Origin of the sequence: Pseudoxanthomonas sp. LjRoot127 (assembly GCF_964253495.1) — a bacterium.
Classification (GTDB): domain Bacteria; phylum Pseudomonadota; class Gammaproteobacteria; order Xanthomonadales; family Xanthomonadaceae; genus Pseudoxanthomonas_A.
The window spans coordinates 3595943-3650444 of record NZ_CAXUQR020000001.1; the positions used below are offsets into that span (position 1 = coordinate 3595943).

Genomic DNA, 54502 nt, shown 5'->3' on the forward strand with positions numbered 1-54502 from the left:
TACGCGGGGATCTTCGACGCATGCCGTCGTGAAGTGGCCCGTATCGAACGCGCCGACCGGCGCCTAGCCCATCAGGTACACGCATGAGTCACGACCAACCCATCCGCGCCCTGTTCGCGCCCGAAGCCATGCCTGTGCGCGATGAAAGCGGGTATGCACATCATCCCGATCTGGACCGGTTCATGGTCGGCGACGAACCCGATGACATAACACTGGACACCCATGCCATCCGGGATGCCGGCTTCGAAGTCAGTTTCCATGGGCTCGATGTCGACCACGACGAAGGCGAGCCGGAACACGACGAGTACTGGGCGGACGGTGGCGGCGTCACAAAGTGGCAGCCGTCATCGCCGGACGGCGAAGGCTGGCAGCTGGTCGCGGTGTACGACACCGAAGACTTCGGGCCGCAGTCGCTGTGGCTGCGCAAGGTGGCGGCATGATCTTGGACGCATCCATCCTGCCGCCGGCCGACGCGGCGCGCGCCGCCGCACTGATGCACGAAATCGCCACGCTGCGCGAGGCGCACGAATGCATCACCGACTCTGCCACGCCCGCCGTGATTTACGGCCGCGTCGACAGTCTGATCAACACGCGCCAGGACGAACTGCTGGGATTGTTCCAGAAGTCGCAGGGCGTCGAACTTGCCGAGGTCAACACCCGTGGCTAACCCTCGCCCGACCCGTTCGCAGGTCATTTCTACGCTGGTCAATGCCGCCGTGCTGGAAAGCCGCACGCAGTGGAACGCCTATGCGGCCGAAGTGGTCCTGCACTACCACGACACCGTGGCGGTGGAAGACCGCGACGTGGAATTCCACGTGGCCACCACCGCCGACAACCACGAACGTGCTACGCGTCTGAACACGCAGACGGTGCGCCGCATCCTGTCGGGCGAGATCCGCATGTGCGTGGACATCGAAGAGTCGCTGATCAATGCGCTGCCCGATCCGTACCGCGACCACGTGCTGGCCGAACTGCTGGGCCGTGACGGGCTGATCCTGGCACGCAAGCCGCCCATGCCTAACGACGTGGTGGGGCAGGTGGGCGCGCCCGCGGAACTGATGCGCCGCGCGGCTGACGCCGTGCAGTCCATTGCGGTGATGCTGGCCGACAACAACGCCATCGGCCCGGAGGACCAGCACCACTTCGCCAAGGCCTTGGAAGAGCTGCACGAAAGCATGGGCGCGCATCTGACTGCCGCAGCCATGATCACCGACGCCATGGGCAAGCTGCCGGGGGCCAAGCCCTCGCTGAAGGTGGTGGGCTGATGGCAATGAATGCCTGGCAGCAGTGGTTCCCCGGTTCCGATCCCGACCGCCACGGCTGGTGGCGGCTTATCCGTTTCGAACAGGTCGACGCCGAAGGCAAGCCGGTCGGCAAGCCACAGGTGGCACTGACGCCGGGCAACTACCCGCGTCAGTTCCCCAGCGAGGACATCGCCCAGCGCGCCGCCAAGTTCCTGAATGCCGAAGAGGCCGAGGACAGCGCCCATGCGTGACATGGAAGCCCGCAAGTTCGAAGGGTGCTGCCGGTACATCGGGTTCGACCCGGTGCCGAAGGGCAAGTCGCCCAATCTGGAATTCGTTTCCGATGACGGCGCGCTGCGCGTGCCCGCCGTCATGCAGTCCACCCCCATGGGCACGCGCCTGTATCGCCGCGGTTCGCTGGAAAAGCTGGTCGCGGTAGCGCGGGCACGGCCCGCAAACAAGGAAGCCCCCGGCGCTGGAACGCCGAGGGCTTCGGATGACCAAACCCGTCTAGGAGATTGACCGTGCACCAGTGCATCACAGGCGGCGCGACGCCGCAACCCCCGCAGTTTCCGAAGGTCAGCCATCGCCTGATGGTGCGCGTCAACATGCGGCGCGACGCGCACCGCTGCGGTGTGCCGGCAGGCCCCGCGCTGGCGGCCGTCGACCGCGCCTGGTCCACCACCGGCGGCGATCGCTACGCCGCGCGCCGCGCGGGCTGGGCAGCCACCGACGCGCTGCGTGCGCGGCTGCTGTCGCGGGAGGGCTGACCCATGTTCTTCCGCAACCTGGTGATGTTCCGTTTCCCGCCCACGATGGTGTGGCAAGTCGGTCCCGACCCGATGGACGCCGAAAAGCCGTGGCTGCAGGACCTGCTGGCAGATGCCGCACTGAAGCCGGTCGGGCCGCTGGAACTGTCGTCGCGCGGTTTCGTGTCGCCGTTCGGCCGAGATAACGATGCGCTGTTCGCGCAGGCCGGCGATGCGCTGTGGCTTACCGTCGGCGGCGAGGACAAGATCCTGCCCGGCGCCGTGGTCAACGAAGCGCTGCAGAAGAAACTGGCCGAGATCGAGGCCAAGGAAGGGCGGAAGCCCGGCGGCAAGACGCGCAAGCGCATCAAAGACGACCTGCTGCACGAACTGCTGCCCAAGGCGTTCGTGAAGCCGTCACGCGTCGACGTGTGCATCGACGTGCGCCGCGGCGTGGTGGCGGTGGATACGGCGTCCCGCAAGGTGGGCGAGGGCGCGGTGTCGGAGATCCGCCGGGCGCTGGGAAGTTTCCCGGCGCTGCCGCTGAACGCCGAAGTGGCCCCGCGCAGCGTGTTGACGGGCTGGATCAGCGGCGAGCCGTTGCCCGATGGCCTGTGGATGGGCGAGGACGCCGAACTGCGCGACCCGATGGAGGGCGGCTCCGTCATCAAGTGCCAGGACACGGACCTGATGTCGCAGGAGATCGCCGGCCATCTGGAAGCGGCGAAGCAATGCACGCGCTTGGCGCTGGTGATGGACGACTGCGTCAGCTTCGTCCTGGGCGAAGACCTGGTGGTGCGCAAGCTGAAGTTCCTCGACGGCGCCGTCGACCGGCTGGAAAACACCGAACACGACGACCTGCGCGCCGAACTGGACGCGCGCTTCGCGCTGATGGCGGGCGAACTGGGCCGACTGTTCGACGTGCTGGAACCGGCCCTGAAGTTGTCGAAGGCGGAGGGCTGACCATGCAGGCCGTCCGCTACTACAAGACCAACCATCCTGACGTGCTGCGCGCGATCAGCGCCCAGCGCGAAGCCCGCCGGACTCTACGGGATCGTGCCACCTCGTTTGCCTTCGACTTCGGCGGCAAGCCGGCGATTCTTAGCACCATCACCGACACGTACTTCGGCGGCATCATCTTCACGCCGCCGAAGCCGACGACCTTCTGGACGGCACCCGACGAACATGGCGCCCAGCGCCCGCGGTCCCGGCCGCCCACGCGCACGACGTGGACGCCCGAAGAGCGAGAGGCCCACAAGCGGCGCTTGGTTGATTGGGAGGCGCGCCGGCCGCGCGATCACGTCGGCGACGAGGGGCTCTACGCGGCGATGGGGACCGACTGGGGATGCCTGCTGTTCGTCGGCATCGCCTACTTCGACCATGCCGACTATCTCTACGTGGCGACGGCCGCGACCCTCGCACCGCACATGCAGGAAATCCTGGGAAGCGAGTATGAAGCAGCCCAGCAGCAGGCCAACGCACTGCGTGCCGCAGGGAAACAGGCGGTGGCCGCATGAACGTCATCGCCTTCCGAAGCCGCAGCACTGGCCCCACGCCGCCGACCACGCTGTCGTCGCTGCACCTGACGCCGATGGTTGACCTGTTTCTGGAACGCCTGCGCGTTCGCGGCGCAGCACGCAACACGCTGCTGGCGTACGGCAGCGACCTGCGCCACTTCGTCGTGTTCGCCCTGCGCATGGGCGTGGCGCTGGCCGGACAGGTGGACGAACGCCTGGTCAATCGCTGGATCGATGCCGGCATGCAGGAACGCGGCTGGTCGCGCCGCACCGCGCACCGCAAGCACATGACCCTGCACAGCCTGTTCCAGTGGGCTATCGGCGAGGGTTACGCGCTGCGCGACCCCACCACGGACGTGCGCATCACCTTCCGCCCGCGCGCCGTGGTGGCGCCGGAACTGGAACCGCTGAAGCGCGTCGTGGCCGCGATTGGCACGCAGGCGCCGCTGGACCTGCGCGACCGCGCCATGTGCCTGCTGATGCTGGACGCCGCGCTGCGCGCCAGTGAGGTGGCCTGCATCGACGTGGAGGACGACACCCACCCGCGTCTGCACTGGGTGGACCTAGTGGCGCGGCGCGTGCACGTGCGGCCGAAGGGCGGGGCGGATACCGACGCCGACGTGGTGGGACTGGAACCGCAGACGGTCGAAGCCATCCGCGCGTGGTTGCGGGTGCGCGGCAAGCTGGCCAAGCCGGGCGAACGGGCCATGTTCGTCAACCAGAACGGCGTGCGCATTGCCCGCCAGAGCGTCTACACCATGGTGCGCGCCCGCGGCGCCGCCGCCGGCCTGCCGCGCCTGCACCCGCATCTTTTTCGGCACCGCCGAATCGGCGACATCGTGGAAAAGCTGGGGCTGGATGTCGGCAGTGCGCAGGCCAGGCACCGCCACAAGTCCACCACCGTCAACGTGTACGGCACACATGCGGCCGAGGTGCAGCGCAACGCGGTGCGAGAACTGGCGCCACTGGGAGACATCGCATGCAACGGATGATCAGCCACGCCGAACCGCTGCCGAACTGCCGCAACGGCCACCGCGCCCGCCACATGCACGACGTGCGCCGTGCCGAAGCCGGCGGCGGCCACCTGGTCGAGTGCGCCTGCAGCACCACCGGCAAACACGCCGAGTTCGACACCGCACTGGTGGAGTGGTGCCGGGCCAACGGCCACCCCGTTCCGCACGCGCTGCTGCAGGCGCCGCTGCCGCTGTCCAACGTCACCCATTTGAGGGCGCGGCCATGACCATGACGCAGCTGCAGCGCGATGCACTGGCCCGCGCAAAGGCGGGCGAATGGGAACTGGCGGACGCCATGGAACTGGTGGAGCGGAGCCGCGCAAACCATGTTCCGCGCACCGTCGTAGACGAGTTTGCGGCGCGCGAACTGGACAACGAAGACATCGGCGCAATCGGCGGCGTCTTTGCGAACGGGCGCATGCGGCTTATCGGATACGGCAAGCCGACCTGCAACAAATGCCAGGGCGACGGCGAAGTGGAGTGCGACCACTGCGGCCACACGGGTGACTGCAAGGAATGCGACGGAACCGGTGGAGGTGACGGCGTGATTCAGGTCTTCACCGACCTCAACGACACCGTAGTGCCGGAGGGGAACGAACCGCAGCGCCCCGCCATCATTCGGCCCATTTCGTGGGCTCAAAAGATCCTCGCCGCTTACCACAAAGAACAACACGCGCAGCGTCACGCTGCCAAGACCTTGGAGAACGCATGATGCGCGCCACCGTACAAGCCGCCGATCTGTCCACCATCCTAAAGCAAGGCGTGGCCGTGACCGGCAAAACCACACTGGACGTGCTGTCCCATGTGCTGATCCGCACCGATCGCGACGGCATCACCATCGAGTCCACCGACCTGAACACCTACATGCGCGACCGTATCCCGGCGCGCGTGGATGAAGCGGGCGAAGCCCTGCTGTCATCGCCCATGCTGTACGCAGCGGCCAGTGCAGGCGGCGAAGTTCGCCTGGATCACCAGGGCAAGGTCAGCCGCGGGCGCAGCCACTACAAAGTGCCGTACCGCGATGACGTGACGGAGTTTCCGGCACAGGAAGACGTCGTGTTCCAGCCCGTCGACATCGACCCGGTCGCGCTGGCCGCCGCGTTGCGCCAGGTGGAGTACGCGCCCGACGATGGCGATGTCCGCCCGATGGCAAAGGCGGCGCACATCGAGCGCGGCCGCGTGTGGGCCACGGATGGAAAGCTGCTGGGCCGCGTCGCTTTCCCGTACGACGGCCCCACCATTTCCATTCCGGACAACCAGCTGAAGCGCGTGCTGGACGTGCTGGCCACCGGCGCAACGCTGCACATCGCCAACGTGCAGGACAATCAGGCGGGCAGCCTGCGCATCGACAACGGGCACCTGACGGTGGTGGTGCGGCTGCAGCACGTCGGGCGCCTGCCCGATCCGGAACCGCTGCTGCCGCTGCCCAACGACAAGCACCCGGAAGTGGTCATCGACCGGGCCGGGCTGGTCGCCGCACTGCGGCGCTTCATGCCCTTTGCGCTGCGGGTCGGCGACAAGCAGGTGGTGATGGCGAACGTGGCGTTGGAACTGCAGGAAGGCCGCTTCCTGATGACCAACACCAGCGGCGAAAGCCACGAAGACCTGACGGACCTGGTCAAGTCGACGCGCGGCAGCTTCCGCGAAGGGTTCGACTTGCGGCTGATGCTGTCGCTGCTGCAGGGCATCACCACGGAAACCGTCCACCTGCGGCCTGGCGTCAAGGGTGCGGCCATGCTGTTCCAACCCGGTGGCACCGAGCGCGACCAGGTCGCCCACGTGCTGATGCCGGTGAGGCTGTAACCCATGAGCGCCGACCAGAACAACGCGCTGCTGGCCGCGCTAAAGGAAGGCCCGATGACGGCGATGGACGCGCTGAACCGCCTGGGCATCGCCCGGGCGAGCGCCCGGGTGTTCGACCTGCGCGAGCAGGGCCACGACATCCGCAGCACGGACATCACCGTGACGAACCGCCAAGGCAAGCCCTGCCGGGTGGCCCTGTATTCGCTGGGCGACGCCCAGCGCACCTTGCTGCCCGTACACCCGGGCAGGGGAGTTATGCACCCATGAATAACCCATTGATTCCCGTGCTGCTGGTGCTGGTCGCCACGCTGGTGTCCGGCATCGCCCTGGGCGTGCTGGCCCACGCCACGTGGCGCCGCCGCCGGCAGCTAATGTCGCCGCTGTCAGTCGACGGCCTGGCCGAACGCGCCGACGTGAACGGCCAGGCGCTGGTGCAGATGGCCAAGGCCATGCGCGAGCGCGCCGCCGAGGAACAGCGCGACACCCGCCGCACCGAACTGCTGCGGTGGGCGCGCCTCGCCGAACAGGCCGCGCAGGAACACCTGGAATGCATCAACGCCATTTCGCTGGACGCCTTGCAGCAGGTCAGCGAAGCCACGGTGCACCTGGGTGACTTTCGCCCCGCCAGCGATGACCGGCGGCGTAACCCGCCCATGAAGGCGCCGCCGATTCTGTGGAGGTCGCGCCATGGGTGAGTTTGCCACCGACACCCGCCACATGGCCCTGAAGATGCTGTCTGATCTGAGGGCCGACCGCTACGTTGCCCGTGCCTTCGGCCACCAACTTGCCAGCATTGAACGGGCTGTCCGCATCGGCGGGCCAGACGACCGCTACCCCAGCTATAACGGCCTTCTGATCATTGCGCAATCCGTGTGCGGCGCGCTTTCGCGTGCCGGCATTACCGACTGCGACGATCCCGGCGAGGCTATCGACGTTATGCGGACGCGCCTTGAATCCAGGATCACCGCCCTTGAAGCGGTACAGCAGGCGGGAGAGGACGACACAAGGCGTTTGAACTGGCTGGCGACCAACCCGCGCGGCGCCAACATCATGGTTGATGGCGAGGCGAAGCCTTGCATTTTCTGGGGTGTTTCTTCGGCGCCAAATCACACCCTTCGCGAGGCCATCGACGCCGCTGCTAGCGCTTCGGCCGCCAGGCAATCAAAAGACGGTGGCGCCAATGCGTGAGCGCATCGCCGAAGCCCTGTTCCAGTGGCTGGTGTTCGCCATCGCCGGCCAGCGACCCCCTAACCTGGTGGTTGGTCAGGACAACCCCGATGGCGCCTACCTGCTGCGTTGGTACGTAACGCCATGGCGTGGCTGGTTTGCCGGCGCGGACATGGCGAAGCGGTCATGGTGTACGCGAGCGGCGCACACCATCGTCAAGCGCCTGCCCAATCTGTACCTGCACAAGTTCCTGAGGGACGACGACGACCGCGCCCTGCATGACCACCCGTCGTGGGCCATCAGCTTCATCCTGCGGCGCGGGTACATCGAACACACCATCGCCGATGGCGGCATACACCACCGCCGCGAGTATGGCCCCGGCAGCCTGCGTTTCATGCGCACACGGCACACGCACCGCATCGAACTGCACACCGACACGAAGACCGGCACCGCCGAGCCGTGCTGGACGCTATTTTTGTTCGGTCCGCGGAGCCGGGACTGGGGCTTCCACTGCCCGGAACGCGGCTGGGTGCCCTGGCAGAAGTTCACCGCCGAGGGCAAGCCGGGCGAAGTGGGGAAGGGGTGCGACGCATGAAGGCAGACGCGAAGCCGGCGAAGGCGACATCCGCCGACGTGCGAGCGGCGCTGGTCCTGCGGTACCCCGCCGACAGCCATGCACTGATGTTCGAAGTCGCGCCGCGCACAGGCGGCGGCACGCGGTATGCCGACGCCGTTGCAGTTGGATTGTGGGCAAGCCATGGCCACGGTATCGAAGGTTTCGAAATCAAGGTGTCGCGCACCGACTGGCTGAACGAACTGAAGCAGCCGGAAAAGTCAGACCCCGTCGCGCAGTACTGCCATCGCTGGTGGCTGGCATGCGCACCCGGCGTGGCGCAGCCAGACGAGTTGCCGCCAGGGTGGGGAATGCTTGAACTTCAGTCCGGCGGCACCCTGCGCATCAAGGTACAGGCACCGAAGCGCGAGCCGGTACCGGTCACACTGGGATTTTTCGCCTCGCTTATCCGTCGCGGCGCCACGCCTGACAACGCCGTCATCCGCACTCTGGTGGACCGTGAAACGAAGGCGTACGCGGAGCGCTTCCAGGAAGACCGAAAGCAGCAGCACCGCGAGGAATTGAGCTACCGGCACCAGCTCGCCGAAGAGGCCATGAAGCACATCACGGCGCTGAAGGAACGTACCGGCATTGATCTGCTGGACTACAGCCACGGCGAAGAGTGGTACCGCGCAGTCGACGGGCTGCACGCCCTGCAGAAAGGCAACTACAGCCGCTCCAACCTCGCTGACCTGAAGGAAGACCTGGCGCGCGCCATAACAGCCATCGACAAGGTGGGACTGGTGATGCCGGAGGCGGCCGCATGAAGCCCGTCCGCGAGTGCCCGGCCTGTGGCCAGAAGACCGACACGCCGTCGTGCTGCGGCGTGTTCCTGGACAGCAAGTTCACCATGACGAAGGCGCGCACGATCGCACTGCGGCGATACGCGCATGGCCGCAAGGGTCTGGACGTCGAAACCTACCGCATGCACCTGGAAGGCGTGGGCGCGCGCAGTACCACCGAACTGACGCGAGACCAGCACACGGCCCTGCTGAAGCGCTTGGGTGCGCTGCCCGACAAGCCCAGGCCGGGCAGGGGGGCTCCCGCATGATCCTCGCCGTTCCCAGCGCGTGGGACGTGCTGCAGTTGAGCGACAACCCGTCGCGTCTGCCGCTGTCGGTGATCCAGCGCCGCCTGCACGTTGGCGAGAACTGCGCGCGCGAGTTGCGCCAGCAGGCATGCGAGCGGATGCGCCTGCAGGCCGTACCCGACGACACCGTACCCAGTCGCCTGGAACTGCGGCTGATGCGCGATTACCACTTCAGCCGCGCCGAAGCGCGCGTGGCAAGCCACATGATCCAGACAGGTGAAATCACATGCCCCATTTGAGCGCAACACCGAAACCCATCACCACCCTGGCTGATGCCATCGAAGCCGGCGAACACGCCTTGCGCCGCGCGCCGGCCGGCTGTCCGGCACTGGTGACGCCCCACGTGATGCGCATGCTGCTTGACGCGGCCGCCGCAACGGAGGCCACCCATGGCTGACGGCGGCGCACGCACGCAGCTGGGTTTTCACCTGCCCGACATCACCGCCGTGTCGCGCCTGCGTGCCGGCGAAATCGTGGTGGATCTGTTCGCGGGCGGCGGCGGTGCCAGCAAGGCGCTGGAAACCGCACTGGCACGCGCCGTCGACGTGGCGATCAACCACAACCCGTGGGCGATCGGCATGCACGCCGCCAACCACCCGTACACGAAGCACCTGTGCGAAGACGTGTGGCAGGCGGACCCGGTGAGGGAAGCCGCCGGCCGGCCGGTGGGCTGGCTGCACGCCAGCCCAGACTGCACGCACTTCAGCCAGGCCAAGGGCGGGCAGCCGCGCGACCGCGCCACGCGTTCGCTGGCCTGGGTGATCCCGAAGTGGGCCGGCAGCCTGAAGCGCGCAGGCAAACCGCCGCGGATCATCAGCATGGAAAACGTCATGCAGATGCTGAAGTGGGGGCCGCTGGTGGCCAAGCGCGACAAGGCCACCGGGCGCGTGGTGAAACTGGACGGCACCGTGGCCGCGAAGGGCGAGCGCGTACCGCTGCAGCAGCAGTTCCTGATCCCCGACAAGCGCCGCGAGGGCCAGACCTGGCGCCAGTTCATCGGCGTGATGCGGGCGCTGGGGTACGTCGCCGAGTGGCGGAAACTGAAGGCGTGCGACTACGGCGCCGGTACCAGCCGCGAACGCCTCTTCGCCGTGTTCCGTTGCGACGGCGAGCCGATCCAGTGGCCGGCGCCGACGCACGGGCCGGGCAGGGCACAGCCGTACGTGACCGCAGCGGACTGCATCGACTGGTCGATTCCGTGCCCATCGATCTTCACCCGTGCCAGGCCGCTGGCCGACGCCACCATGAAGCGCATTGCCCGTGGCGTGAAGCGCTACGTGCTGGACGCCGCCGAGCCGTTCATCGTGCATGCCACGCATGGCGGCGAGCGCCGCCCGCACGGCGCCAGCGAACCCGTGCCGACGATCACGGCCGCGAACCGCGGCGAACTGATGGCGGTGTCACCCACGCTTGTGGAGTGTGCCAATGCATCGGCCGATGGTGTGGCTTCCGCCGACGCGCCCCTGCGCACGATCACAGCTTGGCCCAAGGGTGGTTCGCACGCCGTCGCGGCGCCGGTGCTGGTGCAGGCCGGTCACGGTGAAGGCAAGCCCGGGGCAGGGCGGTGGAGTTACGGCGCCAATGACCCGCAGCAGCCCATTGGCACCATCGTGGCCAGCGGCGGCGGCCAGGCACTGGCTTCGGCCGCCCTGGTGAAGTTCCGCCACGACAGCGAGGGCGCGCCCGTCGACGCCCCGCTGCCGACCATCACCAGCGGCGCAGGCGCCGCACGGCCCGCCGGTGCGGCGCACGCCATGGGCGTGATGACGGCGCACCTGGAACAGGCCAATGGCGGCTTCTACGACGGCGACGGCAAGGCCGCAGACGAACCGCTGTCGACCATCACCAGCAGCGGGACGCAGCAGCGCCTGGTGGCAACCAGCATGGTCACCATGCGCGGCGACAACGTGGGCGCCGCGGCAGACGACCCGCTGCGCACGATCAGTGCAGGCGGCGAGCATCACGCACTGTTGTCCTGCGAACTGAGCGCGGAACACGAAGCCGGCGCGCTGCGCGTCGCGGCGTTCCTGATCAACTACTACGGAAACGGCCAAGCGCTGGCGCTGCCAGAGCCCATCGACACAATCACGACGCGCGACCGACTTGCGCTGGTCACGGTGTCCGTGCAGGGCGTTCCGCACGTCATCGTCGACATCGGTCTGCGCATGCTTCAGCGGCACGAACTCTTCCGCGCGCAGGGGTTCCCGGCGGACTACATCATCGACCGCATGGCCTGCGGCACGCCGCTTTCCGGCAGCCGCAGCGTGGCCATGGTGGGCAACAGCGTCAGCCCGCCGCCGCTGCACGCGATCGCCGTCGCCAACCTGGACCCGGCCGACGCCGACAGGATGGCCGCGTGAGCCGTGGGCATCAGGTGGTGGTGGTCACCGGTCGACTGGGTGCAGATCCGGCAGTGAAGGCGCCACCCAGTGGCGGCATGGTGGCCGAACTGCGCGTGGCCGTCAGCGAGTCCTACAAGGACCGCGCTGGCAACCGCACGGAACACACAGAGTGGATACGCATCAAGGTGTTCGGCCAGGCAGCGGAAGCCGTCCAGCGCTTCCTGAAGAAAGGCGGCCTAGTAACGGTGCAGGGCAGGTTGCACACCGAAAAGTGGACGGCCGGCGACGGCAGCGACCGTTACAGCACGTGGGTGTACGCCTCGCCCAGCGGCGTGGACATCCACCATCAGCCGGAACACGAAGGCACGCGGGCAGCGCACAGGGGACGCGCTGCAACGCCCGAACCGGAACCGGCCGCCCCAGCCGCACAGGACTGGGTGGACGATGACGACTTCAGGTTCTGATGGCCGGCAAGCGGTGCGCACGAGGATGATGCGCGGCAGCGGTGCGCAGCGTGGTGATGTCGATGCCGAGGTAATGCGTGGTGGTGTCAGCATCGGCGTGGCCCAACAGCTGCGCCAGCGCCATGATGTTTACGCCTCGCTTGTGCAGTTCAGTCGCGAACGCTGCGCGCAGCAGGTGCGGGTAATGGCCGGACCACGGCTGCCCGGTGTAGGCCGCTTCCAGGCGCGCGAAGCCGCACGCCAGGCCCAAGGCGCGACGTGCATACCGGTTGACCACGACCCACACGCTGCGGCCGTCGCGAAGTGCCTTTCCATGGCGCGTCACGAACAGGGCGCTGCGCTTGCCTGGCCGCACCGTGGCGCGCAGGCGCAGGTAAGTCTGCAGGAGGCCGTACCAGGACGGACCGAACGGCACCAGGCGGTCGACGCCGCCTTTCCCGCGCACGTACAAGAAGCCATCGATGCGCACGCTGCCAAGTTCCAGTGTGGCCAATTCGCTGGCGCGCAGGCCGCACTGGTAAAGCGTGGCCATGATGAAGTGATCCCGAAAGCCCACGAACGTGGACAGGTCCGGCGCCGCCAGCAGCAGGCCCACTTCATGATCCGACAGCGCCCGCGGCAATCGCTGCGGTGCACGCTTCTGACGTGGGTAGCCATCGGGCTGCCAGGCGTCCGGTTCGGCGACCTTCAGCCAGTTGAACCACGTACGCAGGGCCGACAGTTCCAGGTTCAACGACGCCTGTTTCAGCTGGTCGCGCGTGCGCCGCGTGGCCACATAGCGTGCCACCGGGTCCAACTCGTCGGGCACGTGCACCGCGAACGCCGCATAGCGCGACACCGTCGCGCGGTACGCACGCACCGTCGCCGGACTTCGACCCATGCTGCGCAGGGTGATGACGAAGCGATCCAGCAGCCGGTCAATCTGACAATATCCGTGTTTTAGCACCACCAACGGAAATCCCACCCATTCAGAAGAGCGGATAAACCGTCGAATATTCAGATAGATGCAGTGCGTAGCTAAAGCACCACCCTAGCTAGGACATAATAGGCATTATGCGAAATGAGCCATGGCACGTGCGCGTGTGGCGACGCCTGGCACAGTTCATGCGTAATCACCCTTCCACAATCAGGGAGGCGTACGTATGGGCGTGATAGACCCTACGCAGCGGCACGAACTGACCGGCCTTTGGGCCGGTTTTGGTTTCCAGCAAGGACACATGTGGACCCCAGAGGGTTACACGTTATACCCGGAGCAAATGCGGTGGTGGTCACTGACATGCAACATTGCAAGGGAGTGGACGGTGATGATGGAAGAAGCCAGAAAAGCGGGTTTACAGGGAGTGGATACGGGGGAACGGGACCCACGTGTGAGCATCATTCGCCAGAGCTTGCTGGCATCAAGGCCGCGAATAAAGCGTTCAGCGTAGCCTACGGCTACCTGGCCCAAGGACCGTGATAGACAGCGGAAATAAATAAGCCGAACAGCATAAAAGTGCCGTATCCCATATCTATGCTGTCTTCTCTAAACCGAAGGCCCCAGTAGCTAACAGGTTTTTCCTTCATGTCTGAACCAATCCTGTATAACAGCTGAATGGTAGATAACTGGCATGATTCTTGCCCTATTGACAGCTAATGCCTAAATACTGTAGGCCAGCGCGGCAAGTAGACCAAGATGAAGGACATAGTATCCGAGGAAGACCCAGCGGTGACGGGGGATGTATGCATCGACTTGGCCAAGCAGCCACAGAACGGGAAATGCAGCGAGCGCCCACCACGTGCCATTGATGATCTGCAAGGAAGCAACGGATGCAACAAGGAGGGAGTAGTTGAGACGAGACGGATAACGAATTGCCCAGGTGGCAGTGACGACCACAGCAACGCCCATCCACTGATAATCCACCACTACCCCACCGATTGCGAATGCTGCAAACGCAATGAACCAATTGCGCTCATACGCAACATAGACACCAAGTGCGAGAGTGAAAAGGACATTGAGCGGTAGAAAGATGCCGAACGCAGCGGCGTGCAGAGGTTGAGCAATTACAGCGCACACCAACATGGCGAAGAGAGAGCGACGAACGCGGTCGGTCGAATGATTCGATGCAAGGTTGTAAGCCAACACGATTGCGAAGATAGGAAACACGATGCGAGAAGCGTCACTCATCCATTGAAACGAGCCAGCCCACAAAACCTTATTGGTGTGGTCGAAGGTCATCAGAATGAGGGCCAAGCACTTGGCGATTTCACGACCACCCGATGAGAGCGACATAGCAGAAAGGTCACCAAGTAGCGGTGTACTTCTCGGGTACCTCGCCGGTGACTGGCGAACCCATGTGAGCAGAAATGACGGTACCAGCGACCGGAGAACTCGAAGACCCCACCGTTCGAGAAGTTGACTGTTCACGCGTAGGTTCCCTCTTGTTGGCGTATTCATGCTTGATGTTGAAAGGCAACGGGTCGGCGAGCAGTGCAAGACAACGAGCGCGCGGCATATCAATGACGAAACCGTCAGTGTTGAAACAGCGACAGGAACGGTCGCCGGATGCACAGCCCATAAGCGACGGCGTCGGAGCGGTATTCAGATCGGCGTATGCGCCCATGCCTGGCAATTGACCGAGGCCCTCCCCCTCCCCCACAGGTACATCGGACCCGAACACGGAGGGAGCCGGCCGCGGGCCACCTGCGGTGGCCTCCGCTTTTGCCGGCTCCCCTCCCCCGAAAAACACGCTCAGGTCCCAGCCCATCCACCACCACACGGCAGCGAGTACTACAACGAGCGAAAACGCAGTCGTCAGCCCGTTTTTAATCTTTTTCGGCAGCTTGAACTTGTGGGATGTGGTGTGGAGCGTGGCGCTCTTATAGCGATTGTACAGTTCCTTCGGGTACGACCAGACTTCTTCATCAGCCTTCTCGCGTTCGCGTTCGTCGTAGGGGTCTGGTTGACACCGTGACCAGACCATCGTGCCGGCGGCCTGTAGGCCCATGGAGCGATTCATGTGCACATGCCGGCCGCACTGCTGGCGGACGTTGTGATGCACCTTGGAGGGCCACTGCGTGATGATGACAAGGTCATAACCGCCGTGGCGGTGCGTGGACATAGCGCGGATGCGGTGGTCCTGCGATTCGCCGGGCTTACCAGTGGCAGGGAATAGCAGCCCGTAACGCTCTAAGCCGGGCGTGATTCCGTCCGCATGACCTTCGTCGTACTGCACGTAGCTGCCCTTGGGAAGCATCGTCCAGTCGTTGTGTTCGGGCATGCGTTGAACCCACGGAAATGCATCAGGGTTCTCTTCGCGGGTAGCGCCTGCAACGTTGGAGTAAAACTCGCGCTCGGGTTGATAGTCCTTATGGTCAGGCGGAAGCTTGGACCGGCGCTGATTGTCCAGATAGGCCGCTTCCATCTCAGCCATAGCCTTGAGCGTTTTTCCGTTGCCGGGCTGGCCTGAAATGATGGTCAGCATTACGGCGATCCCTGCGTGTGCACGCGCGCCAAGCCAGCAAGGCCAGCAAGCAAGGAAATTTTGGTCATCATCGCGCTGCCAATGATCGTGATGATGTCGCCCAATCCGCCCAGGAGCAGGACGTTCAACACGTCAGCAGCCATTCCGCCAAGGGCGTTGTTCAACTGATCCAAGCCGTATTCCAACAGGGGAACGAACGCGACATAGCCGACGATAGTCAGACCGGCACCCACCAAGGTGCGGGCGATGAATCCGCCAAGCACCCACATGCCGAGTTTCAGGAGAAGACCTTGCATGTCAGAACCTCATTGGGCGGGCGTTGACGACGATGAACGCAGCGCTGATCCACGCGCACGCAATCGCTACAGGACGCATGTATTCCATGAATCCGCAAATGCCCTCGTAACCGAACTCCACAGTGGTATCTAGGACAGATGCTGAAATGGGCGCAGGGCACGTGCCGGCGCCCAAACCACTGTCACGCTCCTGCCATTCGATTTCCTTTTCCTCGTAAGGAAGCTCTACATCGTCAGGAAGCTGCGGGTCGAGCTTGAACCAGTTGATGAACTCACAGACCACCGTGGCCCAATCGCAGAAGCCAGGCCAATCGGTTTGATTCGGCGGTTCCTGATCGCCCCAATCGGAATCAGTAACCAGATCAGGTTGAGGTGTCGTAACGCCGTTGGCGGCTTCCAGCTGGCGCATGAGCGTATTGAGCGCAGCGATCAACTCAGGAGTACGAATAGGTGCACCCGTGTTGGGGTCGATCAGCACTGCGTTGACGATCTCAGGATGCTGCTTGAGGACTTGCCCGAGGTCGTAATCAGAAATGGGCTGATCCTCGCTGCCGGGATTGCTGTTGTGATGCGTTGCAGGCCACCCGCTGGCAGGACGGGTCAGAGGGTTTTCCAGATAGGAATTAAGCTGAGCGCCATCAGACTTTCGGGTACACCAGTAACGCATACCACCATTGGTATAGAGCCCCGCTGTGCCGCAGGGCGTTCGTTGAGTCTCCAAAATCATGATGCTCTCGACGATATGGAGAAGCTGGCCGGGGCTGTTGGCGCAGTAGTACTCACCGCCCTTACTCAAACAGAAGACCGTATTGGCCAAATCTGCCTGCGGAGTGCCGGGGGCGACCACTTGACCCTGCAGCTCGTTGATGGCCCAGCCCAAGCCTTCCAGAATGCTTTTGGCGGTCATATACCAGCCAGCAATCGGTACGAGCTTCTTAATGGACGATTTGAAGGCCGTACCGAGCGTGGCAGAGCCCACGGCGACAGGGAATTTGTAGTTGCCGGTCTGGCCGGCAGGACTAGTCCACGACGCCCAGGCGGAGGTGTTCGCGCCTGTAGGAGTAGCGCTTTGCCAGCGAATGCCTTGCGGGATAGGCTGGCCGCGCGGAATGTACTGATGGCCGTTCTGGCCACCCATCGCGAAGGAATTCATGGCCAGCGCGTACAAGACGACGCATAGGCCGAACGATGCGACAGTCAGTCGCCGCCGAAAAGAATGCCAAAGGCCATCAATCCCACGCATAACACAATCCACCCTTCCATCGTCGCTCTCCTGAAAAAAAGGGCGGCCGAAGCCGCCCTCCCCGCTCTTCGATCAACCGAAGATCGTCGCCTTGATCCACTTGTACGCCACGGCAGCAGCGGCCGGGGCGAACTTGGCGACGCCGACGGCGCCCACGGCAGCGGTGATGCCACCGATGGCGGTCACGGCGTCCGAGGCGTCGATGCCACCACCGCCGCTGGCGAGCGCGAGGCCCGGAGCGGCAGCGAAGGCGGCGAACAGCGCGAACAGCAAGGTCTTGCTCTTGGTCAGGTTCATTGCCTGATTCCTCTTCTTTATTGTTGTTGTTGTTGTTTTTGAAGCGATGGAGCAACAGCTATCGAAGGATGGAACGCACCACGCTGCGCATGCCGTACGCGACGGAAAACACAACGAGCGATGCCCCGAGAATTGCCGCTGCGCCTTCGATCGACAGCGGCGGGAGCAAAGAGGGCGCAGGTAGCCACGCCTGAGTGGTGCAAGACTCCAATTCGGAGTCGTATTCCACGCAGTAAAGGACGCGAGCTACCTGCGGAGTGGCCACGGCTTATGCGGCCTTGGCGGGGGACTGCGACTTGACGGGAACCAGCGTGAAGCGACGAGCCAGTTCGGGGCCGAAACGGCCGGCAATGACGTCGCGCTCAATCAGCCAGTCATGGTCGACAAGCTGATAGGCGACCTGCGGGTTGTCGATCTCGACCTCGACCTTGATACGCATTTCTTCGGTTTCGAGGGTGCCGTCTTGGAAATGCACCTGGCGCTGTCCGTTCTTCGTGTTGACATAGCGGCTCTTCGGTTCGCTGGTGATCTTGATACGTGCCATTTTTCTTTCTCTCTTCGGTTGGGTTGTCGTGAATTTCGGGCGGTACTTGGGGGTCAAGCTATGGCCCCCCTTACCCCCCACGCGGAGGAATCGGAAAGCTGCTTGTTGAACCCCAACGCGATGCTTGCATCAGTCCGCCGAGTGATCCGGGTGACGCTGGTGCGGCTGGATCAGGCCTTGCTGCTCAGGTCGGTCGGTGAAGTCGATCTTCGGTGGCGCCCAGGCGCCGTAGTTCTTGCTGAAATCGACTTCACCGCCCTTTGTTACGTACTTCGACACGTAGCCGGTGATATCTGCTTGGCTTCGTGGTGCTTCGATTCGGTTGCGTCCGAATTCCCGGTACCAGAATTCGTGCCACTGGTACCGGTTGATAATTCGATTCAGATCATCAGTTGGTGCTGCTGCCACTGCGTGGAAATGGATTCGTCCGTCCCGGTGAAATTCTTGTCCCCTCGCCCACTGGATGCCGCCATGCCAACGCGTTGACCACTTCGGTCCGTATGCTTCGCGGTTGATGCAGCTGACGAAATATCGGAACGCTTTATCAGCCGCTTCCGCGTGTACCCCTCCGTTGCGTCCTGTCTTGTTGAGTCGGAACGTAAGCGTCCAAAACTGTTGCCACCGTGTGCGCCGTAGGAGATCCGCATAGCCCTGCGCGTGTAGATCAATTGACCGCAGCTGCGGCAGTGGGTCAGGTCCGTTCCCTGTACATCGGTCAGCGTCTGCAACTGACCCCCACACGTGCACGGGCTGGATGGGTGATACGTCATCGGTCATCGCCCTGCCCCGATCCGATCCACTTGATTCGTGCAGCAATCAGTCGGTCGAGTTCGGTGCGTTCTTCGTGCGTGCGTGCGCGTCGGCGTTGTTCGGTCAGTTCATGCAGTTTCATGCGCGTGCCTCGCGTAGTGCGCGGCACTCGTCTATCTGTTCGGTAGCGATGCGCTCAACCTCGCGCCAGAATTTCAGCGAGGGAGCGCGACGGGACGGGAACAGGTCGCGCTGTATGCGCTTGGTCTGCGCAATGTCCAGGGCTATACGTGCGCCGCGTTCGGTGTCTGTTGTGCGGGCCATTACTTCGACCTCGCGAAGAGGAAGCCGTAGATAAGACCAGCAGCAATCGGACCAATGAAGAAAGCGATGAGGAAGGCCATTAGCGCATCCTCATTAGGCGGAAGTACTGGACGAAGAATTGCAGCAGGCACATACCTGCTGACAGGCCGTAGAAGCCAGGCCAGATCGGAAGAAGTTCAGACGGGTTCTGATAAGCCCAGAGTGATGCGAAGAAGCCGAACAACCAGACGATGAGCATGAACATTAGCCACGCTCCTGCGCCATCTGCGCTTCACGTAGCTGTTCTTCGAGGTGTTCGCGGATGGCGACCTTTTCTTCTTCCCACGCCAATTGGAGGTCGGCATCGGCTTGTGCCTGGCGCTCGCGCTCGCGCTTGGCAGCAACGTAGTCGGACCAGAGTGCAACGGCCTTGTAGACCCCGCACACAATCCAGATCGCGAGCAGGTAGAGGCAGATTTCCAGCAGGAGGCCGGCGAACTGCAGGAGCAAATCAGGAGTGAGGTCCGGAGGACTCAGGGGACTCATGCGAGCACCTCAGTCCAACCATTGCGGTTGATAACGAGGCGGAAATCGCGAGTCGGATAAGCCGTGCGGCGACGGCGAAGCGCGGCGAGGCCTGCGCGTTTGGTGGCAGCAGTGGCCACGGATTCGTAGCCTGCCAGCGTGTCCTGTACTTGATACATGGTGGAACCCCCTGCCCTAGCGCCCTAGACCCCGGACACCCCAGCTAGGGCGCTGGGGGCCGGGCCACCGGGGGAACCCGATGATGTTCTCCGTCGGAGAACATGCGGCTTTGTACACTGGGGGAGAACAGAATGTCAACAGGTGGAGAACATGACCGTCACAGAGCTTCTGGACGCGGCAAAAGCGGCGCAGGGATTCAGCACGGATATGGCACTAGCGAAGGCTTTGGGAATCAGCCGATCAGCTGTGTCAGCGTGGCGCAACGGGGTAAAAACACCGGATACGGTGCAGTGTGCGGCGCTGGCCGGTTACACGGGTCTACCACTAGCCCAGGTACTAGGTGTGGTCGGTGAGGCGCGGGCAATCAGCAGGGAAGAAAAGGCAGTGTGGCGGAAGTTGGCGGCGTCAGCGGCACTGCTGGCGCTATTCGTAGCCCCTTCGCTGATGCAACAGGCCCATGCTGCAACGCTTCACAACCTACCCTCGTCCGACCCCTCAACAGCAGCAGCAGCTACAGCAGCAACGGCAGTCGGTCTAGGCATTATGCGAAATTAAAGATGTACCTAGATTGGGCTCTCGGCGCTCTAAGGCGGCCCCACCGATATCCCCGCCTCGGTCTGCACGACCGGCTTCATCGTCCCATCCGCGTTGTACTGCAGATGCTCGACCGTGACCGCACGCCGCCCGATCGCGCCGTTCTGGTCGCCGATGGCGAGCGCGGCGTTGTGCAGGAACAGGTACCAGCGGCCCTTGAACTCGGCGATGCCCGGATGGATCGTGAAGCTGTACCTGCCTGAGCCCGTCAGCTCGCCGCGGTACGTCCACGGACCGGCCAGCGAGGTCGCCGTCGCATAGGACACCTTTTCATCCCGGTGCGTGGCACGGTCCAGCGATGCGTACGTCAGGTAGTAGAGATCCCCGCGCTTGTGCAGCCACGGACCTCCTTCGAAATGCGGCGGCGTGATCTCGGTGATCGGACCGTCGAGCTCGATCATGTTCGGCTTCAGCCGTGCGATGTAGCACTGCCTATTGCCCCAGGCGATCCACGTCGTGCCATCGTCGTCGGTGAAGACCGTCGGGTCGATGTCCTCCCAGCTGTGCGTGCCCCTGGGCGTCATTTGGTTGGTGATCAACGCCGCACCCTTCGCGTCGACGAAAGGGCCGGTCGGCGTGTCGGACACCGCCACCGCGATGGCCTTGCCCGGATGTCCATCGTCATGCTCGACCGCTGCGTAGAACCAGAAGCGTCCGTCCTTCTCGATCGCCTGCGAGGCCCACGCGTCCGCCTTGGCCCAGGCGAAATCGGCCACCTTCATGATCGGGCCGTGGTCGACCCACGTTGCCATGTCCGTCGTCGAATACACCAGCCACTCGCGCATGTTGAACATCTCGTCGCGCTGCGCCTGATCGTGCCCGACGTAGAGATAGAGGCGGTCGCCGACCACGAGTGGCGCCGGATCGGCGGTGAACTTGTCGCGTATCAGCGGATTCGAGCGTGGCGTCACGGCCTGCGCGCGCTCCCCGGCCGGCTGCGCCGACAGAGGAAGCGCCAACAGGGTCGCCAACAGCGGCATGCATGCGAAGTGGCCGATCCTCATCGTGTGTTCTCCTGCGTGGCGGGTTCCGCGCCCTGCCCCATGCGCGCCAGCCAGCCGTGCATTGCCATCCAGGCGGCGAACGCCTCGAACCAGCCCGTGCTCGTCGTCGGCTTGGCGTACATGCCGAACCCATGGCCGCCCTGTTCGTAGAAGTGGAATTCCACCGGGCGCCGTGCCGTGCGCCACGCTTCGACCAACCCGAAACCGCCATCGGCGAACAGGCCATCGTCGGCCGCGATCGCGACGAACAACGGTGGCGCATCCGTGGGCACGTCGATCGCAGCCAACGGCCCGTAGATCATGCCGATGAAGGCAGGGTCGGCGTCGTCGCCAGCCAGCGTCGTCGCCAGCGTCAGCATGGCGCCGGCGGAGAAGCCGACCATGCCGATGCGACGCGGGTCCACGCCCCACTCACGGGCGCGACTGCGCACCAGCGCGAACGCGGCGCGCGCATCGGCGATCTGCGGCGCGAGCTGCGGTATCGACGCGAGCGGATCCACGCGGTACGCGGGCACGGGGCCGGCCAGCATCGCCTGCATCGATTGCGCGAAGCCATCGAGATCGTCGGGTGTCCGCTGCAGCCGGTACTTCAGCACGAAGGCGGCGACACCCCGATCCGCGAGGGCGCGCGCAACCTCCCATCCTTCGTTCTGCATCGACAACGCGCGGAATCCGCCACCCGGCGCCACGATCACGGCCGTGCCGGTCGCTTTCGCCGGATCCGGCAGGAAAGGCGTGAGGGTGGCGCGGTCGACGTTTCGCACGAACACGCTGCCGTACTGCAGGTGCCAGGCTTCGTTCACCTTGCTGTCCGCGTCGCGTGGCGGACCAAGTTGAACGGCGTTCGGCTGCGGCGGCGCGGCGATGGGTGTCATCGCGTCGTCCTGGGCATGGACAGGCACGATTAAGGTCCACGTCACTCCGGTGAACGCGATGCAGCAGAATTTCAGTGCGCGCATCACGATGGCGGAGGCCGTCCGGCGAGCGATCCCCTGCAAATGAGGAATCATTCCGCCCTCCCCTTGCCGCGCTCCCAGGCGAGCTCGAAGGACAACGACGCTCTCTCACCGGGCGACAGCACGCGCGGCGCAAGCGTGAAGGCATCGGGCGGGCCGGTCTGCGGTTCGACGCAGGTGGAATGCGCGGCACCGTCGTAGACCACCCAGTGATCGGTGTCGGCCTTCAGGCGCAGCAGCTGATCGCCTCGCTGCAGGGCGATGTCGCCACTGGCGACGAAGCAGTCATCCCACGGACCGGCGCTGGGCGGCGTGCGCGGCAACGTGGCGATGCCGTCGGCGTCGCGCGGATACATGGCGTCCGGGCTGAACACCAGTCTGTCGGGTTTTCGGAACCATGGGTGCCATCCGAGTGCGACCGGCATGGCCCGCGTCCCCGCACGCACCGCGAGTTCAAGCAGCAGCCGGTCGCCCTCCACGCGCAGCGCCTGCGTCGCCGTGCCGCCGAACGGCCAGTACCCGTCCTGGGGAAGCATGAGCGACAGTTGTGCGCTGTCCGCCTCGAGCACATCGACCTGCCACGGCCGCGAGAATCCGACGCCGTGGATCGCATGTCCGCCGAAGTTCACCGGCAGCCTGTGCGCCGCGCCGCCGAACGCGAAGCGTCCCGCGCGCAGGCGACCCGCCCACGGCACCATCGGATAGCAGCCCCACGCGATGGTCGCGGGCCAGCCGTCGTCCGGCCCGACCAGCCATTCCGTTCCATCGAAGCGGATCTGCGCCACGCGACCGCCGGCGTCCGGCGCGAACGCCACCTGCAGGCGCTCCGTGCGCAACCAGCGCAGCGGCCCGGCATGCAACGGCGCCAGCGCATCGTCGCACGGCAACCGCGGCTCAGCCGCCATAGGGATCGATGGTGCGGATGCGGCCGTCCGCTTCGTGGTGCAACACCGTGCACTTGGCGGAACGCAGGTGCGTCACCCCGCCCGACATCAGGGCATCGTGGTAGAACAGATACCACTGGCACTCGAACGCGCAGATCGAATGATGTGTGGTCCAGCCGACGACCGGCGTGAGGATCACGCCGCCGTACGTGAATGGGCCATACGGACTGTCGCCAACCGCATAGCACAGCAGGTGCGTGTTACCGGTGGAATACGACAGGTAGTAGCGACCGGCGTGCTTGTGTACCCAGGGGCCTTCGAAGAACCGGCGCGCATGGTCGTCGGCACGCAGCGGACGTCCCTGCTCGTCCAGGATCACGATCTCGCGCGTCGGCTCGGCGAGCGACGTCATGCCCGCATCGAGCCGGCCGACGCGCGGCCCCAGCGCAGGCGCCTCGCCCACCGGCTCCTCGTTCGCCGCGTCATGCCGGTTGTCGCGGTACTTCTGCAACTGGCCGCCCCAGATGCCACCGAAGTACAGGTAGTGCGTTCCGTCGTCGTCTTCGAAAACGGCCGGATCGATGGAGTACGCCCCGTCGATGGGCGCGGGTTCGGCGGTGAACGGCCCTTCCGGCGTCTCCGATACCGCCACGCCGATACGGAACAGGCCGCCGCCGTCCTTGGCGGGGAAATAGAGGTAATAGCGCCCATCGCGATGTGCGGCGTCGGGCGCCCACATCTGCCTGTCGGCCCAGGGCACATCGCGCACATGCAGCGCTACGCCGCAGTCGATGGCCTCGCCTTCCGGCGAGTCCATCCGCAGCACGTGGTAGTCCTCCATGCCGAAGTGGCCCCCTTCGTCGTCGAAGGCACCACCGCCGTCGATGTCGTGGGAGGGATAGATGTACAGGCGTCCTTCGAACACGTGCGCCGAAGGATCGGCCGTGTAGATGTGGGTCACCAGCGGCTGGGAGATCGCACGCGCCTTCAGTCGCTCGAGCGTGCCGTCGGGCGCCGGCGCGTCGTCGTGCAGGGAGGTTTCGTTCATGGGCAGTGGGGTGTGGGTCATGCGGCTGCGCCCGCTGCGCGGCGACGCTGTTCGAGGTCGTGTTCGATGCGCGTCTCCATCCCCTTGTCGATCCGGTAGACGAAGAGCAGCGCCACCGCCACCAGGAACGGGATGGAGCAATAGACGCTGACGGTCAGCCGGATGCCGTCGACGACCGCGTCGGGCTGCGTGGCAGCACCGGCCTGGTAGCCGTAGTGCGCGAGGATGCCGGCGACCAGCGCGCCGCCCACGCTGAGGCCGATCTTCAGTCCGCACAGCATGGCGGAGAAGATGATGGCGGTGGCCCGACGATGGTTCTTCCACTCGGAGTAGTCGGCGACGTCGGCGATCATCGCCCACAGCAGCGGGATGGTGATGCCGTAGCAGAAGCCGTGGAGCATGAAGGCACCGAACGCCAGTGCCACCGCGGTGGGCGGGAAGACGTAGAACACCAGCAGGAACAACGTCGACACGAACAGTGCGCCACCGAAGACATCGCGCTTGCCGAAACGGTCGGCCAGGCGGCGCGACACGCCGATGCCGAGGATCATGCACAGGATGCCGCTGCCGTTGAACAGGCTGAACGCCGACGTGGCCGGATCCTCGGGCCAGGTGAAGCCCGACAGCCCCAGGCCGGTGAGCGCGGCGTTCAGTGCCGCGATGAAGCCGTTGAAACCCGAGTTGTCGAGGAAGCCCGACAACGCCGCCTCGCTCATGTAGTACTGGAAGTAGTAGATGTAGGTGCCGCCTTTCAGCGCGAGGTTGATGAACACCAGCACCGTCAGCGCCAGCATCACCTGCCACGGCCGGTTGCGCACCAGGTCGGCGAGGTCCTGCATCACCCCGGCGGACTGCTCCTTCGTCGGCACGATGCGTTCGCGCGTGGTCGCGAAGGTGACCAGGAAGAAGACCGTGCCGACCACCGCGAACACGGTCATCACGCGCTCGAAGCCGAGCACGCGGTCGCCGTCGCCCAATATCAGCACCAGCGGCATCAGCAGTACCTGGATGATGAACTGCGCGATCATCACGGCCACGAAGCGGTACGCCGACAGGCTGTTGCGCTGGGCCATGCTGCCGGTCAGCACGCCGCTCAGCGCCGAGTACGGCAGGTTGTTCGCCGCGTAGACCAGCACCAGCAGGCTGTAGGTCAGCAGCGCGTAGGCGACCTTGCCCCGCTCGCTGAAGTCCGGCGTGCTGAAGGCCAGCAGCGACAGCACGCCGAACGGGATCGCCGTCCACAGTATCCAGGGGCGGAACCTGCCCCACCGCGTCGACGTGCGGTCCGCAGCGATGCCGATCAGCGGCGTGAACACGAAGGCGCCGAGCAGGCCCACGACGAAGATGATCGTCGCCGCCGTCGCCGGCGGCAGGCGGTACACGTCGGTGTAGAAGAAGGCCAGGTACGTGATCAGCGTCTGGAAGATCAGGTTCGCCGCCAGGTCGCCCAGGCTGTAGCCCAGCTTTTCCCGGATCGTGAGCGTGTGGTCAGTGCTGGCCATGCGTCGGCTGTCCTGGACGTCGTGGAAGGAGGGCGTGCGGGATGCGGTAGGTGTCGGTCATCGCGCCACCACCTCGAAGGGCACGCGTGCACGGACATCGGCGCTGGACGCGCCCACGCGCAGTTCGTAGCGTCCCGGCGGCACGACATAGGCGCCACGCGCTTCGTCGTAACGGCGCAACGCCTGGTGCGGCGACAGCTCGAATGTCACGGTACGCCGCTCACCGGGGGCCAGGTGGATGCGCTGGAAGCCGCGCAGTTCCTGCTGCGCATCGCCGGCCGCGGCCTGCAGCGGACGCACATACAACTGCACCACTTCATCGCCGGCGCGCTTGCCGGTATTCGCCACCTCCACCTGCACGCGCAGGCGACCATCCGGCGAGACGGTGGGCGCGTCCGTACGCAACTCGCCATAATCGAAACGGGTGTACGACAGGCCGTACCCGAACGGATACAGCGGCGTGCCGCGGAAGTAGCGGTAGGTGCGGCCTTCCATCGTGTAGTCGTCGAAGGCCGGCATCGGCTGGCCGGCGGTGTAGAACGTCACCGGCAGGCGGCCGCCCGGGTTGGCCTCGCCGAACAGGGTCTCCCCGACCGCGGTACCGCCGCGCTGTCCCGGATACCACGACATCAGGATCGCCGGCAGGTTCTCCTGCGCCCAGTCCACCGCCAGCGCGGAGCCGCCGGTCAGCACCAGCACGACCGGCTTGCCGGTGGCGTGCAGCGCTTCGAGCAGGGCACGTTGCGTGGCGGGCAGGCGCAGATCGGTGCGGTCGCCGCCTGCGAAGCCCGGGTAGTTGACGGTCATCTCCTCGCCTTCCACATCACCGGTCAGGCCGCCGACGAATACCACCACATCGGCGTTGCGGGCGACGTCGATCGCCTCCTCGAACGGCGGCTTCGCACCCGGCATGCGCCAGGCCAGGCGCACGCCCGCATCGCGCTCGGCATCGTAGTACTCCAGCCGCAGGTCGTACGCCCGCCCGGCCAGCAGGTCCAGTTCCACGCCGTCGCTGCGCAGGCGGTCGCTGTCGGTCCAGTGGTCGAGCACGCGCTTGCCGTCCACGTACAGGCGGAAGCCGTCGTCGGCCGCGGCTTCGATCCGGTACCTGCCGGACACCGGCGGCAGCAGCTGGCCACTCCAGCGGATGCTGAAGCGGTCGTTCGGCACGCCCTGCCCCGGGCCCGCCTCGCCGCGCGCCTGCAGGTTGTCGGTCGGCGAACCACGATCCCAGCGGAAGCCGATCTGCGCATCGGTGCGTACCAGCGCGGGGGAGCCAGAGAGATCCTGGGTGCGGAAGTACTCGCCGCGCAAACCGCGCTCCGGAGAGTCGGCGGACGGCCGCAGGTACGCGGCTTCGATCAGCGGCGTCGCGGCCGGATCGTCGCGACCTTCCACCAGGTCCACCCCGCGCGCATAGCTCACCTCGACGCCCTTGGCGGCATCCCGGATGCCTTGCAGGATCGTCACCGGCGCAGCCGGCGTACCGAAGTAGTTGCCGAGCAGCGCCATGGTGTCGTCGGCGGTCGGCCCGATCACGGCGATGCGCTTCAGGGTGCGCGACAGCGGCAGGATGCCGTCGTTCTTCAGCAGTACCAGCGATTCGCGCGCCGCCTTCAATGCCAGCGCATCATGCGCAGGCGCCTGGTTCACGGCGTACGGGATGCGTGCCCACCGTACGCGCTCGGGCGGATCGAACATGCCCAACCGCATCCGCGCGGTGAACAACCGCGTCACCGCGTCGTCGATCTCGGCTTCGCTGATCAGGCCCTGGCGCACCGCGGCAGGCAGCGTGGCGTATTCCTCGCCGCATTCCAGCTCGGTGCCATTCTTCACCGCCAGCGCCGCGGCCTGCTCGCGGGTGGCGACGATCTTGTGGTTCTTCCAGATGTCGACGATGGCCCAGCAGTCCGACACCACGTAACCCTTGAAGCCCCAGTCGCGACGCAGCACGTCACGCAGCAGGAACCTGCTGGCACTGGCGGATTCGCCGTAGACGCGGTTGTAGGCCCCCATCACCGCGTCCACGTCACCCTCTTTCACCAGCGCCTCGAAGGCCGGCAGGTAGGTATCGTAGAGGTCGCGCTTGCTGGGACGCGCATCGAAGTGATGGCGGTCGGCCTCCGGCCCACTGTGCACGGCGAGGTGCTTGGCGGTCGCGTCCAGCTTGCGATAGACAGGGTCGTCGCCCTGCAGGCCGCGCACGAACGCCACGCCCATGCGCGCTGTCAGGTAGGGATCTTCGCCGTAGGTTTCCTGTCCCCTGCCCCAGCGCGGATCGCGGAAGATGTTGATGTTCGGCGACCAGAACGTCAGGCCTTGGTAGCGGCCATGCTGGCCATCGCGGACGAACTGATGGTGCTTGGCGCGCGCTTCGTCGCTGATGGTGGTCGCGATCTCGCCCATCAGCGGCACGTCGAACGTGGCCGCCAGTCCGATGGCCTGGGGAAACACCGTCGCCTGGCCGGCGCGTGCCACGCCATGCAGCGCCTCGTTCCACCAGTCGTAGGCAGGAATCCCCAAACGCTCGATGGCGGGCGCGGCGTTCTGCATCTGGGCCGCCTTTTCCTCCAGCGTCATCTGCGCCACCAGCGAGGCGGCGCGCGCCTCGAACGTGCGCGACGTGTCAAGCCAGGGTTTCGCATCGGCCGCCTGCGCGGACGGCGCGGTCCATGCGGCCGCGCACAGGACCAGCGCACACAATCCGGGCGCGGCGCGCCGGACGCGGGAAACGGAAGGCTTCGTCATCATCATTCGCTCCTCGAAGCGCGCTCGTCGCGCGCGAACGGACCCAGCAGGGCACCGACGAAACCGCCAGCGCGATCGGTACTCAGTACGGTGCCATCGACCTTGCTGGCCAAGGTCTGCCAACCGCGTCCGTCGCCCGTGTCGAACGCGAAACCGTAGTCTCCCTCGTCGCCCTCAATCCTCAGGCGGAGGGCATCGGTCGCCGCCACGTCGCGTGTCGCCAGCGTGCGCGTGGTGCCGCTGCCGTCGCGGCCTTCGAGAAACACCGTAATGCGGTTGCCATCGAGCCGGCGCGCGCCGAGGAAGTACCAGTACGCCTCGCTCTGGAAGGCGGCCAGTCCCGCGGCCACGCCCGGCGCCGGCGCCGTCATCGCCGTGCTGGCCTGGAATCGCAGATGCTGCTGGCGACGACCGAGGAACGCGGGATTGCGCAGCGTCTCCAGCCCTTCCGTCAGAGGATGGACAGCGAGGGAACCGGGACGTGCGGCCAGGTCTGCCCATGCGGACTTGGGCACGCGCACGCGCAGCCACTCCGACGCCAGCGACGGCGCATCGAATTCATCGCGATGGGAGAAATTGCCGGTGGACGGCGCCTGCGTCGCTTCGCCCTGCATCCACGAGGGAGCCTTCACCACATAGGGTATGACCTGGTCGGCAGGCAGGATCTCCGGCCAGCCATCGCGCCACTGCACGGGCAGCAGGTACGTTTCGCGACCGGTGTTGTAGTGGCGGCGCTGGTAGTTGCGGCTCGCCAGGAACACCGCCCACCACGATCCATCGGGCCCCTCCACCAGGTCGGCATGGCCGGCATTCGTGATGGGCAGTGGACGATCCACAGGCAAATCGCGCTGGGTCAGGATGGGATTGCCCGCGTAAGGCACATAGGGACCCCACACGTCGCGGCTGCGCAGCACCACCTGCGAATGCTGCGGTCCGGTGCCGCCCTCCGCGTCGGACAGGTAGTACCAGCCGTCCCGCTTGTAGATATGCGGACCCTCGATCCAGATCGGATTCTTCTCCGGCTCCACGCCGCCATCGATCAGCACCTTGCGGGGACCGACCGGCTGGAAGCGCGCCAGGTCGATCTGCTGCATCCAGATCGCACGGTGTCCGTCATAACGCGCCGGACCCGGTGGTTCGTCGTTGTTGAGCAGGTAGACCTTGCCGTCGTGGTCGAAGAACAGCGACGGATCGATGCCGCCAATGGTCGGCAGCCAGTGCGGATCGGACCACGGACCGGCCGGATCGCGCGCCGTGCTGATGAAGTTGCCGCCGCTGTCGGTCGCGGTGGTGACCACGTAGAAGGTGCCCTCGTGGAACTCGATGGTCGGCGCGAAGATGCCGCGCGACACGCTCAGGCCGTCGAAATCCAGCTGCGTGGGACGGTCGATGACGTTGCCGATCTGCTTCCAGTGCACCAGGTCCGTGCTTTCGAACACGGGGATGCCCGGAAAGTAGGTGAAGCTGGAATTCACCAGGTAGAACCTGCCGTTGGCGGCGACGATGCTGGGGTCGGCATGGAAGCCCGCCAGCACGGGATTGCGGTAGTGGCCGGCGGGCAATGGCGCTTCGAAGGCCGTATCGCGGCCGGTGTATTCGAACCAGTCGAAATAGACCGGCGGCGCCTCCTTGGTTGTCTGTGCGTTGCCGGTGGCGGCCAGCAGCATGAGCGCGATGGCCAGCAGGCTGCCTGCGGCGTTGCGGGATGCTGGGACGCGGCGCGCATGCGTGCCGGCATCCGGGAAATTTCGCGGAGAGAACGGAGTCATCGGGGCGCCTCGACAGCAGGGACGGGTAGTTCGAAAGGACCGGCCGGCAGGCCAGCGGTGTCGCGAAGCGTGCATACCGGGCCGTCGGCCCAGCAGTAGCGCACGCGGGTGGCGCCAGCGACGGCAGGGCCGCGCACTACGACCCGACTGGCTTCGATGCGCGCATCGGCGTAGCGGCAGCGCTGCGTGGCATCGCAGAGTTCGAAACCGATGGGATGGTCCGAGCCGGTCGTCGCCAGCGCGCCGGTGAAGTCGTCGAACGCGATGCCGACGCCGTCCTGCGTGCGCGACACCGCACGTGCGACGGGGCCGGACGGTGCAAGCGTGCGTTCGCCGTAGACCACGTGGCGAGCCAGGCGCGCGAGACGCCGGCCGAGTTCCTGCTTGTTCGGCGGATGGATGTCGTACGCATCGCCGATGTCGATGGCGACCGCGAGGCCGGAGTGCGCATCTTCCGCGGCGACCTGGCGTTGCGCGTCGCGCAGCTCGGCCCAACCGCTTTCCACGGGTGAGGACGGCGGCATGCCATAGCCCGCCAGCTGCACGACGAGAAAGGGCGTCTGCGGTCCGAACCGGCGCCGCCAGTCGTCACGCAGCAGGCGGAGCAACGGCGCATATGCGGCGGCCTCACCGGTATTGGACTCGCCCTGGTACCAGAGCACGCCGCGCACACCGTAATCATGCAGCGGCGCGATCATGCCGTTGTACAGCGTCGACAGGCCCGTGGCCGCCTGCCAGGGTGCGCCAGGCGGCGACGTGTCCGACGGCGCAATGCGGTACTGCCAGGGTGTGTCCAGCACGACGCGTGTGCCATCCGAAAAGCGCAGGGCCTGCGCGTCCGCCGGTCCGGCCAGCCCGCCGTCGCGATAGGTGTCCAGCACGTTGACCACCACCGTGTTGATGCCGGACTTCAACAGCCCGGCCGGCAGCGGGTAACGGCGCGGTTCGCCTGCGCCGTAGCGACTGCCCACCGCCACGCCGTTCACCCAGGTCATGTCGGTCTCGTCGGCCGGTGCCAGTTCCAGCGTCGCGCTGGCGACCGCTTGCGCCGCCGTGAGCGTGACCTGCGTGCGGTACCAGACCATGCCGTTGTAGTCCGCGAGTGCGGCCACGTTCCATCGCTCCCACGCGCCCAGCGATGCAGGAGCATCGTGCCAGTCGCCGGCGCTCGCGCCGGGCTGCCAGGGCATGTCGCCGGGAACGGCGTGCGGACGCGTTGTCCACCAGCGCTCCCACTGCCTGCCCCAATGCGCAAGCGCCGCCACGGGATCGTCGGCATAGGTCGCGAGCACGTCGAGGGCTTCGTCCCGGCCGCCGCCGGCGCGAAGGGCGGACGCGCCGATCCATGCTTCGATCCGCGATCCACCCCAGGCCGCCTGGATCAGCCCCACCGGCACATCGACCGTCTTCTGCAACTCGCGCGCGAAATAGAGGCAAGCCGCCGAGAAATCACGCACCGTCTCCGGCGAGGCAGGGTTCCACGCCGCGCGGCCCTGGAACGACAACTGCGGCACCACCGCTGCGGACTGCGGGACGTTGAACAGGCGGATGCGCGGATAGGCGCCCGACGCGATCTCGCTGTTCGCGTCTAGCGCGCGCCAGACCGGCAGCTCCATGTTCGACTGGCCCGAGCACAGCCACACGTCACCCAGCTGCACGTCACGCACCCGCTGCGTGACCTGCCCTGCCCTGGCCACCAGTTCGTAAGGGCCCCCGGCCGCCAGAGAACGCAGGCGCGCGCTCCACCGGCCCTCGGCATCGGCGCGGGTGGTGACGGTCTGGCGAGCGAAGGACACGGAGACCGCTTCGCCCGCCCGCGCCTGACCCCACACGCGGATCGGCACGTCGCGCTGCAGGACGGCGTGATCCTGGAACAGGGGATGCAGCAGCGGCTCCATGCCTGCCGCCTGCCCGCGTGCCGGCGGCGACGCGGCAACGCACCACGATGCGATGACCAGGAGGCCCGGGAGCAGGAGCCTCATCGTCCGTCTCCCGGTGCGAACGGGAACTGCAATGCCTGGTAGTACGCCAGCGGATGCGGCGGCGGCTGTTCGCCCGCCGGCAGTGCAAGGCCGTTGAGCGACTGGAAGTACGCCACACTGGCATCGCGCCACCACTGCGCCTCGTTGCGCTGGATGCGCAGGAAGGCGGCGACCTGACGATGGCGCGGCGCATCCACCTTGCCCTCCAGGCGCTGCCACGTGGCCTGCATCGCCTCGACGTTCCGCACGCCACGCGTGTAGCGATGGACCAGCTCGTCCCAGAGCGGCCTGCCTGAGCGCAGGCGGCGATCCCACCGCACATGGTGGAACCACAGCAGCAGCGGCTCCGGCACGCGTTCCACGTCGTTGAACCCGCGTGCGACGTCCGCTGCGTACTGCGACACCGCATCGCTGCCCGACGCGGTGCGATCGAATCCGATGCCGTCGCGGTCCGCACGGTGGTAGTACACCGAGGTCCAGTCGGCCCGCGGACCGCCGTCGACCCACGGACCCGGGCCATAGTGATGCCCGCGCGCCATCACGTGATGCAGCCCCAGCGGCGTCATGTAATCGACCGCCGTTTCGCGCGAGGCCATCATCATGTCCACCACCGGCCGCACCACCTCCTGCGCCGGAGAGAACGTCATGGCGACCCAGTCGGCGGCGATGTCGCGCGAAGACTGCATGGGGTTCCACGCCAGCCGGCCGAATGCATACCAGTTCGCCGGGTCGAAATGCGAACCGCTCCAGGTGCGGTCGTCGCCGATGTTGGCCACGCCCGCCATGCCGGTCAGCGCGTGTCCGTCCAGCGAGCCGTCGACGACCCGGGCAACGGTGGAACCCGGGCCGCGCGCCCGCGTATCGGCGCGCAGGACCTCTTCATACAGCGGCCCCAGGTAGACCAGGTGCGTCGCGAAGCCGAGGTATTCCTTGGTGATCTGGAATTCCATCATCAACGGCGTGCGTGGCATCGCGCCGAACAACGGGTGGAACGGCTCGCGCGGCTGGAAGTCGATCGGTCCGTTCTTCACCTGCAGCAACACGTTGCGGCGGAACGCACCGTCCAGGCCGACGAACTCGTTGTAGGCCTGCTTGGCGCGATCCTCGGGCACGTCGTGCGCGTAGACGAAGGCGCGCCACATCACCACGCCGTCGTGCGGCGCCAATGCGTCGGCCAGCAGGTTCGCCCCCTCGGCATGTGAACGCCCATAGTCCTGCGGACCCGGCTGCCCTTCCGAGTTGGCCTTGACCAGGAAGCCACCGAAATCGGGAATGAGCGCGTAGATCTCGTCCGCCTTGTCGCGCCACCAGCGCTGCACGCCGGGGTCGAGCGGATCCGCGGTGGCCAGGCCACCCAGTTCGATCGGCGCACTGAAACGCGCGCTCAGGTAGACACGCAGGCCGTATGGACGGAACACGTCCGCGAGCGCCGCCGCCTTGCGCAGGTACTCGCGCGAGAGGCTCAACGCCTGGGCATTGACGTTGTTGAGGACGGTCCCGTTGATGCCCACCGATGCATTGGCGCGCGCATAGTCGACGTAGCGCGGATCCTGCCAGTCAGGCAGGGTGTGCCAGTCCCACAGCGAACCTCCCGCGTAGCCGCGCTCCACGTAGCCATCCAGGTTGTCCCAGTGGTTGAGCACGCGGCGCGCGACCGCGGGCGACTCGCGCACTTCCAGTGCGTCCAGCGACATGCCGGTCTGCAGCAGGCGCAACAGATGGAAGACGCCGTACAGCACACCGATGTCCTCGCGGGCCGCGACCAGCATCAGCGTGCGACCGCCGACCTGCGTTTCGCGCAGCAGGTAACCTTCCTGCCCCAGGGCCTCCAGTTCTCCACGTAGCGGTGCGATCAGGGGCGACGACCGCGGCGTGCCCAGGATCAATGACCGCTTGCCCTCGGGGGCCGGCCGTCGCACCGGGGCGTTGCCCAGCAGCCCCGACATGCCCCGCTCCACTTCGTCGCGCGCGGCGCGCTGCGCGGCCGTGGCATCGGGCGCGACGAGTTCCCCGAATCGCGCGCGGTAGTCGTGCGCCACGCCCTGGTCGAGCGGCACGTAGCGCATCCACAGCGCATACCCGTCTTCCGCGCAGGCGTTGCCAGCGAGGCCAAGCAGGACCAGCACGACCGCAAACCGCCATCCCCGGCGGCGGTCGCCCGATACCGGGGTTAGCGTTAACATTCCACTGTCCAGCGGACAGGCGGGCGCGGGCAGCGGCATCATCCCCCCTGGCGCTCCTGCCGGACCGGCGGGGCGCTGCACCGCATGGCTACCGTGGAAGAAGGGAACGCGTATTGGACAAGCCGAAGAAGGCGATCCGCCGCAAGACCAGTGGCGTGACGATCGATGAAGTGGCCGCGCTGGCCGGCGTGTCGCCCATGACCGTCTCGCGGGTGATCAACAACCAGGGCAAGGTCCGCGACGCCACGCGCGAGCGCGTCATGCGCGCCGTGCGCGAGCTGGACTACACGCCCAACCTGGCCGCGAGTTCGCTGGCCGCCGCGCAGCACACGCGCATCGCCCTCATCTACACCAATCCCAGTGGCGCCTACCTGCGTGAGCTGCTGGTCGGCCTGCTGCGGGTAGCGTCCCGCACCGCCGTCCAGCTGGTGGTCGACTACTGGGACGACCTGGATACCGAATCCGAACGCAAGGCGGCGCGTGCGCTGGGCGCGCGCGTCGACGGCGTCATCCTGCCTCCCCCGCTGTGCGAGTCGCGCGCGGCGGTGACCGAACTGGTGAAAGCGGGTGTCCCCGTCGTCGCGATCGCATCGGGGCGTTTCAGCGATGACATCTCCTGTGTCCGGATCGACGACTTCCGCGCCGGCAGGGAGATGGCCGAGCACCTGATCGAACAGGGCCACCAGCGCATCGGTTTCATCCTCGGACGCAGCGACCTCAGTGCCAGTTCGCGCCGCTACGACGGATTCGTCACCGCGCTGCACGAAGCCGGGCTGGACGTGGACACCGACCTCGTCCAGCAGGGCGACTACACGTACCGCTCCGGACTGAAGGCCACCGAGAAGCTGTTGGCCCATCGCAAGCCGCCGACCGCCATCTTCGCCAGCAACGACGACATGGGCGCGGCCGCGATCTCGGTGGCGCACCGCCGGGGCCTGGACGTACCGCGCGACCTGTCCGTGGTCGGCTTCGACGATACCTCGGCCGCCACCACGGTGTGGCCCGAGCTCACCACCATCCACCAACCGATCGCGTCGATGGCGAATGCGGCCATCGATATCCTGCTGCGCAGCATCCGGCGCAAGACCGACAGCACCCGCGTGCTGATGGACCACGTGGTCCCGCATCGGCTGGTCATCCGTGACTCGGTGGCAGCGCCCCCGAAGCGGCGGTAGCGCGCGGCAGATCGTCATGCCGCGTGCCTCCTCGAGGCATGAACGACGGTCACCGGCGCGATGACGCCCGCACGCAGCGTCATCGCACGGGGATGATGCGCGAGGGTCATGCGTCCGGGCATGCGACGCTGGCCTCGGCCTCGTTCAGCGCGCCAAGCGCCACGCGCGATACCGAGATCGTCATCGTCCCGGCGGTACCGACGGACCACGGACGATCCAGCTTGGCGACATCGGCACCGGCCTTGGCCAGGCATTTCAGCGGCACACCGACGCGCGTCCATTGGCCCACCGGCAACGTCGCCAGCGTCGGCGCCAGCGCCACGCGCGCGGTACATCCGGTGCCGCAGCCGACCGACAGCCAGGCCTCGCCGCTGGGCGCCGCATCCACGCGCAACGTGGTCAACAGCATCACGTCGCCGTTGCTCTCGCGCTGCAGGTCCAGCGCCGTGTGCGACTGCAACGCCGCGACCGCCTCGCCCTTGCCCGACCAGGCCAGACGGCGCGCGTCCTCCTGCGCCTGGTGATCCACGCCGGTGACCTTCAAAAGCTCGCCGTCGAGCGCCTCCGGCACCTTGGTGACCGTCACGCCCTGCCCGTCCGCGGCTTCGAGCCGCAACGCCATGCCGGACCCGGCCTCGCCGCGCGCGAAGAACACGCCCGTCGCGCCTTCATCGCCGCTCACGCCGGAGTCTTCCGGCAACGCGGCCAGGTCGCCCTTGTCGGCGTAGGTCAGGCCGAAGCCGAACGCGAACAGCGGGTCGTAGCCTTCCTGTCCCACATTGTTGGCGTATTGCGTGGCCGTGCGCGGCCAGCTGAAGCTCAGCTTGCCCTTGAAGTCGTGCTGCACGCTGCCATCGGCCTTGCGCAGCAGCACGTCGGCGATGCCCGCGCCTTCCGACCCCGGCAGCCAGGCGGCCACGAACGCATCGGCCGCGTTGATCTCGCGGTTCATCCACAGCGGACGCCCGCTCAGGAACACCGCCACCACCGGGATGCCCTCGGCCTTCAGCCGCTTGATCAGTTGCAGATCGCTGTCATCGCCGGGCTTGTACAACAGCGTCTGCAGGTCGCCCTGGAACTCCGCGTACGGGTTCTCGCCGAACACGACCACCGCCACGTCGGGCTTCTGCGTGTACGTGCCGTCGACGGCGAGGATCGCCTCGCCTCCCGCCGCCTTCGCCTGCTGCGCGATGCCCTCAAAGATCGAGTCCGCGTTCGGGAAATCCTTGCGCGTGGTGCCCGTGCCCTGCCAGTTGAGCGTCCAGCCGCCGGCCTGCTTGCCGACATCGTTCGCGCCGTCGCCGGCCACGAGGATGCGCTGCTTCGGCGCCAGCGGCAGCACGCCGCCGGCGTTCTTCAGCAGCACCAGCGATTCGCGCACGGCCTGGCGCGCCACGGCGCGGTGCTCCGGGGCGCCGAGCAGGGCGAACTGGCCACCGACGGCCCGCGTCGACGGCTTGCCCGCCTCGAACAGGCCCAGGCGGACCTTCACCCGCAGGATGCGGCGCACCGCATCGTCCAGCCGCTCCTGGCTGATCGTGCCGGCCTTCACCGCCGCCAGCGTGGTCTCGTAGAAGCCCTTCCAGCTGTCGGAGGCCATCGCCATGTCCAGGCCGGCGTTGATCGTGGCCGGGCAGTCGGTGTTCGTGCAGCCCTTCACCTGGCCGTGGCCGTTCCAGTCGCCGACCACGAAGCCGCCGAAGTGCATGCGGCCCTTCAGTGCGTCGGTCAGGTACGGCTTGTTGCCGTGCATCTTCTCGCCGTTGACGCTGTTGAACGAGGCCATCACCGTCTGCGCGCCGGCCGCGATCGCCGGCGGATAGCCGGCGCCATGGATGCGCACCAGGTCGGCTTCGCTGATCTTCGTATCGCCCTGGTCCTTGCCGTTGGTGGTGCCGCCGTCGCCGAGGAAGTGCTTCACCGAGGCGATCACGTGGCGGCCGTCGAGGAAGCCGGGCGTGCCGACCTTGCCCTGCAGGCCCTCGACCATCGCACCGGCGTAACTGGCCACGATCTCGGGCGATTCCGAATAGCCTTCGTACGAACGGCCCCAGCGGTCGTCCTGCGGCACCGCCACGGTCGGCGCGAACGCCCACTCCATGCCGGTGGTGCGCGTCTCCAGCGCGGTGACCTCGCCGATCCGGCGCAGCAGATCCGGATTGCGCGTCGCGCCCAGGCCGATGTTGTGCGGGAACAGCGTGGCGCCGACGATGTTGCTCTGCCCGTGCACGGCATCGATGCCGAAGATCACCGGGATCGCCTTGCCGCCCTGCGAGGTATCCATCGACGCCTCGTAGAAGGCATCGGCCAGCGCGAGCCACTCGGCCGGCGAGGCGTCGTAGCGCCCGCCGGGGTCTGAATTGCCGCCGGCCAGGATCGAGCCGAGCCGGTACTTGCGCACCTCGTCAGGCGTGATGCTGGCGATATCACCCTGCACCAGCTGGCCGACCTTCTCCTCCACCGTCATCGTGGCCATCAGGTCGGTGATGCGCTGCTCGAGCGCGGCGTCCTCGGCCAGCGGCCAGGCGACCTGCGGCCACGGAGTGGCATCGGCGGCGGTCGCGGGTGCGGCCGCCTTGTCGTCGCCCTTGCAGGCGACCAGCGCCAGCATCAGGGCGGTGAGCAGCGCACCACGACACCTCCGCATCGCACTTCGGTTCGTCATCGCGCTCATCCCTCCATCTGCTCCAGTTCACGTCCCTTGGTCTCGTGCACGTACTTGATCACGAAGAAGACCGAAATCGCCGCTGCGATCGTGTACAGACCGTAGGCGCCGGCCAGGCCGATACCGGTCAGCAACATCGGGAAGGTCCAGGTGATCAGGAAGTTGGCGCCCCACTGCGCAAGACCGGCCACGGCCAGGCCCGATCCGCGGATCTGGTTGGGGAACATCTCGCCCAGCATCACCCACATCACCGGGCCCCACGAGAGGTTGAAGAACACCACATAGGCATTGGCGGCCACGAGCGCCAACACGCCCATGTTGTCCGAGAGCTGGAGCTTGCCTGCCGCATCAAGGCTGCCGGTGGCGAACGCCATGGCGACCAGCCCCAGCGTCACGGCCATGCCGGCCGAACCGATCCACAGCAGCGGTTTGCGGCCGATGTGATCGACCAGCAATACGGTGACGATGCAGGCGCCGATGCTGAGCGCGCCGGACAACACGTTGATGGCCAGCGCATCGTTCTCGGAGAAGCCCACGGCTTGCCACAGCACCGCGCCGTAATAGAAGACCACGTTGATGCCGACCAGCTGCTGGAACGTCGCCAGGCCGATGCCGACCCAGACGATGGGACGGATCTTGCCGGTCGCCTTGTTCTTCAGATCGGACAGCCGCGGCGCGTGATGATCAGACGCGAGCGAGGCATCGATCTCGGAAAGCTTGGTTGCGCCGGTCGCAGCGCCGTAGAGCCGCGTCAACACGCTCAACGCCTGTTCCTTCCGGCCCTTGGCCGCCAGATAGCGCGGACTCTCCGGGATGAACAGCAAAGCGCCGAGGAACAACGCAGCCGGCAGGATCTCCACCCAGAACATCCAGCGCCACGCTTCAAAGCCCAGCCATAGTGGAGCCAACGAGGAACTGGCGAACTTGGCGAGGACATAGTTGCTCAGGAAGGCAGCAAACAGGCCCGAAATGATTGCGATCTGCTGCACCGTCGCCAGGCGGCCCCGATAGCGTGCCGGCGAGACCTCGCTGATGTACGCGGGCGACATGACACTCGCCGCGCCGACCGCGAATCCTCCTATGACCCGGTACACCACGAATTCGAGCGACGAGGTCGCGATGCCCGACCCCCAGGCCGAGATCAGGAAGAACACGGCCGACCACAGCAGCATGGTGCGACGTCCATATCGGTCTGCGAGCGTGCCCGCGAACCAGGCGCCTATCGCGCAGCCCAGCAGCATCGATGCGACGTTGAAGCCGGTCACGGCCGCATCGGAGCCGAACGCGGCCTTCAGCCCGTCGACGGTGCCGTTGATGACCCCGCTGTCGAAGCCGAACAGGAACCCGCCGATCGTCGCCACCAGACTGATGAGGATGATGAAGCGGGTGTTCTCACCGGTGCGCAGTGCTGCATGTTCCATCGAAGGTTCCCCTGGTCTTTGATCCAAGCCGGAGTGCCGGCGGAGATCTCCGCCAGGCACCCTCGACTCCATCCCGTTCCTGCTGGATCGTCAGCGCAACAGGTACTGGTTGAGCAGGTTCTCGTAACGCTCCTGCTTGCCACTGGTCTGCTTCGGTTCGCCCTGCCCGGCCGCCAGCGCCGCCAGGTCGGCCAGACCGAGCTGGCCGGTCTCGAAGTCCTTGCCCTTGCCGCTGTCGAAGCTGGCGTAGCGCTCCTTGCGCCACTGCTCCCACGGCGACTCGGTCAGCAGCGCGTGCGCCACTTCCAGGCCGCGCGCGAACGCGTCCATGCCGCCGATGTGGGCGATGAACAGGTCTTCCAGGTCGGTCGATTCGCGGCGCACCTTGGCATCGAAGTTCAACCCGCCTTCCAGCCCACCCTGGCGCAGCACCACCAGCATCGCCCCGACCGTGTCGTACAGATCGGTGGGGAACTGGTCGGTGTCCCAGCCGTTCTGCGCATTGCCGCGGTTGGCATCGATGCTGCCCAGCAGCCCGTGGTCGGAGGCCACCTGCAGGTCGTGCTCGAAGGTGTGGCCGGAGAGCGTGGCGTGGTTGGCCTCGATGTTGAGCTTGAAGTCCTTCTCCAGCCCGTGCTCCTTCAGGAAGCCGGCCACGGTGGCGCTGTCGAAGTCGTACTGGTGCTTCATCGGCTCCATCGGCTTGGGCTCGATCAGGAAGTTGCCCTTCAATCCGATGCTGCGGCCGTAGTCGCGGGCCATGGTCAGGAAGCGGGCGAAGTGCGCCACTTCGCGCTTCATGTCGGTGTTGACCAGCGAGGCATAGCCCTCGCGGCCGCCCCAGAACACGTAGTGCTCGCCACCCAGTTCGACGGTGGCCTCCAGCGCGGCCTTCACCTGTACCGCGGCGCGTGCGACGACGGCGAAGTCCGGATTGGTCGAGGCGCCATTCATGTAGCGTGGGTGCGAGAACAGGTTGGCCGTGCCCCACAGCAGCTTGATGCCGGTCGCGTCCTGGCGTGCTTTCGCCAGGCCGACCATGTGCTTGAGGTTCTTCTCGTACTGGCCGATGTCCTCGGCATCCGGGGCCAGGTCGATGTCGTGGAAGCACCAGTACGGCACGCCCAGCTTGGTGAAGAACTCGAACGCCGCATCGACCTTGGCTTCGGCCGTGGCCATGGGCGAGCCGGCCTCCCACGGGAAGTGGCGCGTGCCCGGGCCGAACGGATCATGGCCGGCGTTGCAGAACGTGTGCCAGTAACAGACCGCGAAGCGCAGGTGCTCCTGCATCGTCTTGCCGCCGATGGTCTTGTTTGCGTCGTAGACCTTGAACGCCAGCGGGTTGTCCGAGCCGCGCCCTTCGAAGGGGATGCGGCCGATGCCGGGGAAGTATTCCTGGGCGCCGATGAAGGGCTGCGTGCTCATGGGGCGGTGTTCCTGTGGTTGTGCGAGGTGTCGCGTGGGGGACGTCAGCCGCGTTGCAGCGGGGTGACGGCATCGAGGTACTGGAGGAAGCGGCGGTAGGCCGCCGCATAAGCCGGTGCGCGGGACGCATCGGGCCTGGTGGACAACGCGGGATCGACGGCCACGTGCGTGCGGGCGATGTCGGCGATGGAGGCCGCATCGCCCTCGGCACGGCCGAGGGCCCACAACGCCTGCAGTGCCGCACCGAACGCGGCGCCTTCGGCTTGTACCGGCACATCGACCGGCAGGCCGAACACGTCGGCCACCAGCTGGCGCCAGGCCGCACTGTTGCTGCCGCCGCCGGTCAGCACGATGCGCTCGAAGGCCATGCCGGCGCGCACGAAGGCATCGAACCCGTACTTCAGGCTGTAGGTCGCCCCTTCCATCGCCGCGCGGTAGAGGTGCGCCGGGGTCATGTTGGTCGGGTCCATCCCGGCCAGCACGCCCTTGCCGCGCGGCAGGTCCGGCGTGCGCTCACCGTTGAGGAAGGGCAGCATCACCAGCCCGTCCGCGCCGGGCGGGGTGGCCTGCAGGTGGGCATCGCCTTCGCGCGTGCTGAAGCCGAAGGCCTTGGCCACCTGTTCGGTCGCCACGGTGCAGTTCATCGTGCAGATCAGCGGCAGCCATCCGCCGGTGGAGGAACAGAACGCGGCCCAGGCCCCGTCGGGATCGACCACCGGCACGTCCGAGTAGGCGAACAGCGTGCCCGAGGTGCCCAGGCTCATCGCCAGCCTGCCCTCCTCCACGCAGCCGGTGCCGATGGCCGCCATCATGTTGTCGCCGCCACCGACGGCGACCTTCGCCGTGGCCGGCACGCCCAGTCGCGTCGCCATGGCCGGATCAATGTCGAACAGCGCCTCGGGCGCCGCGATCGGCGGCAGGCACGCGGCCAGGTCGCCATCCGCATCGGTCGCGTGCAGGAGTTCCTTCGACCACGTGCGCGTGCGCACATCGAGCCAGCCCGTGCCGGAGGCATCGCCCCACTCGCAGAAGCGTTGGCCGGTGAGGACGAAATTGAGGTAGTCGTGCGGCAGCAGGATCGTCGCCAACCGGGCGTAGGCCTCGGGGCGATGCGTCTTCGTCCACGGCAACTTGGAGGCGGTGTAGCCGGCGAGGATCGGATTGCCTGCCAGCGCGATGGTTTGGGCCCCACCGCCGACCGCGTCCATGATCTGCGCGCACTCGGCCGTGGTGCTGGTGTCGCACCACAGCTTCGCCGGGGCGAGCACCTCACCGGCGGCATCCACCGGCACGAAACCGTGCTGCTGGCCCGAGACCGCCAGCGCCGCGATGCGCGCACGCACGGCGGGATCGATGCGGTCGAAGCACGTCTGCATCGCGGCGACCCACTCCGCGGCGTGCTGCTCGCGGCTGCCGTCGTCCCCACTGATCAGGTCGAGCGGCGCGCTGGCGCTGGCCACGATCGCCCGCGCCGCGGCGTCGTACACCACCACCTTCACGCTCTGCGTGCCTGCATCGATGCCCGCAACCCATGCCATCCGACACCACCCTCACCCAAGAAAAGTTAGCGCTACCATTTTGCTTGGTAAAAAAAGGGAACACGCACGTGGCCCCTCTTTTCCTGCACGGCCGCGTCCAGCCCGCCGTAAGGCCGCACTGTAACCAGCCTCCGTACAAAAAGCCTGCTGCGCTGCAAAAACCACACGGAGAGCAGCGGTTTCTGATGCCTCTCGCGGGGCGGCTTTCAATTCGGGCGTCACGGCGCCAGGTCGATGAAGCTGTTGATCGACAGGCGTCCACGCAACGGATCCGACGTAAGCGCACGGCCGCCGATCCGCCCCGAATGCAGCGAGTTGCGACGGTACACGACCAGGCGATTGAACACGCCTTCCACCCCCGCGATCCGCTCGAACAACGGCGTATCGCCATCGATGTAACCGGCAGGCGCGCCGTGCTCCTCGCGTGCTTCCTGCGCCAGGCAGTCGAAATAGGCAGCGTGCCGGCCCTCGTCGACGTATTCGAATCCGCTGCGCCGATGCCGATAGAAGTCCGTCCCGCCCCACGACTCGCGGAACAGGTAGTGCACCGTCGCCAGCCCGCGAGCGCTGACGGAATCGATGTGGGGCACGCGCTGCAGGAAGTGAAGGTTCTCCGGTGGCTGGGTCACCAGTGAAAAATGGCACATCGGGAACACGAACTCCGCAGGTTCCAGCGCGAATGCCTCGCGCAGCAGCGGCGTCAGCATCGCCTGCAGGAATCGCTGGTACGACGGGGGCGCCGGCGCGCGGATGCCCGGGAACAAGGTCGGCATCTTTTCGAAGCCGCGACTGGCTGCCTTGTGAAGCATGCGCTCGGGATCGGCGAGCAGGTTGTCGATCACCACCAGCGGTGCCCGCTCCCGCCCCACCACGTGATGGCTGATGCGCAAGTCCGGATGGGGCGCCAGCAGCATGCGATCCCGCCCTCGCCCGACTATGCGGTCACGGCGCGCGACGGCCACACGTCGGGCGCGGCCTTGCAATAGCGCTCGATGAACGCCTGCTGCGACGGCATATGCGCGACGGCGCGTTCGATGGGCTGCCGTATGGAGTTCAGCAACGTGCGCAGGTCTTCGTCGGCCAGCGCACGCGCAAGCGGATGCGGCGGACCCGGCTGGATGCCTTGTCCCAGCAGGACATGCGTCCAGGAATCGACCCGGAACAGTTCGTCGGGATCCTGCCACGCATGCGCGCGTTCCCGCCAGGCGCGCAGCCGTATCGCGAGCGACTCCGGCAACGCCATCTCGCGGCACGCCTTCCACATCGGCTCGTCGCGCTGCGTGGCGTGGTAATGCAGGATGATGAAGTCGCGCACGTGCTCCATCTCGGTGCGGCTGACCTCGTTGTACAGGTCCACCAGCGACGACGAGATCCCGTCGAAAGGAAACAACTGGACCAGCCGCACTACCGCGCTGATCGCCAGATGGATGCTGGTCGACTCGAGCGGCTCGATGAAGCCGCTGGCCAGCCCCAGCGCCACCACGTTCCGGTTCCAGGCCTTCAGGCGCCGACCCGTGCGGAACGGCACCAGCCAGGGTTCGCGGATCGCGGGCGCGCCCACATCGCGCAGCAGCTTGGCACGCGCTTCGTCGTCGGACATGTGGCGGCTGGAAAACACCAGCCCGCAACCCACGCGGTGTTGCAGGGGGATATGCCAACGCCAGCCGGCCTCATGCGCGATGGCCCGCGTGTAAGGTACGGGTGGCCCCACCGACTCCGTCTGCACGGCCACCGCGCGGTCACTCGGCAGCCACTCGTTCCAGTCTTCGTAGCCGGTATGCAACGTCTGTTCGATCAGCAAGCCCCGGAACCCGGTGCAATCGATGAACAGGTCGCCTTCGATGACCTGGCCGTCCTCCAGGACGAGCGCCGCCACGCCGCCATCGGCAGCGTGCTGCCGGACCTCACGGATCTTGCCTTCCACCCGGCGCAGGCCATGGCCTTCGGCGATGCGCCGGAGGAATTTCGCGTAAAGCCCGGCATCGAAGTGATACGCGTAGTTGACCTGGGGCTGCGTCTGCAGCGAGAACTGGTCGCCCCGCGAAGCGAGGGTTTCCAGGCAGAAGTCGCCGAGCTCGGAGGGCATGCCACGCCGCAGGCTGTCGAGCCAGAAATGATGGAATGCCGCTGCCCAGGTGCCCTGCCCCGTGATGCCGAACGGATGGATGTAGCGCTCGCCCGGGCGGCGCCAGTTCTCGAACGAGATCGACAGCTTGAAGGTGCCCGCGACCGCGCGCAGGAATTCCTGCTCGTCGATCTGCAGGAAGCGGTGGAAGGTCCTGATGGGCGGCACCGTCGATTCGCCCACGCCCACGGTGCCGATCTGCTCCGATTCCACCAGGGTGATCTTGAGCCGGTCCCGGAACTGGTGCGCCAGCGCGCAGCCGGCCAGCCAGCCTGCCGTGCCACCCCCGGCGATGACCACGTTGCGGATACGTCCCTCGGGTGTCGTTGGAGAATCCAATGCAGTTGCTCCCGTCAGCGGTTGAGTCGGCCCAGCAGCATGGCGCGGATGCGCCTGGCCTGTGTTTCATCGATCGGTCCCAGCAGATCCCGGGCTTGCGCCGGAAGATGTTCCCCCGCGCGCTCTCCCGCACCGAACACGTAGTACTCGAACAACTTCGCCCATGCTTCCTTCTCGCGCGCCGGCAGGTCGCGGATCGTCCACAGTGCATGCTGGAGCGCGGGCAGCGGCGACGAGAGGAATGCCGGCGAACGGCGCCACCAGTAGTTCAGCAGCACGTTGAACGGTTCGAGGCTGCGCACGTGGTGCCACCACATGCTGGGAATGAAGATCGCATCGCCCGGCCCGAGCAGCGCCGTCCTCGCCGCCGCCAATGCCGTTCGGAAACGCGGGTGCCGTTCGAAATCCGGCGCATCGAAATCGACCACGCTGACGACCTGCCCGCCGGGCGTGGGATCGAAGGGGCCGGGATAGAGGTTCTCGATCTGTTCGGGCGGGAACAGCGTGAACGCGCGCCTGCCGACCAGACAGCACGCGACGTTGTCGGGCGCGTCGAAATGGCACGACGCCACCACGCGGTTGCCTATCCAGATACTGGCAGGGGCCTCGATGCCGTAGGCCGACAGCGAGAGGTCGTTCGCCTGGGTGAAACCCGGCAGCGCACGGTCCACAAGCAGCGAGGCCACGTAATAGGTGGGCGGCGTGGCGTCGTGCAGATGATCCGCAATACCGTCCAGCACGTCTGCCAGCGCACCCTTCCGCACCTCGAAGTTCAAGCGGGTGAAGTCGTCGTTGTAGAACGGCCGCCCCCCGATCTCCGGAGCCCCGAACGAGTACTGGATCGGTGCCCCCGCGTCGAAGCGGCGCAGGTATGCCATGGCCTCATGCAGCGATGACCGGCCGGCGTGCACGAGACCCCACGCCTGCGCGACGCCCTTCAGCACGACCGGCTCGCCTTCTTCCAGCAGCGATGCCAGGGGCAACGCGCCGGGATCCGGATTCTCCAGGGTGCGTATAGCGGCGCCTTGCATCACGCGCGTCAGTTCGTGCTGATGGAGGTCGCCGCGTCCTGCGCGCGCAGGCGGCGTTGCTTCTCGGCCAGAAGTCGGCGCATGTTGTGCAGCGACGCAAGCATGAGGTACGTGCCTTCCAGGTAGCCGGCGCGGTTGAGGGCGAGCAGGTCGGCGCCATCCAGCGCGGCCAGGCGATCGCGGTCGATCCCGTGCAGGCCGTTGACCGCGATCCGGTGCCGCTCGTCCACCTGTACGTCCAGGCTGAAGGGCTGGATCAGGCCTTTCGCATCGAGCGCGGCGAACATGGCCGCGGCATAGGTGCTGCCATCGCGGATGCCGCGCAGGACGCTTGCGACGTGGTCGAGATACGGGGTGTTGCCGCCCTGCGGCAGGAACACCGGCTCGCCGTGCGCGGCGTTGACCCGCGGATGTTCGAGGTCCACGTGCATCACCGCCTCCTGCGTGAGCTCGCCGTCGATGCGCTGCTCCTGGAATCCGATGAGGAAGGGTCCTTTCGCCACTGCGCCAGGCAGATACGCGGCATTCCAGCGGCCATCGCGCAGGAAGAGATTCTCGCGCTGCTCGAAGCCCAGCAGCACGACGGATTGCCATTCGCCGCTGGCGGCATCCTTTCGCAGGAAGATCGGATACTCGCGCTGCAGTTCTGCAAACTCGCTCGGGAACGCCGGCACCATGGCCACGTCGTCGCCGAACTCGGTGCCGAAGCCTGTCGCCACCCGCAGGTCGCGGTGCGCGATGTTGTTGAGGAGCTCGTAGCGGGCCATCTTCTTGTCCAGGGAAAGCGGAAAGCTCGACTCGGCATGGTACGCCGGTGCAGGGAACGCGTGGCGACAACCTGGGACGACACCCGGAAAAAAGGACCGCTGCTCGCGCAGCGGTCCCTCGGCGACATCCGGAGAGGGCGTCTGCCGCCTAAGTCAGAACTTGTAACGCACGCCGACCATGTAGCGCGGGCTCTGGTCGGCCAGCTTCACGATCATCTGGTCGGTCCGCGCGCGCCAGCGGACATCCTCACCCGTCAGGTTGATCGCCTCCAGACCGAACGACCAGTGGTCGTCGAGCGTGTAGTTCACGCTCAGGTCCCACTGCTCGTACTCCTCGACGTAGTACGGATTGCGGCTGGCACCCTGGTTGGCGAGGATCAGGTACTCGTCGCGCCAGTTCCACGCCAGGCGCACCGACCAGCCGAACTTCTCGTACATGAGCATGGCGTTGGCCGTATCGCTCAGGCCCGTGAGCGCGAACTGGTCGATGGCCGGATCGCCGCCGTCGTCATAACCCACGTCGCCGCGCACGACGGTGTAGTTGGCCAGAACGCCGAACCCGGTATCCCCGAAGAAGTACTGGCCACCCAGCTCCCAGCCGTGCAGCTTGGACTGGTTCTGGTTGATAGGGCGGTTGACGTTGAACTGGTACAGCGGATCGTCGGCTTCGCCGTAGATGTTGTAAGCCGCTTCGGTCGCCAGCGTCTGCGCGCCGGTGCCGTTGAACGCTGCCAGGCCGGCTGGATCGTTGCGCAATAGCGCCAGGGCCGTGAACAGCGACGTGTCGTTGGCCGAACATGCTGCCGCGTTGGCCGCACCGACCTGGGCGACGCACGCCGCGCTGGTCAGGAACGCCAATGCCGTCTGTGCATCCGGACCGGACGTGGGATCCCGCAGACCGTAGAGGGATTCCTGTCCGACCGTGTTGCCGATGAAGTTGTCGACCGACTTGTTCCAATAGGTCAACGACACATAGCTCGCGTCGGCGAAGTACCACTCCAGCGCCAGGTCGAGGTTGTCCGACTCCAGCGGCTTCAGGCTCGGGTTCTGTGCGTTGCCGCTTGCGCGGACGGACGGGTCGAGAAGGACCGAACCGAAAGGTTGCTGTGCACCGGGACCCGCGTAGAGATTGCCGTAGGGGGCACGGGCGATGGTCTTGCCGAACGATGCGCGACCCTTCAGCTCGTCGGTGAAATCGATGCTGAAGTCGAGGTTGGGCAGGATGTAGCTGTAGCTCGCCTTCTCGCTGAAGGGTTGCTGTTCGTCCGACAGCACGATGCGGAAGTCGTTGTTGGCCTGCCACTCGATGGCTTCGGGGATCGCGATGACGGAGGTCGACACGACATCCGTCGTCTCGTACCTGACGCCCAGCCGGGTGTTGGTGCGCATGCCACCCAGCTCGCCATCCAGTTCCACCTGGAAGTACGCCGAGTTGGTCTTTTCCTCTACCCGGTTGTCGGCTGCACGCTGCGGACTCACCCCGAGTCCCACGCCATACTGGCCCGCGGCCCACTGGGCGAGCTCGGCCGCATTGCCGCGCCATGCCGGCCAGCTGACCGCGCTGTAGTCGTCGAAGAGCCCGACGATGTTGGTCGGGCGCAGCAGATCCACCAGGCCGGCTGCGGTGTCCGAATCGACGTTGGCGACGCCCCAGTCGCCCAGCGTGGAATATGCTTCCGCCGCCTGGATGCGATGGGTCGTGGACTTGTTGGTGTCCACGCCGAACTGGAAGCGGCCCTGGTCGAAACTCCATTCGCCGTCGATGCGGGCCTGCTTGATCTCGCTGACCTGCGTCTGCGCATTGACGCGCAGCACCTGGGAACCGATTTCGCCTTCCACGAAACCGGGATTGACCACGCCGTTCGTGCCGGCGACGGCATCGCCATTGGTCGGATACCAGGTCTGCGTGCCGACCGGCAGGCCATTGTTGAACTCCAGCTCCTGTACCCAGGTGCCGCCGCAATGCGGACCGGTGGTGCAGTTGTTGGTACCCGCGATGCTCATGAAGATCGAACCGCCACCGGTGAGCGGATCGTTCGGCCGGCTCTCGTTCTTCGAGTTGTGCGCGTCGAAGGTGAGGCGGAAGCTGTCGTTGACGTCCCACGCCGCATTGAAGCCCAGCGAACCCAGCTTGTACTTCTGCATGCTGCGCTGCTGTTCCAGGCCGAAATCCTTGGTGCCCGCGATCTCGCGGATGTACACCGGCACAGCGACGGCCCCGCTGGTGTCGAACTCGATGTCGGTGTAGTTGCTGTTCTGCAGCCACATCGCCTGCTCACCGCGGTTCTCGGTGATCTCGTTGGTCGAATAGGTGTAGTCCAGCGTGAGGGTCAGGCTGTCGGTCGGCGCGAACTGCACCACGGCCTGGCCATTGACACGCTCGCGTTCGAACTCGGAGAACGCGTAACGGAGGTCGTTCGGGCGTGCATACAGATCGCCGACCGCGGGCGCATTGACCACGTTCGGATTGCCCGGCATGGTGCCGGTCCAGGGCTGCACGTTCCAGTAGTTCTCGGTCGCCTGCACCGAGCCGCCCTTGCGCTTCTGCTGGCTGGCGCTGAGGCTCACGCCGAACGTCTTGTCGGGATTGGTGTAGCTGAAGATGCCCGACAACTCCGGGGTGATGTCGCTCTCGAAGGGCTGGCTCTGGTCGGACACGATCTTCGCGCCCGCATTGGCCACCACGCCGTCATAGTTGAACGGACGCGCCGTCAGGATGTTGATGGTGGCGCCGATACCGCCACTCGGCACCTGCGCCTGCCCCGTCTTGTAGACCTCGATGCCGTTGATCGCCTCGGCAGCGAGCTGCGCGAAGTTGAAGGCACGGGTACCGCCGTCCACACCGCCGATCGCGACCTGTCCGGACGCACCGAACGCATCCGCGCCCGGCATCTGGCGACCGTTGAGCGTCACCATGTTGAACTGCGGACCGAAGCCGCGCGCGGTGACCTGCGCGCCTTCGCCATCGCGCCGTTCGATCGAGATGCCGGTGATGCGCTGCAACGACTCGGCGAGGTTGGTATCCGGGAACTTGCCGATGTCTTCGGCACTGATCGCATCGACGACGCCCGCTGCATCGCGCTTGATGTCCATCGCCTGGCTGAGGCTGCCGCGGATGCCCGTCACCACGACCGTGTCCAGATCCGTCGCCTGAGATTGCGTCTGTTCCTGCGCGGCCGGTGCCGGTGCGGGCGTCTGCGCGTCCTGACCGAAGGCAGGATTGATGACCAGCACGCCGCCGACGAAGGTGAACATGGCCCTCGATTTGAATCTCGCCAACTTGCGGCTCATTGACGTGCCCTCAGGTCTGGAGTGTTACGGAAACTGCACACGTTCATGGATCTCCCCTTTCGCTACGTTCGTATGTGAGGTAACGCCCCTCCCGGGGGCGGCCACGGGCGCAGTGCCCGTCTTCCAGCCCGGAGCACGACGGCGGACCCCCGAAGGTCCTGTTCCGCGATCCGGCTTCAAGCGAGGTAAGACGACGACGATCGCGCGATGGTGGAGCCTTACGTGACCACAACTGGCCGTGATCTAGTGGTAGCGCTACCATTGCGTTGGAGCGCAGACTAATCATGCGTGTTCGCTCTTGTCACCATGCAGCGCAGCAAAGCGATCGCGAGCGCGGCATCCAGCGCCAGGATCGGTTCAAGACCCGCGGAAAACGGCTTGAAGCCGCCACTGCCCCAAGTAATGACGATTTCACCCACGTACTCTCAATCAGGCCAACGGAAGTAACTGCGTGAAGAAGACCAGCAAAGCGGTGCGCAGGAAGGGCGGTGCGGTCACCATCGACGAGGTGGCAGCGCATGCCGGCGTGTCGCCAATGACGGTGTCGCGTGTCGTGAACGGCCATGCGGGCGTGCGCGACACCAACCGTGATCGCGTCATGCGCAGCGTGCGCGAGCTGGGCTATCGCCCCAACCTTGCGGCCAGCTCGCTTGCCGCTGCGCAAAGCACCTGCATCGCGCTGATCTACTCCAACCCCAGCTCGAGCTATCTGCGCGAATTGCTGGTCGGCGCGTTGCGCGGTTCTGCGCGGGCGGCGGCCCAGCTGGTGATCGCCACGTGGGACGGACTGGATGCCGCGCAATCCCGCGCGGCCGCCCGGCAACTCTCTGGCAGCGTGGCGGGGGTCATCCTGCCTCCCCCGCTGTGCGAATCGACCGCCATCGTGTCGGAGTTCTCGCAGGCGGGCGTGCCGGTGGTCTCGATCGCGTCGGGGCATCTGGGCGATACGGTTTCCTGCGTGCGGATCGACGACCATTGCGCCAGCCGGGACGTGGTCTCCCACCTCATCGCGCGCGGGCATACGCGGATCGGCTACATCAAGGGCGATCCCAACCAGACCGCAAGCGCGCATCGCTGGCAGGGCTACCGGGATGCACTGGCGGACGCCGGCATCGCCTACGACGACAAGCTGGTCCAGCCGGGCTACTTCACCTACCGTTCGGGCCTGGAGGCAGCCGAGACGCTTCTCGCGTTGCGCCGCCCGCCCAGCGCCATTTTCGCCAGCAACGACGACATGGCATCGGCGGTGGTCTCGGTCGCCCACCGTCGCGGCCTGGACGTGCCACGGGACCTTTCCGTGGTCGGTTTCGACGACACGTCCGCGGCGACGATGGTGTGGCCGGAACTGACCACCGTCCATCAACCGGTGGCGGCCATGGCCGATGCCGCCATCGACATCCTGCTGCGCGACATACGGCGCGATCCCGCCACCCGCGTCATCGTCAATCGCGTGCTGCCGCACCAGCTGGTGAAGCGCTCGTCCGTTGCGGACGGACCGAACGCCGACGGGCGCTCAAGAAAGAGACATGCGCGGTGACCTGGCGAGGATGAGACCCGTCGAGGACTTCACCCTACCGCGTTCATCCGCTGAGATTCTGGCGATACCACGCGACCGCGCCCAACAGTCCCAACTGTCCATGCTCGACGCGCCATACGGGCACCCGTTCGAGCTGCTCGGTCATCACGCCCTTGTTGAGATAGCGCTGCAGGAACCGTCCGTCGTGCAGGAACTGCGGAATATGCGCGGTCACACCACCGGCCAGGTAGACGACGCGGGCACCGAAGATGATCGCCAGGTCGCCCACCACGCTGCCCAGCCAGCCGCAGAACGTCTCGAGCGTTTCCCGCGCCAGCGCATCCGCGTCGGCCGCGGCCACCAGCGCGCTCGCATCCGTGTGCATGGGCGTCGCATCGCGGAGTTCGCAGAGGCACCGATAGAGATTCATGAGGCCCGGGCCCGACAGCACGTGCTCGTTGTGCAGGTAGGGACGGTCCTTCAGCAGTCGGCGCACGATGTCCAGTTCCAGCGCATTGCCGGCAGCGAGCGATGCCTGTCCGACTTCGGTCGGCAGCACGCGCGGCGGCTGGCCTTCGATCCAGACGGCAGCGCCCAGCCCGGTCCCCGGCCCGATCACCAGCGCCGGCGACGACGTGGCGGATGAGTTCAGCGGCGTGAGCGGCGACAGCGTGTCCGGCGACAGCGTCGGCACCGCATTGGCCACTGCTTCGAAATCGTTGATCAGCTGCACCCAGGCCAGCCCGGCACCGACACGAGTCTGTTCGACCGACACCGCCCAGGGCAAATTGGAGTTGATCAGGCGATCGCCTTCCAGCACGCCGGCGATCGCGACGACTGCGCCGTGGCAGGGCGTACCGGCGGCATAGTCGTGAAGGATGGAGGCGAGATCGGCGTGCTCGGCACAGGCGTAACGACGGTAATCGTGGATCTCGTGGCTGCCATCGGCTTCGATCCATCCGAGACGGGCATACGTGCCCCCCACGTCGGCGACGATGATGCGCGCATCCGACGCCTGTGCTGCGGGAACGCCTCCCGGCGCCTCGTTCCCCGTTCCCGTGCCTGCCATGCGAATGCCACGCTGCCCGATGCCTGAAATACGCCCCAAGGATAACGTGTCCCCGCCCGATCGTGGCAGCGGGCGATGCCCCGACTCACCCTGCGGAAAGGTACGCGCACGTGCCATGGCGTATCATGCCGGCATGCCCCGCTTCGCCGCCCTGCTCCGCGTCCTGCTGTGCTTCGTGCTGCTGCTCAACGGCGCTGCGTATGCGCACGCTGCCACGCGGATGGCCATCGGCGACGCGGCGACGGAACAGGCGCACGACGACGTGCCTCCATGCCACGAGGGCGTGGACATGGCGGCACCGATGGATCACGAAAGCGCGGGGCCTTCAGGCCACCACGACGATGCCACCGGCCTCCCCGACTGTTGCAAGGCGGGCAACTGCGATGGTTTCTGCACGCACCATGCGCCGGCCCTGACGTGGCGGATACCGCTGGATGCGCACTTGCATCCTCCGATGCTGGCACCGGCTTATCGCGCCGATGCCCATGCCTCGGTGCGTCTGCCGCACCGTCACCGACCTCCCATCCTGGCGGCCTGAGGCCGCCTTCCGCGGCCGGTCGCATGCCGGAGGGCTGCCCTCCGGCCCCATGATCACGAAGGACGCCACCGCGGCAGCGGGCAGGCGTACCGACGATGTACAGGATGCTATGCATGAAACACGATGACTCCGGACGCCTCGGCGCGTTCCGACCCACGCGCCGCCAGTTCGTCACCGGCCTTGCGAGCGGCAGTGCAGCGCTCGGGCTTGGCCTGGTCCGCCTGCCCGCCTCCGCCGGCACACCCGCACGCCGTGGTGGCGCACCCCTCGTCACCGGCACCGACTTCGCCCTGAGCATCGGGGCGATGCCGGTCGACATCACCGGCCGCACACGCCCTGCGATCACCGTCAACGACAGCCTGCCCGCCCCCACACTGCGTTGGCGCGAAGGCGATACCGTGACCGTGCGCGTCAGCAACCGCCTGCGCGACATGACCTCCATCCACTGGCACGGCATCCTGCTGCCGTCGAACATGGATGGCGTACCGGGCCTGAGCTTCAACGGCATCGGGCCGGGCGAGTCCTTCCAGTACCGCTTCCAGGTGAAGCAATCCGGTACGTACTGGTACCACAGCCACTCGATGTTCCAGGAACAGGCCGGCCTGTACGGTGCGCTCATCATCGATCCTCGCGAGCCGCCGCCGTACCACCACGACCGCGAACACGTGGTGTTGCTGTCGGACTGGACCGACCTGGAGCCGGCCGCGCTGTACCGCCGCATGAAGAAGATGCCGGAACACGACAACTACTACCAGCGCACGCTGGTGGATTTCGTGCGCGATGCGAAGCGTGACGGCCTGGCGGAAACGATCGAGGATCGTGGCATGTGGGGGCGGATGCGGATGACGCCCACCGACATCTCCGACATCAACGCGCACACCTATACCTATCTGGTGAACGGCGCAGCGCCTGCGGGCAACTGGACCGGCCTGTTCAAACCGGGCGAGAAGGTGCTGCTGCGCTTCATCAACGGCAGCGCGATGACCTACTTCGACGTCCGCATCCCGGGACTGAAGATGACCGTGGTCGCCGCCGACGGCCAGTACATCCATCCGGTCAGCGTGGATGAGTTCCGTATCGCGGTGGCGGAGACCTTCGACGTGCTGGTCGAACCCACAGGCCAGGATGCTTTCACGATTTTCGCGCAGGACATGGGACGCACCGGCTACGCACGCGGCACGCTGGCCGTCCGTGACGGACTGGAAGCGACCATCCCCCCAAGGGATCCGCGCCCACTGCTGACCATGGCCGACATGGGCCACGACATGGGCGGACACGGCGCCGGCAAGGGCACGGAAGGCGGCTGCGGCGCGATGATGGGCGAAGGCGGG

At 66.2% G+C, this 54502-nt stretch carries 62 protein-coding genes (2 of these 62 cut by a window edge); 29 read left to right on the forward strand and 33 right to left on the reverse strand.

Annotated elements, in window-relative coordinates; translation table 11 throughout:
* The 23 genes in view from ACSQ19_RS16930 to ACSQ19_RS17040 are tightly spaced (at most 3 nt apart) and all read left to right on the forward strand, a layout consistent with a single transcriptional unit that may run on beyond the window.
* Positions 1 to 87 carry the 3' end of a hypothetical protein gene (locus ACSQ19_RS16930; protein WP_435998593.1) on the forward strand. The gene continues 201 nt to the left of window position 1, outside the view, so 87 of the gene's 288 nt are visible here — the last part of the coding sequence; the start codon falls outside the window, past its left edge; the stop codon is at positions 85 to 87.
* Complete coding sequence (locus tag ACSQ19_RS16935) at positions 84 to 440, forward strand: hypothetical protein (protein ID WP_435998595.1); 357 nt, start codon at positions 84 to 86, stop codon at positions 438 to 440. The genes ACSQ19_RS16930 and ACSQ19_RS16935 overlap by 4 nt, the downstream gene beginning before the upstream one ends.
* The gene (locus ACSQ19_RS16940) at positions 437 to 667 is read left to right on the forward strand and encodes a hypothetical protein (protein WP_435998597.1); all 231 of its coding nucleotides are present in this window, start codon (positions 437 to 439) and stop codon (positions 665 to 667) included. The genes ACSQ19_RS16935 and ACSQ19_RS16940 overlap by 4 nt, the downstream gene beginning before the upstream one ends.
* Entirely contained in the window at positions 660 to 1265 is a 606-nt protein-coding gene (locus ACSQ19_RS16945; RefSeq protein ID WP_435998599.1) for a hypothetical protein, read from the forward strand. The genes ACSQ19_RS16940 and ACSQ19_RS16945 overlap by 8 nt, the downstream gene beginning before the upstream one ends.
* Positions 1265 to 1495, forward strand: a complete 231-nt coding sequence (locus ACSQ19_RS16950) for a hypothetical protein (RefSeq protein WP_435998601.1) — start codon at positions 1265 to 1267, stop codon at positions 1493 to 1495. The genes ACSQ19_RS16945 and ACSQ19_RS16950 overlap by 1 nt, the downstream gene beginning before the upstream one ends.
* Positions 1488 to 1766, forward strand: a complete 279-nt coding sequence (locus ACSQ19_RS16955) for a hypothetical protein (protein WP_435998603.1) — start codon at positions 1488 to 1490, stop codon at positions 1764 to 1766. The genes ACSQ19_RS16950 and ACSQ19_RS16955 overlap by 8 nt, the downstream gene beginning before the upstream one ends.
* A 2-nt stretch (positions 1767 to 1768) precedes the next feature.
* On the forward strand, positions 1769 to 2014 hold the full coding sequence (locus ACSQ19_RS16960; protein ID WP_435998605.1) for a hypothetical protein: 246 nt from the start codon (positions 1769 to 1771) through the stop codon (positions 2012 to 2014).
* Between the two features lie 3 nt (positions 2015 to 2017).
* On the forward strand, positions 2018 to 2956 hold the full coding sequence (locus ACSQ19_RS16965) for a recombination-associated protein RdgC (protein WP_435998607.1): 939 nt from the start codon (positions 2018 to 2020) through the stop codon (positions 2954 to 2956).
* Positions 2957 to 2958: 2 nt separating this feature from the next.
* Positions 2959 to 3510 (forward strand): hypothetical protein, encoded by a 552-nt coding sequence (locus tag ACSQ19_RS16970; RefSeq protein ID WP_435998609.1) that lies wholly within the window; start codon positions 2959 to 2961, stop codon positions 3508 to 3510.
* Positions 3507 to 4502, forward strand: a complete 996-nt coding sequence (locus ACSQ19_RS16975; RefSeq protein WP_435998611.1) for a tyrosine-type recombinase/integrase — start codon at positions 3507 to 3509, stop codon at positions 4500 to 4502. The genes ACSQ19_RS16970 and ACSQ19_RS16975 overlap by 4 nt, the downstream gene beginning before the upstream one ends.
* On the forward strand, positions 4490 to 4750 hold the full coding sequence (locus ACSQ19_RS16980; RefSeq protein WP_435998613.1) for a hypothetical protein: 261 nt from the start codon (positions 4490 to 4492) through the stop codon (positions 4748 to 4750). Before ACSQ19_RS16975 ends, ACSQ19_RS16980 begins: the two co-directional genes overlap by 13 nt.
* Positions 4747 to 5235 (forward strand): hypothetical protein, encoded by a 489-nt coding sequence (locus ACSQ19_RS16985; RefSeq protein WP_435998615.1) that lies wholly within the window; start codon positions 4747 to 4749, stop codon positions 5233 to 5235. Before ACSQ19_RS16980 ends, ACSQ19_RS16985 begins: the two co-directional genes overlap by 4 nt.
* The gene (locus tag ACSQ19_RS16990) at positions 5232 to 6326 is read left to right on the forward strand and encodes a hypothetical protein (RefSeq protein ID WP_435998617.1); all 1095 of its coding nucleotides are present in this window, start codon (positions 5232 to 5234) and stop codon (positions 6324 to 6326) included. The genes ACSQ19_RS16985 and ACSQ19_RS16990 overlap by 4 nt, the downstream gene beginning before the upstream one ends.
* Positions 6327 to 6329: 3 nt before the next feature.
* Positions 6330 to 6593, forward strand: coding sequence for a helix-turn-helix domain-containing protein (locus tag ACSQ19_RS16995; RefSeq protein ID WP_435998619.1), 264 nt, complete (start codon positions 6330 to 6332; stop codon positions 6591 to 6593).
* Complete coding sequence (locus ACSQ19_RS17000) at positions 6590 to 7021, forward strand: hypothetical protein (protein ID WP_435998621.1); 432 nt, start codon at positions 6590 to 6592, stop codon at positions 7019 to 7021. Before ACSQ19_RS16995 ends, ACSQ19_RS17000 begins: the two co-directional genes overlap by 4 nt.
* Positions 7014 to 7514, forward strand: coding sequence for a hypothetical protein (locus ACSQ19_RS17005; protein WP_435998623.1), 501 nt, complete (start codon positions 7014 to 7016; stop codon positions 7512 to 7514). Before ACSQ19_RS17000 ends, ACSQ19_RS17005 begins: the two co-directional genes overlap by 8 nt.
* Positions 7507 to 8088, forward strand: coding sequence for a hypothetical protein (locus ACSQ19_RS17010; protein WP_435998625.1), 582 nt, complete (start codon positions 7507 to 7509; stop codon positions 8086 to 8088). The genes ACSQ19_RS17005 and ACSQ19_RS17010 overlap by 8 nt, the downstream gene beginning before the upstream one ends.
* Entirely contained in the window at positions 8085 to 8873 is a 789-nt protein-coding gene (locus ACSQ19_RS17015) for a hypothetical protein (RefSeq protein WP_435998627.1), read from the forward strand. The genes ACSQ19_RS17010 and ACSQ19_RS17015 overlap by 4 nt, the downstream gene beginning before the upstream one ends.
* Positions 8870 to 9157: a hypothetical protein gene (locus tag ACSQ19_RS17020; RefSeq protein ID WP_435998629.1), complete on the forward strand. Its 288-nt coding sequence runs from the start codon at positions 8870 to 8872 to the stop codon at positions 9155 to 9157. The genes ACSQ19_RS17015 and ACSQ19_RS17020 overlap by 4 nt, the downstream gene beginning before the upstream one ends.
* Positions 9154 to 9435 carry a hypothetical protein gene (locus tag ACSQ19_RS17025; protein ID WP_435998631.1) on the forward strand — a complete coding sequence of 94 codons (282 nt, stop codon included), beginning with the start codon at positions 9154 to 9156 and terminating at the stop codon, positions 9433 to 9435. The genes ACSQ19_RS17020 and ACSQ19_RS17025 overlap by 4 nt, the downstream gene beginning before the upstream one ends.
* Positions 9423 to 9593, forward strand: a complete 171-nt coding sequence (locus ACSQ19_RS17030) for a hypothetical protein (protein WP_435998633.1) — start codon at positions 9423 to 9425, stop codon at positions 9591 to 9593. The genes ACSQ19_RS17025 and ACSQ19_RS17030 overlap by 13 nt, the downstream gene beginning before the upstream one ends.
* Positions 9586 to 11556 (forward strand): DNA cytosine methyltransferase, encoded by a 1971-nt coding sequence (locus ACSQ19_RS17035; RefSeq protein WP_435998635.1) that lies wholly within the window; start codon positions 9586 to 9588, stop codon positions 11554 to 11556. The genes ACSQ19_RS17030 and ACSQ19_RS17035 overlap by 8 nt, the downstream gene beginning before the upstream one ends.
* Positions 11553 to 12002: a single-stranded DNA-binding protein gene (locus ACSQ19_RS17040; RefSeq protein ID WP_435998637.1), complete on the forward strand. Its 450-nt coding sequence runs from the start codon at positions 11553 to 11555 to the stop codon at positions 12000 to 12002. The genes ACSQ19_RS17035 and ACSQ19_RS17040 overlap by 4 nt, the downstream gene beginning before the upstream one ends.
* Here the strand turns inward: ACSQ19_RS17040 and ACSQ19_RS17045 are convergent.
* Entirely contained in the window at positions 11992 to 12966 is a 975-nt protein-coding gene (locus tag ACSQ19_RS17045; RefSeq protein ID WP_435998639.1) for a tyrosine-type recombinase/integrase, read from the reverse strand. The genes ACSQ19_RS17040 and ACSQ19_RS17045 overlap by 11 nt on opposite strands.
* A 178-nt stretch (positions 12967 to 13144) precedes the next feature.
* On the opposite strand from ACSQ19_RS17045, the gene ACSQ19_RS17050 reads away from it, so the two are divergent.
* Entirely contained in the window at positions 13145 to 13429 is a 285-nt protein-coding gene (locus ACSQ19_RS17050; RefSeq protein WP_435998641.1) for a DUF3653 domain-containing protein, read from the forward strand.
* A 209-nt stretch (positions 13430 to 13638) separates the two neighbouring features.
* Here the strand turns inward: ACSQ19_RS17050 and ACSQ19_RS17055 are convergent, their stop codons facing one another.
* The 12 genes from ACSQ19_RS17055 to ACSQ19_RS17110 all read right to left on the reverse strand — a co-directional run bounded on the left by ACSQ19_RS17055 (position 13639) and on the right by ACSQ19_RS17110 (position 19600).
* Complete coding sequence (locus ACSQ19_RS17055) at positions 13639 to 14271, reverse strand: TraX family protein (protein WP_435998643.1); 633 nt, start codon at positions 14269 to 14271, stop codon at positions 13639 to 13641.
* Positions 14272 to 14281: 10 nt separating this feature from the next.
* On the reverse strand, positions 14282 to 15463 hold the full coding sequence (locus tag ACSQ19_RS17060) for a zonular occludens toxin domain-containing protein (protein WP_435998645.1): 1182 nt from the start codon (positions 15461 to 15463) through the stop codon (positions 14282 to 14284).
* A complete protein-coding gene (locus tag ACSQ19_RS17065) occupies positions 15463 to 15759 on the reverse strand; it encodes a DUF2523 family protein (protein WP_435998647.1) in 297 nt (98 codons plus the stop codon). The genes ACSQ19_RS17060 and ACSQ19_RS17065 overlap by 1 nt, the downstream gene beginning before the upstream one ends.
* A 1-nt stretch (position 15760) precedes the next feature.
* Positions 15761 to 16912, reverse strand: a complete 1152-nt coding sequence (locus tag ACSQ19_RS17070) for a virulence factor TspB C-terminal domain-related protein (protein WP_435998649.1) — start codon at positions 16910 to 16912, stop codon at positions 15761 to 15763.
* A gap of 162 nt (positions 16913 to 17074) precedes the next feature.
* Positions 17075 to 17299 carry a major capsid protein gene (locus ACSQ19_RS17075; protein WP_435998651.1) on the reverse strand — a complete coding sequence of 75 codons (225 nt, stop codon included), beginning with the start codon at positions 17297 to 17299 and terminating at the stop codon, positions 17075 to 17077.
* 268 nt (positions 17300 to 17567) lie between these two features.
* Positions 17568 to 17843, reverse strand: a complete 276-nt coding sequence (locus ACSQ19_RS17080; protein WP_435998653.1) for a hypothetical protein — start codon at positions 17841 to 17843, stop codon at positions 17568 to 17570.
* Positions 17844 to 17972: 129 nt separating this feature from the next.
* Positions 17973 to 18620 (reverse strand): rolling circle replication-associated protein, encoded by a 648-nt coding sequence (locus tag ACSQ19_RS17085; RefSeq protein ID WP_435998655.1) that lies wholly within the window; start codon positions 18618 to 18620, stop codon positions 17973 to 17975.
* Positions 18610 to 18735 (reverse strand): hypothetical protein, encoded by a 126-nt coding sequence (locus tag ACSQ19_RS17090; RefSeq protein WP_435998657.1) that lies wholly within the window; start codon positions 18733 to 18735, stop codon positions 18610 to 18612. The genes ACSQ19_RS17085 and ACSQ19_RS17090 overlap by 11 nt, the downstream gene beginning before the upstream one ends.
* On the reverse strand, positions 18732 to 18917 hold the full coding sequence (locus ACSQ19_RS17095; protein WP_435998659.1) for a hypothetical protein: 186 nt from the start codon (positions 18915 to 18917) through the stop codon (positions 18732 to 18734). Before ACSQ19_RS17095 ends, ACSQ19_RS17090 begins: the two co-directional genes overlap by 4 nt.
* Positions 18918 to 18996: 79 nt before the next feature.
* Positions 18997 to 19161, reverse strand: a complete 165-nt coding sequence (locus ACSQ19_RS17100) for a hypothetical protein (RefSeq protein WP_435998661.1) — start codon at positions 19159 to 19161, stop codon at positions 18997 to 18999.
* The gene (locus tag ACSQ19_RS17105; protein ID WP_435998663.1) at positions 19161 to 19442 is read right to left on the reverse strand and encodes a hypothetical protein; all 282 of its coding nucleotides are present in this window, start codon (positions 19440 to 19442) and stop codon (positions 19161 to 19163) included. Before ACSQ19_RS17105 ends, ACSQ19_RS17100 begins: the two co-directional genes overlap by 1 nt.
* The gene (locus ACSQ19_RS17110) at positions 19439 to 19600 is read right to left on the reverse strand and encodes a hypothetical protein (RefSeq protein ID WP_435998665.1); all 162 of its coding nucleotides are present in this window, start codon (positions 19598 to 19600) and stop codon (positions 19439 to 19441) included. Before ACSQ19_RS17110 ends, ACSQ19_RS17105 begins: the two co-directional genes overlap by 4 nt.
* A 151-nt stretch (positions 19601 to 19751) precedes the next feature.
* On the opposite strand from ACSQ19_RS17110, the gene ACSQ19_RS17115 reads away from it, so the two are divergent.
* Entirely contained in the window at positions 19752 to 20156 is a 405-nt protein-coding gene (locus tag ACSQ19_RS17115) for a helix-turn-helix domain-containing protein (protein ID WP_436001012.1), read from the forward strand.
* 29 nt (positions 20157 to 20185) lie between these two features.
* Here ACSQ19_RS17115 and ACSQ19_RS17120 read toward each other — a convergent pair whose 3' ends face one another.
* From ACSQ19_RS17120 to ACSQ19_RS17160, 9 genes are all read right to left on the reverse strand, one after another.
* A complete protein-coding gene (locus tag ACSQ19_RS17120; protein ID WP_435998667.1) occupies positions 20186 to 21199 on the reverse strand; it encodes a glycoside hydrolase family 43 protein in 1014 nt (337 codons plus the stop codon).
* Positions 21196 to 22074, reverse strand: a complete 879-nt coding sequence (locus tag ACSQ19_RS17125; protein WP_435998669.1) for an alpha/beta hydrolase — start codon at positions 22072 to 22074, stop codon at positions 21196 to 21198. The genes ACSQ19_RS17120 and ACSQ19_RS17125 overlap by 4 nt, the downstream gene beginning before the upstream one ends.
* A 131-nt stretch (positions 22075 to 22205) precedes the next feature.
* On the reverse strand, positions 22206 to 23060 hold the full coding sequence (locus ACSQ19_RS17130; RefSeq protein ID WP_435998671.1) for an aldose epimerase: 855 nt from the start codon (positions 23058 to 23060) through the stop codon (positions 22206 to 22208).
* A complete protein-coding gene (locus ACSQ19_RS17135) occupies positions 23050 to 24087 on the reverse strand; it encodes a glycoside hydrolase family 43 protein (RefSeq protein ID WP_435998673.1) in 1038 nt (345 codons plus the stop codon). Before ACSQ19_RS17135 ends, ACSQ19_RS17130 begins: the two co-directional genes overlap by 11 nt.
* Positions 24088 to 24104: 17 nt before the next feature.
* Positions 24105 to 25589 carry an MFS transporter gene (locus ACSQ19_RS17140; RefSeq protein WP_435998675.1) on the reverse strand — a complete coding sequence of 495 codons (1485 nt, stop codon included), beginning with the start codon at positions 25587 to 25589 and terminating at the stop codon, positions 24105 to 24107.
* Between the two features lie 57 nt (positions 25590 to 25646).
* Positions 25647 to 28337 carry a glycoside hydrolase family 3 C-terminal domain-containing protein gene (locus ACSQ19_RS17145; RefSeq protein ID WP_435998677.1) on the reverse strand — a complete coding sequence of 897 codons (2691 nt, stop codon included), beginning with the start codon at positions 28335 to 28337 and terminating at the stop codon, positions 25647 to 25649.
* Between the two features lie 2 nt (positions 28338 to 28339).
* Positions 28340 to 30004: a glycoside hydrolase family 43 protein gene (locus tag ACSQ19_RS17150; RefSeq protein WP_436001014.1), complete on the reverse strand. Its 1665-nt coding sequence runs from the start codon at positions 30002 to 30004 to the stop codon at positions 28340 to 28342.
* A 98-nt stretch (positions 30005 to 30102) separates the two neighbouring features.
* Positions 30103 to 32004: a sialate O-acetylesterase gene (locus tag ACSQ19_RS17155; RefSeq protein ID WP_436001016.1), complete on the reverse strand. Its 1902-nt coding sequence runs from the start codon at positions 32002 to 32004 to the stop codon at positions 30103 to 30105.
* A gap of 80 nt (positions 32005 to 32084) precedes the next feature.
* Positions 32085 to 34271, reverse strand: a complete 2187-nt coding sequence (locus tag ACSQ19_RS17160) for an alpha-glucuronidase family glycosyl hydrolase (RefSeq protein WP_435998679.1) — start codon at positions 34269 to 34271, stop codon at positions 32085 to 32087.
* 113 nt (positions 34272 to 34384) lie between these two features.
* Here ACSQ19_RS17160 and ACSQ19_RS17165 point away from each other — a divergent pair, with 113 nt between their 5' ends.
* On the forward strand, positions 34385 to 35446 hold the full coding sequence (locus tag ACSQ19_RS17165) for a LacI family DNA-binding transcriptional regulator (RefSeq protein ID WP_435998681.1): 1062 nt from the start codon (positions 34385 to 34387) through the stop codon (positions 35444 to 35446).
* Between the two features lie 106 nt (positions 35447 to 35552).
* On the opposite strand, the gene ACSQ19_RS17170 is transcribed toward ACSQ19_RS17165, so the two are convergent.
* From ACSQ19_RS17170 to ACSQ19_RS17215, 10 genes are all read right to left on the reverse strand, one after another.
* Positions 35553 to 38120, reverse strand: coding sequence for a glycoside hydrolase family 3 protein (locus ACSQ19_RS17170; RefSeq protein WP_435998683.1), 2568 nt, complete (start codon positions 38118 to 38120; stop codon positions 35553 to 35555).
* Positions 38117 to 39532 (reverse strand): sugar porter family MFS transporter, encoded by a 1416-nt coding sequence (locus tag ACSQ19_RS17175; protein ID WP_435998685.1) that lies wholly within the window; start codon positions 39530 to 39532, stop codon positions 38117 to 38119. Before ACSQ19_RS17175 ends, ACSQ19_RS17170 begins: the two co-directional genes overlap by 4 nt.
* A gap of 90 nt (positions 39533 to 39622) precedes the next feature.
* Positions 39623 to 40957 (reverse strand): xylose isomerase, encoded by a 1335-nt coding sequence (gene xylA, locus ACSQ19_RS17180; RefSeq protein ID WP_435998687.1) that lies wholly within the window; start codon positions 40955 to 40957, stop codon positions 39623 to 39625.
* Positions 40958 to 41001: 44 nt separating this feature from the next.
* Positions 41002 to 42495, reverse strand: coding sequence for a xylulokinase (xylB, locus tag ACSQ19_RS17185; RefSeq protein ID WP_435998689.1), 1494 nt, complete (start codon positions 42493 to 42495; stop codon positions 41002 to 41004).
* 218 nt (positions 42496 to 42713) lie between these two features.
* A complete protein-coding gene (locus tag ACSQ19_RS17190) occupies positions 42714 to 43409 on the reverse strand; it encodes a DUF6445 family protein (protein WP_435998690.1) in 696 nt (231 codons plus the stop codon).
* A 20-nt stretch (positions 43410 to 43429) separates the two neighbouring features.
* Positions 43430 to 44959, reverse strand: coding sequence for a tryptophan halogenase family protein (locus ACSQ19_RS17195; RefSeq protein WP_435998692.1), 1530 nt, complete (start codon positions 44957 to 44959; stop codon positions 43430 to 43432).
* A gap of 14 nt (positions 44960 to 44973) precedes the next feature.
* Positions 44974 to 45990: a cupin-like domain-containing protein gene (locus ACSQ19_RS17200; RefSeq protein ID WP_435998694.1), complete on the reverse strand. Its 1017-nt coding sequence runs from the start codon at positions 45988 to 45990 to the stop codon at positions 44974 to 44976.
* A gap of 8 nt (positions 45991 to 45998) precedes the next feature.
* A complete protein-coding gene (locus tag ACSQ19_RS17205; RefSeq protein WP_435998696.1) occupies positions 45999 to 46757 on the reverse strand; it encodes a SapC family protein in 759 nt (252 codons plus the stop codon).
* A gap of 153 nt (positions 46758 to 46910) precedes the next feature.
* On the reverse strand, positions 46911 to 50048 hold the full coding sequence (locus ACSQ19_RS17210) for a TonB-dependent receptor (RefSeq protein ID WP_435998698.1): 3138 nt from the start codon (positions 50046 to 50048) through the stop codon (positions 46911 to 46913).
* A gap of 278 nt (positions 50049 to 50326) precedes the next feature.
* Positions 50327 to 50467: a hypothetical protein gene (locus ACSQ19_RS17215; RefSeq protein WP_435998700.1), complete on the reverse strand. Its 141-nt coding sequence runs from the start codon at positions 50465 to 50467 to the stop codon at positions 50327 to 50329.
* Positions 50468 to 50499: 32 nt separating this feature from the next.
* On the opposite strand from ACSQ19_RS17215, the gene ACSQ19_RS17220 reads away from it, so the two are divergent.
* Positions 50500 to 51585, forward strand: a complete 1086-nt coding sequence (locus tag ACSQ19_RS17220) for a LacI family DNA-binding transcriptional regulator (RefSeq protein ID WP_435998702.1) — start codon at positions 50500 to 50502, stop codon at positions 51583 to 51585.
* A gap of 43 nt (positions 51586 to 51628) precedes the next feature.
* Here ACSQ19_RS17220 and ACSQ19_RS17225 read toward each other — a convergent pair whose 3' ends face one another.
* Positions 51629 to 52633 carry a glucokinase gene (locus tag ACSQ19_RS17225; RefSeq protein WP_435998704.1) on the reverse strand — a complete coding sequence of 335 codons (1005 nt, stop codon included), beginning with the start codon at positions 52631 to 52633 and terminating at the stop codon, positions 51629 to 51631.
* A gap of 133 nt (positions 52634 to 52766) precedes the next feature.
* On the opposite strand from ACSQ19_RS17225, the gene ACSQ19_RS17230 reads away from it, so the two are divergent.
* Positions 52767 to 53171, forward strand: coding sequence for a CopL family metal-binding regulatory protein (locus tag ACSQ19_RS17230; RefSeq protein WP_435998706.1), 405 nt, complete (start codon positions 52767 to 52769; stop codon positions 53169 to 53171).
* A 113-nt stretch (positions 53172 to 53284) separates the two neighbouring features.
* Positions 53285 to 54502 carry the 5' portion of a copper resistance system multicopper oxidase gene (locus ACSQ19_RS17235; protein WP_435998708.1) on the forward strand. The gene runs 579 nt beyond the window's last position, so the window shows 1218 of its 1797 coding nt (coding positions 1-1218); its start codon is at positions 53285 to 53287; its stop codon lies beyond the right edge, outside the window.

Bases quoted from the DNA above. Each gene is read 5' to 3' on its own strand.
- ACSQ19_RS17110 (WP_435998665.1), bottom strand. From the start codon at position 19,600: ATGTATCAAGTACAGGACACGCTGGCAGGCTACGAATCCGTGGCCACT.
- ACSQ19_RS16995 (WP_435998619.1), top strand. From the start codon at position 6,330: ATGAGCGCCGACCAGAACAACGCGCTGCTGGCCGCGCTAAAGGAAGGC.
- ACSQ19_RS17100 (WP_435998661.1), bottom strand. From the start codon at position 19,161: ATGTTCATGCTCATCGTCTGGTTGTTCGGCTTCTTCGCATCACTCTGG.
- ACSQ19_RS17095 (WP_435998659.1), bottom strand. From the start codon at position 18,917: ATGGCCCGCACAACAGACACCGAACGCGGCGCACGTATAGCCCTGGAC.
- ACSQ19_RS17200 (WP_435998694.1), bottom strand. From the start codon at position 45,990: ATGCAAGGCGCCGCTATACGCACCCTGGAGAATCCGGATCCCGGCGCG.
- ACSQ19_RS17140 (WP_435998675.1), bottom strand. From the start codon at position 25,589: ATGGCCAGCACTGACCACACGCTCACGATCCGGGAAAAGCTGGGCTAC.
- ACSQ19_RS17035 (WP_435998635.1), top strand. From the start codon at position 9,586: ATGGCTGACGGCGGCGCACGCACGCAGCTGGGTTTTCACCTGCCCGAC.
- ACSQ19_RS16970 (WP_435998609.1), top strand. From the start codon at position 2,959: ATGCAGGCCGTCCGCTACTACAAGACCAACCATCCTGACGTGCTGCGC.
- ACSQ19_RS17175 (WP_435998685.1), bottom strand. From the start codon at position 39,532: ATGGAACATGCAGCACTGCGCACCGGTGAGAACACCCGCTTCATCATC.
- xylA (WP_435998687.1), bottom strand. From the start codon at position 40,957: ATGAGCACGCAGCCCTTCATCGGCGCCCAGGAATACTTCCCCGGCATC.
- ACSQ19_RS17000 (WP_435998621.1), top strand. From the start codon at position 6,590: ATGAATAACCCATTGATTCCCGTGCTGCTGGTGCTGGTCGCCACGCTG.
- ACSQ19_RS17120 (WP_435998667.1), bottom strand. From the start codon at position 21,199: ATGAGGATCGGCCACTTCGCATGCATGCCGCTGTTGGCGACCCTGTTG.
- ACSQ19_RS17130 (WP_435998671.1), bottom strand. From the start codon at position 23,060: ATGGCGGCTGAGCCGCGGTTGCCGTGCGACGATGCGCTGGCGCCGTTG.
- ACSQ19_RS17080 (WP_435998653.1), bottom strand. From the start codon at position 17,843: ATGGCACGTATCAAGATCACCAGCGAACCGAAGAGCCGCTATGTCAAC.
- ACSQ19_RS16965 (WP_435998607.1), top strand. From the start codon at position 2,018: ATGTTCTTCCGCAACCTGGTGATGTTCCGTTTCCCGCCCACGATGGTG.
- ACSQ19_RS17150 (WP_436001014.1), bottom strand. From the start codon at position 30,004: ATGCTGCTGGCCGCCACCGGCAACGCACAGACAACCAAGGAGGCGCCG.
- ACSQ19_RS17225 (WP_435998704.1), bottom strand. From the start codon at position 52,633: ATGGCAGGCACGGGAACGGGGAACGAGGCGCCGGGAGGCGTTCCCGCA.
- ACSQ19_RS17170 (WP_435998683.1), bottom strand. From the start codon at position 38,120: ATGAGCGCGATGACGAACCGAAGTGCGATGCGGAGGTGTCGTGGTGCG.
- ACSQ19_RS17070 (WP_435998649.1), bottom strand. From the start codon at position 16,912: ATGAATTCCTTCGCGATGGGTGGCCAGAACGGCCATCAGTACATTCCG.
- ACSQ19_RS17025 (WP_435998631.1), top strand. From the start codon at position 9,154: ATGATCCTCGCCGTTCCCAGCGCGTGGGACGTGCTGCAGTTGAGCGAC.
- ACSQ19_RS17115 (WP_436001012.1), top strand. From the start codon at position 19,752: ATGACCGTCACAGAGCTTCTGGACGCGGCAAAAGCGGCGCAGGGATTC.
- ACSQ19_RS16990 (WP_435998617.1), top strand. From the start codon at position 5,232: ATGATGCGCGCCACCGTACAAGCCGCCGATCTGTCCACCATCCTAAAG.
- ACSQ19_RS16985 (WP_435998615.1), top strand. From the start codon at position 4,747: ATGACCATGACGCAGCTGCAGCGCGATGCACTGGCCCGCGCAAAGGCG.
- ACSQ19_RS17160 (WP_435998679.1), bottom strand. From the start codon at position 34,271: ATGTTAACGCTAACCCCGGTATCGGGCGACCGCCGCCGGGGATGGCGG.
- ACSQ19_RS16940 (WP_435998597.1), top strand. From the start codon at position 437: ATGATCTTGGACGCATCCATCCTGCCGCCGGCCGACGCGGCGCGCGCC.
- ACSQ19_RS17105 (WP_435998663.1), bottom strand. From the start codon at position 19,442: ATGAGTCCCCTGAGTCCTCCGGACCTCACTCCTGATTTGCTCCTGCAG.
- ACSQ19_RS17060 (WP_435998645.1), bottom strand. From the start codon at position 15,463: ATGCTGACCATCATTTCAGGCCAGCCCGGCAACGGAAAAACGCTCAAG.
- ACSQ19_RS17190 (WP_435998690.1), bottom strand. From the start codon at position 43,409: ATGCTGCTGGCGCCCCATCCGGACTTGCGCATCAGCCATCACGTGGTG.
- ACSQ19_RS16935 (WP_435998595.1), top strand. From the start codon at position 84: ATGAGTCACGACCAACCCATCCGCGCCCTGTTCGCGCCCGAAGCCATG.
- ACSQ19_RS16980 (WP_435998613.1), top strand. From the start codon at position 4,490: ATGCAACGGATGATCAGCCACGCCGAACCGCTGCCGAACTGCCGCAAC.
- ACSQ19_RS17005 (WP_435998623.1), top strand. From the start codon at position 7,014: ATGGGTGAGTTTGCCACCGACACCCGCCACATGGCCCTGAAGATGCTG.
- ACSQ19_RS16950 (WP_435998601.1), top strand. From the start codon at position 1,265: ATGGCAATGAATGCCTGGCAGCAGTGGTTCCCCGGTTCCGATCCCGAC.
- ACSQ19_RS17085 (WP_435998655.1), bottom strand. From the start codon at position 18,620: ATGACCGATGACGTATCACCCATCCAGCCCGTGCACGTGTGGGGGTCA.
- ACSQ19_RS17010 (WP_435998625.1), top strand. From the start codon at position 7,507: ATGCGTGAGCGCATCGCCGAAGCCCTGTTCCAGTGGCTGGTGTTCGCC.
- ACSQ19_RS17155 (WP_436001016.1), bottom strand. From the start codon at position 32,004: ATGGAGCCGCTGCTGCATCCCCTGTTCCAGGATCACGCCGTCCTGCAG.
- ACSQ19_RS17145 (WP_435998677.1), bottom strand. From the start codon at position 28,337: ATGACGAAGCCTTCCGTTTCCCGCGTCCGGCGCGCCGCGCCCGGATTG.
- ACSQ19_RS17020 (WP_435998629.1), top strand. From the start codon at position 8,870: ATGAAGCCCGTCCGCGAGTGCCCGGCCTGTGGCCAGAAGACCGACACG.
- ACSQ19_RS17030 (WP_435998633.1), top strand. From the start codon at position 9,423: ATGCCCCATTTGAGCGCAACACCGAAACCCATCACCACCCTGGCTGAT.
- ACSQ19_RS17055 (WP_435998643.1), bottom strand. From the start codon at position 14,271: ATGTCGCTCTCATCGGGTGGTCGTGAAATCGCCAAGTGCTTGGCCCTC.
- ACSQ19_RS17065 (WP_435998647.1), bottom strand. From the start codon at position 15,759: ATGCAAGGTCTTCTCCTGAAACTCGGCATGTGGGTGCTTGGCGGATTC.
- ACSQ19_RS17090 (WP_435998657.1), bottom strand. From the start codon at position 18,735: ATGAAACTGCATGAACTGACCGAACAACGCCGACGCGCACGCACGCAC.
- ACSQ19_RS17230 (WP_435998706.1), top strand. From the start codon at position 52,767: ATGCCCCGCTTCGCCGCCCTGCTCCGCGTCCTGCTGTGCTTCGTGCTG.
- ACSQ19_RS17125 (WP_435998669.1), bottom strand. From the start codon at position 22,074: ATGACACCCATCGCCGCGCCGCCGCAGCCGAACGCCGTTCAACTTGGT.
- ACSQ19_RS16975 (WP_435998611.1), top strand. From the start codon at position 3,507: ATGAACGTCATCGCCTTCCGAAGCCGCAGCACTGGCCCCACGCCGCCG.
- ACSQ19_RS17015 (WP_435998627.1), top strand. From the start codon at position 8,085: ATGAAGGCAGACGCGAAGCCGGCGAAGGCGACATCCGCCGACGTGCGA.
- ACSQ19_RS17135 (WP_435998673.1), bottom strand. From the start codon at position 24,087: ATGAACGAAACCTCCCTGCACGACGACGCGCCGGCGCCCGACGGCACG.
- ACSQ19_RS17075 (WP_435998651.1), bottom strand. From the start codon at position 17,299: ATGAACCTGACCAAGAGCAAGACCTTGCTGTTCGCGCTGTTCGCCGCC.
- ACSQ19_RS17050 (WP_435998641.1), top strand. From the start codon at position 13,145: ATGGGCGTGATAGACCCTACGCAGCGGCACGAACTGACCGGCCTTTGG.
- ACSQ19_RS16955 (WP_435998603.1), top strand. From the start codon at position 1,488: ATGCGTGACATGGAAGCCCGCAAGTTCGAAGGGTGCTGCCGGTACATC.
- ACSQ19_RS17205 (WP_435998696.1), bottom strand. From the start codon at position 46,757: ATGGCCCGCTACGAGCTCCTCAACAACATCGCGCACCGCGACCTGCGG.
- xylB (WP_435998689.1), bottom strand. From the start codon at position 42,495: ATGGCATGGGTTGCGGGCATCGATGCAGGCACGCAGAGCGTGAAGGTG.
- ACSQ19_RS17210 (WP_435998698.1), bottom strand. From the start codon at position 50,048: ATGAGCCGCAAGTTGGCGAGATTCAAATCGAGGGCCATGTTCACCTTC.